At 47.7% G+C, this 57,671-nt stretch carries 48 protein-coding genes; 36 read left to right on the forward strand and 12 right to left on the reverse strand.

Features of this window, described 5'->3' with window-relative positions:
- Window positions 1-791: 791 nt before the first annotated feature.
- The 3 genes from EKM87_RS07855 to EKM87_RS07865 all read right to left on the reverse strand — a co-directional run bounded on the left by EKM87_RS07855 (window position 792) and on the right by EKM87_RS07865 (window position 4,365).
- On the reverse strand, window positions 792-1,538 hold the full coding sequence (locus tag EKM87_RS07855; protein WP_125683542.1) for a hypothetical protein: 747 nt from the start codon (window positions 1,536-1,538) through the stop codon (window positions 792-794).
- A 98-nt stretch (window positions 1,539-1,636) separates the two neighbouring features.
- A complete protein-coding gene (locus tag EKM87_RS07860) occupies window positions 1,637-2,983 on the reverse strand; it encodes a DUF5776 domain-containing protein (protein ID WP_125683544.1) in 1,347 nt (448 codons plus the stop codon).
- An 83-nt stretch (window positions 2,984-3,066) separates the two neighbouring features.
- Entirely contained in the window at window positions 3,067-4,365 is a 1,299-nt protein-coding gene (locus EKM87_RS07865) for a DUF5776 domain-containing protein (protein WP_125683546.1), read from the reverse strand.
- Window positions 4,366-5,278: 913 nt separating this feature from the next.
- On the opposite strand from EKM87_RS07865, the gene EKM87_RS07870 reads away from it, so the two are divergent.
- Complete coding sequence (locus tag EKM87_RS07870; RefSeq protein ID WP_225428417.1) at window positions 5,279-6,733, forward strand: hypothetical protein; 1,455 nt, start codon at window positions 5,279-5,281, stop codon at window positions 6,731-6,733.
- Between the two features lie 842 nt (window positions 6,734-7,575).
- A complete protein-coding gene (locus EKM87_RS07875) occupies window positions 7,576-9,024 on the forward strand; it encodes an S-layer protein (protein ID WP_125683548.1) in 1,449 nt (482 codons plus the stop codon).
- Window positions 9,025-9,126: 102 nt separating this feature from the next.
- On the opposite strand, the gene EKM87_RS07880 is transcribed toward EKM87_RS07875, so the two are convergent.
- On the reverse strand, window positions 9,127-10,911 hold the full coding sequence (locus EKM87_RS07880) for a DUF5776 domain-containing protein (protein ID WP_125683550.1): 1,785 nt from the start codon (window positions 10,909-10,911) through the stop codon (window positions 9,127-9,129).
- Window positions 10,912-11,299: 388 nt separating this feature from the next.
- A complete protein-coding gene (locus EKM87_RS07885; RefSeq protein WP_125683552.1) occupies window positions 11,300-12,631 on the reverse strand; it encodes a tyrosine-protein phosphatase in 1,332 nt (443 codons plus the stop codon).
- Between the two features lie 614 nt (window positions 12,632-13,245).
- Here EKM87_RS07885 and EKM87_RS07890 point away from each other — a divergent pair.
- Both EKM87_RS07890 and EKM87_RS07895 read left to right on the forward strand, forming a co-directional pair.
- Window positions 13,246-14,745 (forward strand): reverse transcriptase/maturase family protein, encoded by a 1,500-nt coding sequence (locus tag EKM87_RS07890; protein ID WP_164506457.1) that lies wholly within the window; start codon window positions 13,246-13,248, stop codon window positions 14,743-14,745.
- Window positions 14,746-14,903: 158 nt separating this feature from the next.
- Entirely contained in the window at window positions 14,904-16,274 is a 1,371-nt protein-coding gene (locus EKM87_RS07895; RefSeq protein ID WP_125683556.1) for a hypothetical protein, read from the forward strand.
- Between the two features lie 60 nt (window positions 16,275-16,334).
- Here the strand turns inward: EKM87_RS07895 and EKM87_RS07900 are convergent, their stop codons facing one another.
- Entirely contained in the window at window positions 16,335-17,009 is a 675-nt protein-coding gene (locus tag EKM87_RS07900; RefSeq protein WP_125683558.1) for a hypothetical protein, read from the reverse strand.
- Between the two features lie 308 nt (window positions 17,010-17,317).
- Here EKM87_RS07900 and EKM87_RS07905 point away from each other — a divergent pair, with 308 nt between their 5' ends.
- Both EKM87_RS07905 and EKM87_RS07910 read left to right on the forward strand, forming a co-directional pair.
- Window positions 17,318-18,094, forward strand: a complete 777-nt coding sequence (locus EKM87_RS07905) for a hypothetical protein (protein ID WP_125683560.1) — start codon at window positions 17,318-17,320, stop codon at window positions 18,092-18,094.
- A gap of 249 nt (window positions 18,095-18,343) precedes the next feature.
- Window positions 18,344-18,724 carry a MarR family winged helix-turn-helix transcriptional regulator gene (locus EKM87_RS07910; RefSeq protein WP_125683562.1) on the forward strand — a complete coding sequence of 127 codons (381 nt, stop codon included), beginning with the start codon at window positions 18,344-18,346 and terminating at the stop codon, window positions 18,722-18,724.
- A 54-nt stretch (window positions 18,725-18,778) separates the two neighbouring features.
- On the opposite strand, the gene EKM87_RS07915 is transcribed toward EKM87_RS07910, so the two are convergent.
- Together EKM87_RS07915 and EKM87_RS07920 are read right to left on the reverse strand one after the other, a co-directional pair.
- A complete protein-coding gene (locus EKM87_RS07915) occupies window positions 18,779-19,036 on the reverse strand; it encodes a hypothetical protein (protein WP_125683564.1) in 258 nt (85 codons plus the stop codon).
- Window positions 19,037-19,170: 134 nt separating this feature from the next.
- A complete protein-coding gene (locus tag EKM87_RS07920) occupies window positions 19,171-19,773 on the reverse strand; it encodes a hypothetical protein (protein WP_125683566.1) in 603 nt (200 codons plus the stop codon).
- 863 nt (window positions 19,774-20,636) lie between these two features.
- Here EKM87_RS07920 and EKM87_RS07925 point away from each other — a divergent pair.
- Entirely contained in the window at window positions 20,637-20,903 is a 267-nt protein-coding gene (locus EKM87_RS07925) for a hypothetical protein (RefSeq protein WP_125683567.1), read from the forward strand.
- 269 nt (window positions 20,904-21,172) lie between these two features.
- On the opposite strand, the gene EKM87_RS07930 is transcribed toward EKM87_RS07925, so the two are convergent.
- Both EKM87_RS07930 and EKM87_RS07935 read right to left on the reverse strand, forming a co-directional pair.
- The gene (locus tag EKM87_RS07930; protein WP_125683569.1) at window positions 21,173-21,475 is read right to left on the reverse strand and encodes a type II toxin-antitoxin system RelE/ParE family toxin; all 303 of its coding nucleotides are present in this window, start codon (window positions 21,473-21,475) and stop codon (window positions 21,173-21,175) included.
- Window positions 21,447-21,743 carry a type II toxin-antitoxin system RelB/DinJ family antitoxin gene (locus tag EKM87_RS07935; protein ID WP_225428419.1) on the reverse strand — a complete coding sequence of 99 codons (297 nt, stop codon included), beginning with the start codon at window positions 21,741-21,743 and terminating at the stop codon, window positions 21,447-21,449. Before EKM87_RS07935 ends, EKM87_RS07930 begins: the two co-directional genes overlap by 29 nt.
- 319 nt (window positions 21,744-22,062) lie before the next feature.
- On the opposite strand from EKM87_RS07935, the gene EKM87_RS07940 reads away from it, so the two are divergent.
- The gene (locus EKM87_RS07940) at window positions 22,063-22,446 is read left to right on the forward strand and encodes a hypothetical protein (protein ID WP_164506459.1); all 384 of its coding nucleotides are present in this window, start codon (window positions 22,063-22,065) and stop codon (window positions 22,444-22,446) included.
- A 117-nt stretch (window positions 22,447-22,563) separates the two neighbouring features.
- On the opposite strand, the gene EKM87_RS07945 is transcribed toward EKM87_RS07940, so the two are convergent.
- Window positions 22,564-23,217, reverse strand: a complete 654-nt coding sequence (locus tag EKM87_RS07945; RefSeq protein ID WP_125683572.1) for a Fic family protein — start codon at window positions 23,215-23,217, stop codon at window positions 22,564-22,566.
- Window positions 23,218-23,456: 239 nt separating this feature from the next.
- Here EKM87_RS07945 and EKM87_RS07950 point away from each other — a divergent pair, with 239 nt between their 5' ends.
- The 28 genes from EKM87_RS07950 to EKM87_RS08075 all read left to right on the forward strand — a co-directional run bounded on the left by EKM87_RS07950 (window position 23,457) and on the right by EKM87_RS08075 (window position 56,034).
- The gene (locus tag EKM87_RS07950) at window positions 23,457-24,098 is read left to right on the forward strand and encodes an SDR family oxidoreductase (protein WP_125683574.1); all 642 of its coding nucleotides are present in this window, start codon (window positions 23,457-23,459) and stop codon (window positions 24,096-24,098) included.
- A gap of 541 nt (window positions 24,099-24,639) precedes the next feature.
- The gene (locus EKM87_RS07955) at window positions 24,640-25,785 is read left to right on the forward strand and encodes an ImmA/IrrE family metallo-endopeptidase (protein ID WP_125683576.1); all 1,146 of its coding nucleotides are present in this window, start codon (window positions 24,640-24,642) and stop codon (window positions 25,783-25,785) included.
- Window positions 25,770-26,285 carry a DUF4411 family protein gene (locus tag EKM87_RS07960; RefSeq protein ID WP_125683578.1) on the forward strand — a complete coding sequence of 172 codons (516 nt, stop codon included), beginning with the start codon at window positions 25,770-25,772 and terminating at the stop codon, window positions 26,283-26,285. The genes EKM87_RS07955 and EKM87_RS07960 overlap by 16 nt, the downstream gene beginning before the upstream one ends.
- A gap of 1,354 nt (window positions 26,286-27,639) precedes the next feature.
- Window positions 27,640-28,464 carry an alkaline phosphatase family protein gene (locus EKM87_RS07965; RefSeq protein WP_125683580.1) on the forward strand — a complete coding sequence of 275 codons (825 nt, stop codon included), beginning with the start codon at window positions 27,640-27,642 and terminating at the stop codon, window positions 28,462-28,464.
- A 275-nt stretch (window positions 28,465-28,739) separates the two neighbouring features.
- Window positions 28,740-29,999 (forward strand): NupC/NupG family nucleoside CNT transporter, encoded by a 1,260-nt coding sequence (locus tag EKM87_RS07970; protein ID WP_125683582.1) that lies wholly within the window; start codon window positions 28,740-28,742, stop codon window positions 29,997-29,999.
- A gap of 873 nt (window positions 30,000-30,872) precedes the next feature.
- Window positions 30,873-32,186, forward strand: coding sequence for an NCS2 family permease (locus EKM87_RS07975; protein ID WP_125683584.1), 1,314 nt, complete (start codon window positions 30,873-30,875; stop codon window positions 32,184-32,186).
- A gap of 81 nt (window positions 32,187-32,267) precedes the next feature.
- A complete protein-coding gene (gene rihC, locus EKM87_RS07980) occupies window positions 32,268-33,182 on the forward strand; it encodes a ribonucleoside hydrolase RihC (protein WP_125683586.1) in 915 nt (304 codons plus the stop codon).
- A gap of 149 nt (window positions 33,183-33,331) precedes the next feature.
- Window positions 33,332-33,457, forward strand: a complete 126-nt coding sequence (locus tag EKM87_RS12620) for a hypothetical protein (RefSeq protein WP_263853770.1) — start codon at window positions 33,332-33,334, stop codon at window positions 33,455-33,457.
- A 276-nt stretch (window positions 33,458-33,733) separates the two neighbouring features.
- Complete coding sequence (locus tag EKM87_RS07985) at window positions 33,734-34,606, forward strand: metallophosphoesterase family protein (protein WP_125683588.1); 873 nt, start codon at window positions 33,734-33,736, stop codon at window positions 34,604-34,606.
- Between the two features lie 542 nt (window positions 34,607-35,148).
- A complete protein-coding gene (gene rsmG, locus EKM87_RS07990) occupies window positions 35,149-35,877 on the forward strand; it encodes a 16S rRNA (guanine(527)-N(7))-methyltransferase RsmG (RefSeq protein WP_125683590.1) in 729 nt (242 codons plus the stop codon).
- Between the two features lie 19 nt (window positions 35,878-35,896).
- Complete coding sequence (gene noc / locus EKM87_RS07995; RefSeq protein WP_125683592.1) at window positions 35,897-36,730, forward strand: nucleoid occlusion protein; 834 nt, start codon at window positions 35,897-35,899, stop codon at window positions 36,728-36,730.
- A gap of 14 nt (window positions 36,731-36,744) precedes the next feature.
- Entirely contained in the window at window positions 36,745-37,512 is a 768-nt protein-coding gene (locus tag EKM87_RS08000; RefSeq protein ID WP_125683594.1) for a ParA family protein, read from the forward strand.
- The gene (locus EKM87_RS08005) at window positions 37,502-38,386 is read left to right on the forward strand and encodes a ParB/RepB/Spo0J family partition protein (protein ID WP_125683595.1); all 885 of its coding nucleotides are present in this window, start codon (window positions 37,502-37,504) and stop codon (window positions 38,384-38,386) included. The genes EKM87_RS08000 and EKM87_RS08005 overlap by 11 nt, the downstream gene beginning before the upstream one ends.
- A gap of 20 nt (window positions 38,387-38,406) precedes the next feature.
- Window positions 38,407-38,613, forward strand: a complete 207-nt coding sequence (locus EKM87_RS08010; RefSeq protein ID WP_125683597.1) for a DUF951 domain-containing protein — start codon at window positions 38,407-38,409, stop codon at window positions 38,611-38,613.
- Between the two features lie 5 nt (window positions 38,614-38,618).
- Complete coding sequence (gene ychF, locus EKM87_RS08015; RefSeq protein ID WP_125683599.1) at window positions 38,619-39,719, forward strand: redox-regulated ATPase YchF; 1,101 nt, start codon at window positions 38,619-38,621, stop codon at window positions 39,717-39,719.
- 16 nt (window positions 39,720-39,735) lie between these two features.
- Window positions 39,736-40,464, forward strand: a complete 729-nt coding sequence (locus EKM87_RS08020) for a DUF1129 family protein (RefSeq protein WP_125683601.1) — start codon at window positions 39,736-39,738, stop codon at window positions 40,462-40,464.
- Window positions 40,465-41,604: 1,140 nt separating this feature from the next.
- Window positions 41,605-42,249, forward strand: coding sequence for a hypothetical protein (locus tag EKM87_RS08025; RefSeq protein WP_125683603.1), 645 nt, complete (start codon window positions 41,605-41,607; stop codon window positions 42,247-42,249).
- Window positions 42,250-42,340: 91 nt separating this feature from the next.
- A complete protein-coding gene (locus EKM87_RS08030; protein ID WP_225428420.1) occupies window positions 42,341-43,978 on the forward strand; it encodes a teichoic acid glycosyl transferase in 1,638 nt (545 codons plus the stop codon).
- A gap of 951 nt (window positions 43,979-44,929) precedes the next feature.
- Complete coding sequence (gene guaB / locus EKM87_RS08035; protein ID WP_125683608.1) at window positions 44,930-46,069, forward strand: IMP dehydrogenase; 1,140 nt, start codon at window positions 44,930-44,932, stop codon at window positions 46,067-46,069.
- A 665-nt stretch (window positions 46,070-46,734) separates the two neighbouring features.
- Window positions 46,735-47,424 (forward strand): response regulator transcription factor, encoded by a 690-nt coding sequence (locus EKM87_RS08040; RefSeq protein ID WP_125683610.1) that lies wholly within the window; start codon window positions 46,735-46,737, stop codon window positions 47,422-47,424.
- An 87-nt stretch (window positions 47,425-47,511) separates the two neighbouring features.
- Window positions 47,512-48,687, forward strand: a complete 1,176-nt coding sequence (locus EKM87_RS08045; protein ID WP_125683612.1) for a sensor histidine kinase — start codon at window positions 47,512-47,514, stop codon at window positions 48,685-48,687.
- Between the two features lie 50 nt (window positions 48,688-48,737).
- Window positions 48,738-50,066: a serine hydrolase gene (locus EKM87_RS08050; protein WP_125683614.1), complete on the forward strand. Its 1,329-nt coding sequence runs from the start codon at window positions 48,738-48,740 to the stop codon at window positions 50,064-50,066.
- Window positions 50,067-50,450: 384 nt separating this feature from the next.
- Entirely contained in the window at window positions 50,451-53,522 is a 3,072-nt protein-coding gene (locus EKM87_RS08055; protein ID WP_225428421.1) for a YhgE/Pip domain-containing protein, read from the forward strand.
- Between the two features lie 93 nt (window positions 53,523-53,615).
- Window positions 53,616-54,131 (forward strand): GNAT family N-acetyltransferase, encoded by a 516-nt coding sequence (locus EKM87_RS08060; RefSeq protein WP_125683618.1) that lies wholly within the window; start codon window positions 53,616-53,618, stop codon window positions 54,129-54,131.
- Between the two features lie 198 nt (window positions 54,132-54,329).
- Window positions 54,330-55,130 carry an AzlC family ABC transporter permease gene (locus EKM87_RS08065; protein ID WP_125683620.1) on the forward strand — a complete coding sequence of 267 codons (801 nt, stop codon included), beginning with the start codon at window positions 54,330-54,332 and terminating at the stop codon, window positions 55,128-55,130.
- A gap of 17 nt (window positions 55,131-55,147) precedes the next feature.
- Window positions 55,148-55,495, forward strand: a complete 348-nt coding sequence (locus EKM87_RS08070) for an AzlD domain-containing protein (protein WP_125683622.1) — start codon at window positions 55,148-55,150, stop codon at window positions 55,493-55,495.
- A complete protein-coding gene (locus EKM87_RS12625) occupies window positions 55,492-55,623 on the forward strand; it encodes a hypothetical protein (protein WP_263853772.1) in 132 nt (43 codons plus the stop codon). The genes EKM87_RS08070 and EKM87_RS12625 overlap by 4 nt, the downstream gene beginning before the upstream one ends.
- 177 nt (window positions 55,624-55,800) lie before the next feature.
- Entirely contained in the window at window positions 55,801-56,034 is a 234-nt protein-coding gene (locus tag EKM87_RS08075) for a hypothetical protein (RefSeq protein ID WP_125683624.1), read from the forward strand.
- Window positions 56,035-56,399: 365 nt separating this feature from the next.
- Here the strand turns inward: EKM87_RS08075 and EKM87_RS08080 are convergent, their stop codons facing one another.
- Window positions 56,400-57,596 (reverse strand): SAM-dependent methyltransferase, encoded by a 1,197-nt coding sequence (locus EKM87_RS08080; protein ID WP_125683626.1) that lies wholly within the window; start codon window positions 57,594-57,596, stop codon window positions 56,400-56,402.
- Between the last annotated feature and the right edge of the window lie 75 nt (window positions 57,597-57,671).

Genomic DNA, 57,671 nt, shown 5'->3' on the forward strand with positions numbered 1-57,671 from the left:
AGATACGTTAGAATCCATGTATTAGAAGCTAGCTAATGGGAGAGGACTTCCATTTACACAAAAAATTTGACACTCCCGTCATATCAGTAATCAAGTTTAAATTGGTGCACTATTCTTGATTCTTAGAAAAATTCACTTGATCAGGTCATAAATGCCACCAAGTTTGCAATAATCGCCGTTTTTTTAAATCTTCACCGCCAAAACGACCGGCAAATTCAAATTTTCGCTCGGATATCAATCTTCTTGGTAATTAAAGGTTGAAAGAACTGAGACACCCACTGTGTCTGATACAACCAGGATTGGGTATTGGGATTTAGTCAGACATAGTAGGGAGTTGCTGTCTTACCGTTCGTCAAATTTGGCTTATTCTCGGCTACCTAGGGAATACCAATATTATTGAGTAAGTGCTGTCATTCAGGTGTTTAAACTAGCTTAGTTTCAAGAACCCGTGTAACCGGAGGCGGTCAGAGGTGGAGCCAGCTGTGTCGACGGTGTTAGCCGGTTTCCGGCTTACAGCGTGGGACGTGTTTGGAGACTGGTGGTTTTTCCAGGCTTCAAACCGAGCCGAAGGACCGCTTTTCAGGCCGTAGGCGTTCCCCACAGTAGGCGGAATCTCTGACGGCCGCAGGTGGCTGGATGAGACTAAATTTAAGTCTGTAACACCTTATTATTCTTGGCTTGATAACTGTTTTCAAACTTTAGATAGTAATCAAAAAATCACCCACACGTTGGCAACAAGGTTCACTAACGTGTGGGTGATTCTATTTTTAAATCATATTAAGCCAAAGTTCCTACTTAGCTGGTTCCAAGAAGATGGCGACATCGCCAAGGCTAGAACCACCTTCGTAGTAATCAGGATCGGTTTGAACACTGATTCCAATATGCCAACCCTTGAACTGGGCCCGCGTAGCTACCGGGTACCCCTGTTTCTTCAACAGTTTGTTGTAGGTCTTCAGGTAGTTGCTTGGCGTCCCTGGACAGGAGAACTTGATTAGTTTCTGACCAGGGCCAGCGGTGACGTATTGGGCGTCGACACCGTCCGTTGGGTAGGTAATCTGATCGGCATCATTAGTTAACTGTTGATCCATAGTGGTTCCCGGGAAGAGACTATGTAAATCGTTGACCAAAACCTGTTCCTGTTTCTCCTGGGCTGCTTCAGCTGGACTGACCTTAGGTTCAACGCCACCCGGTGTCAAATAACCGCGCCAGATCCAGCCACCATGTGGGCTATAGAGCGTATGAACGTGGTAGTAAATGGCTGACGTATGCTTGCGCTTGTTGTACAGCTTTTCATGCGCATCGGTCACCCAGGTAATGTTATCCCGGTTGTACGCATAGCGCGTGCCCAGGTGCTTTGAGTAACGGGCCCCACGCATCGTGTGGAATTGGTGCGCCTTCATACTCCGCCGCCAAACGAGGCGAACGGAATTGGCCCGGGCCGCTGAATATTGAGAAGCGTGCGCGGTGGTTGGTTGGCTAACCAGTAGTGGGAAAGCTAAAGCCGCCGTCACGGTTCCTAAGACGATTAATGATTTCATGGTAATTCCCCCTCTACTAATTAGTTTAACGCTAAGACCGGTCAAGGGTGGTCAAAATGCACCACTTTAAAGAATTTGAAATATTAGTTAATGACTGACTACTTTTTAGCCACCAATACTTTATTGGCTGAAACGAAGTGACCGTTGGGCAAAACGAAGCGGTTCGTCAGGTGGTAGGCCTTGGAAGCCTTGACCTTCAGGACGGTGCCGCGGGTGTAGTGACGTTGCGACTTGCCAGTTAGGCTAGCGGTTTTGTAAGCGTTCAGTCCGTGGCGACTTAACACTTTGATGCGCTTGGGCGTTGATTGATAGTAGGTACTTTCGACGTAAGCGTTGTTGGCCGTGATGTAGCCGCGGAGTTTGTCGGTTGTCTTGGTGTGGTTGACGTCACGGACCTTATAACGCAGGGTACCGTTCTTACTCTGGGCGTAACCGGTGACGACAAATTGCGGCCGCTTTGTCCGACTTTCCTTGGCGTAGAAATGCTTGCGGGTGGCCTTAGTAAAGTTTGGCGTCTGATAGAGGCCAATGGCTTTGGTGGCGTAAACAGCTTCACCTTTGACGGCTACGGGCTTAGTGGCCGGTTTGTCTGCCGGGGATGATTCACTCGCACTGCTGGACGAACTACTGGTGTTGGTGTTACTACTGTTACTACTACTGTTACCGCCACCGCCGGGTTTCACCGGATCAGCGTTCTTAATGTAGTGAATGGTGGTCGTGAAGCCATCGGAAGTGACGGGGTCATTGTCGCGGAGCGTGTAACCAGGAATGTCATAGTGGGTCTGGGTGAGGTCGGTCTGCAGGGTGTGCACCATGTCGGTCATATCGCTACCCAGGACACTTGGCTGGTCACCAGGCTGAGGCGTACTGATTGGTAGAACCAGTGGTGCCTGAACGGCCTTATCATTCTCGTCGGTAAAGTTGATGACCAAGTTGGTGGGGTTGAGACCGCCATCGTTGTTGGTCAGGGTGCTGTTCCCAGCATCTAGGCCGATATCTGTGACACCAGGACCAGCAACTTTGACCCATTCAGAGGTGCTGGTACGAGCAAATAAGCCAGCAGTGTTGTAGTCTTTACTGTCATTCGGGTTGCGTGGCTGAAGGCTGAGTTGAAGTTGATCAACCGAGTACGAGGTTTGTCCGTTCAGGACTTCTTCTAGGCTAACTCCCTGAGGGTCAAAGATAGGGTAGGTCGTGTTTTCGTCAGCGGTAAGCGTTATGACGTTATTATAGCCTGCACGATCAGGCATTGTGGTCCACACAGCGTAAGTCGTACCAGACATGACCCCATGGGTTGCCGTGTCACTACTGTCGGCGGTGGTTTTAGTCGTGGGGGCAGTTGACTCCCCAGTAGCGGCGTGCGCCTGGACTTGCGTTGTGGCGCCGGCAGTTAGTAAGACTGCGGAGAAGAGTAAAGTTGAAAGTCCAATTTTCTTGATTGTCATAACACAGTTCATCTCCTAAGAGTCACGCCAGTCAGCAACTAAATTCAGTTACCAGCTGGCGTGAACAATTCTGATTAAAGCGATTATTTCTTAATGACCAACGTCTTATTAGCGGAAATGTAATGGCCGTTGGGTAAGACAAAGCGGTTCGTCAGGTGGTAAGACTTAACGGCCTTGATCTTCAGACTGGTGCCGCGGGCATAGTGTTTCAGAGCTTTACCCTTCAGGTTAACCTGACCGTAGGCGTTGATACCGTGACGGCTCAGAACCTTGATGGTCTTGGGGTTACTCTGGTAGTAAGTGTTCGTGACGTAGGCGCTGTTGGCCGTGATGTAGCCAGTCAGCTTAGCGTTGTGGACGTCGCGAACCCGGTAGCGCAGGATGCCATTCTTAGAGCGAGCGTACCCCGTGACGGTAAATTGGGGCCGGTTAGTCCGGGACTGCTTACTATAGAGGTGTTGGCGGTTAGCCTTGGTGAAGGTCGGCGTCTTGTAGAGTCCGATTGCCTTGGTAGCGTAGACGGCTGTCTTTTTGACCGGAGCGGGTTGATTGTTAGATTGGTCAGCGGATGAGGAGGCACTGCTGGAAGAGCTGGAATTACTGTCGGTGTTGTTGTCGGTATTGTTACTGGTGTTGCCACCAGGGGTACCAGGGTCGACCGGTGTTTCCTTTGAAACGTAGTGGAAGGTGGTCGTGTAGTCGCCGTCGGTGGTGACCGGATCAGTGGCGCGTGGTGTGTAGCCGTCGATGTTGTAGGTCATTTGTGGCAGATCGTCACGAATGCTGGTCATGGCAGTTTTGATGGAGTCGTTAACATGATTGGTGATATTGTTGTTGGCATCGGTCGCATATGAACTGATGGGGATAACTAATGGGTCTTGAACAGCTTTACCGTTCTGATCAACGAAGTTCACGGTAAAGTTGGTGGGTGTACCACTGCCAGTGGAGTCCAATGAATCGCCACTACTGTCACCAATTTCTAAAGAAATGACGAGCCAATCGAGCTTAATCCATTTGCTTGTGTCATTTTGGAGTTGCAAGAATAGATTGCGAGTGTTGCCAGGTTCAAGATTGATAGCAATACGCGTGACGATCTGTCCGGTATTACCAGGAATTGTGCCATTCTGCACACCGTGGTCGTCGTACGTGGGGATGCCATCTGCGGGAGAAGCTAGAAGGGCCACAGAGCCAGCAGGCAAATTAGCCCAAACGGTATGGGCACCGTCAACGATGCCATGAGTGGCATCGCTAGTGCTGGTATTAGCCGCAGTCGTTGGTGTGTCAGTAGATGAAGCGGTTGCATTTGTTTGAACGGCGACACCAGCGGTTAGTAACGTAGCTGAGAAGAGCAAAGCTGATAAACTCAATTTTTTGAATGTCATGAAATACTCAATTCCCTTCATATGTAGAATTATATGAAACCCTATAGCTTGAGTATAGTGTTAGACCGGGGGAAGGACAACGAGTTTTCTCGAAAAAATTTATGAATACGATAAGTGATTTATTCTGTAGACAAAACGGCTGGCTAGTGGAGAATAGTGTAATCAACGGACTTGTTCGTCTGATTATAAGCAAAGCGGCAACAAGGATGCAGGAGTGAGAGAATTAGAACGTTCTCATGTCAGCGGGGGGGGTTCTACATATAAGAACAGTAGCGCCTGATGAGTGATGGTGAGGACAGCGGTCCATTAATGGGAAGTAATTACATCACTGTCCATTAATAATGGAATCTAACTGCCTAGTCGTTCTCTATTGGGTCGCCCATCAGCAATCTAATCTAAGGCAAAACAAAAAGGGCCGACGAATATGACTTCGCCGACCCTTTACCTTAAAGAAGTTAATCGTTTCCGTTCTCCGCGGAAGCGATCACTTTAAGGTAACAATTTCCTGTTGCCAAAAAGCATCACCCCCTTTCTTTTGATAACAGCAGTATGGACCCAGCCGAAAAGAAATGCAAGTAAAGTGACCTTCCTTAAAGGTGCATTAAGCTTTAAACGGTTTTAAAGGTTTAAGTATCGCTTAAATAATAGGTTTCAGGAGGTTTTCATTAATTGATACCGCTTTTAAAAAGATGTCAATACTGTTACAGAAGCCAGCTTATTATTTCATTCCAACGACAAAAAGAGCATAATCCTTGTTTCCCCGCAACTATCAAGCTATAATCATAGTCGTAGTTAGGGGATAGCAAACGAGTTAGTACTTTTAAAGAATATAATTCTTAACAAAAGCGCTAATTTCGGTTATACTATTCTTGCTTGATAAATTACATATTTTATGTTTGGAGGAAGAAAGATTATGCAATCAAGTTTAAAGAAATCACTTTACTTGGGTCTCGCTGCATTAAGCTTTTCCGGCGTTGCTGCAGTTTCAACTACTGCTTCAGCTAAGTCATATGCTACTGCAGGTGCCTATACTAGTTTAGAAAAGACGGACGCTACTAAGCGTAACGTTGAATCAACTGGTACTAACGCTTTATACACTAAGCCAGGTACTGTTAAGGGTGCCAAGGTTGTTGCTTCTAAGGCTACCATGGCTAAGTTAGCTTCTTCAAAGAAGTCAGCTGACTACTTCCGTGTTTACGGTCAAAAGACCACTAACCGCGGTTCAGTTTACTACCGTGTAGTTACTATGAACGGTAAGTACCGTGGTTACATCTACGGCGGTAAGACTGCTGGTACTTTTGCTGGTGGTATCAAGTCAGCTGAAACTACTACTGACAAGACTGCTACTGATCCTACTGTTGGTAAGACTGTTACCTTTACTACTCCTGGTAAGACTAATGTTACGTGGACTGCACCTAAGTACACTCAATACAAGGCTTCCAAGAACGTTGTAAGCACTGAACCATTTGCTGGCGACACTTTGAAGGTTACTAAGGCTGCTACTAAGACTCGTGAAGGTTCATTATACTACTACGTTGAAGATGCACAGCATCCTTCAGTTAGTGGCTGGATCTACAGCAAGGCTGTTACTACTGACACATCAGTTGCTTTCAACCAAGCTAAAGATGTTAAGGTCAACTTTGTAGCTGCTGACGGTAGTGTTATCAAGTCAACCACTTTAAAGGGCTTAACTAAGAACAATGATGCTAACAACGCCATCTCAAATCCAGCTGTTTCAGCTGATTCTAAGGGACAATCTGTTGGTTACGATGTTCAAAAGCAAGCAACTGCAGCTTGGGGTAACCCACTCTTGACTGGTACTGGTTACACGTATGACCCAGCTGTCGCTGGTAATGCTGCTGCAATCGTTGCCGCTAAGACTGGTGACACTCTTAACTTAACTGTTACTAAGGGTGACCAAGTTGTTATGGGCTTACAGGCTTACGTTGACAATGGTGTTGCTGCTGGTACACAGTTGACGACAACTGCTGCTGATGACACTAAGCTGCCATTACAAATCTCAGCATTCCCTAAGGTTACTGCTGCATTTGCTGGTGCCACTGGTGCTGATTATGCTGCTTCAGATGTCTACAACTTCTTAAGCACGAATGGTGCAACTAAGATGGTATCTGTTGACTACGCTAAGGATGATAGTGGTACTGTAGTTGCTACTGATGCTGCTACTGCTGTTAAAGCAAATGGTAAGGTTGTTCTTTACCACACGGTCTACACTTTGGAACGTGGTGTGAAGGGTACTTACGCTAAGGATGGTAAGGCACAAGCATTCTACACTGCTAATGAAGTTAAAGGTACTGGTGTAACCACTGATACTGGTAGCAATGGTAACGGTTCTTCAGTTTTCGACTAATGTTTAATTAAGTTAAAAGGGTTGACCTTGTGGTCAACTCTTTTTTTGTGGAGTTTTAATTTCGGATTAAGAATAGTATCGTATGTTTTAGTAGACATGACCCGTGTCATCCGTGGTCGTACCGGTTGATTCTTAAAATATTGGTTCTATGATATTACGTGTTTTCAGGGAAACTACTACTGTTCAACTTAATAAATTAAGGAATGCTAAAGTATTGTTAACTTTCTACATGCTGAGCTGAAAGGCATCTAAGAAGATCCCATACCCGTACAAATAGATAAAAATTAGTTCTAGCGTTTTGGTGTTGTGAAGTGAACACCTAACGCTGGAACTAATTTTTTAGGGAGTTGCTAGTAATACTAAAATAGCAGGCGAGATGAGTAGTATCGTCTGCTATAAGCTGACCACCAGATACGCGTGATGAACGACGTACGAAATTGTTGGTGGCAATTGGTGGTCAATTTGTAGTGTAGTCTCTTTATGTGGTGAGAGCTGAGTAGGGGATTATCAGAGGTGGGTTGGGAAAGGACGTTGGCGCAACCTTTTTACTAGTTGTGTGAGGTAGAAGATGGTTTAAGTAGATCTGACTCAAAGGTTGACGAATCGTGTATTAAAAATATTGTATTATGAGTTTCGGTCTCATTATCTTGAATAATTTTTCTACCAGAAAAGAGTGTTTGAATGGCGATGAGGTCTGGTCTAGTTGCTCCAAATATAAAATTGTTAATCATTAGATATTAAGCCTTAATTGTCGAATTTTCTCAGAAGTCTGTTCTTTCAGACTAGCTAGTTGGTATACTGAACGCTGTTCAACTAATACATTTTCTAGGGGAGAAAATACAATGAGATCTCAATTAGCAAAGTCGCTTTACATCGGTTTAGCTGCCATGAGTTTGGGTGCCGTCGCAACGGTTTCCGTAACGTCCACGTCAGCTGATGCCGCTGCTAAGGCTAAAATCGTGTCTAAATCAGCATTGGGTAAGGACAGCAAGAACGTTGAAGTTACGGGGACTAACGCCATCTACTCCAAGCCAGGGACCGTTAGTGGTGCTCGCTTGGTTGCTTCCAAGAGCACGGTTAAGAAGTTAGCTAACTCTAACCATTCTTCAGATTACTTCCGTGCTTACCACATGGCGGTTACTAACCGGGGAACGGTCTACTACAAGATCGTGTCTATGAACGGTAAGTACCGTGGCTACATCTACGGTGGTAAGGTTAAAGGGACTTTAGCAGCTGGCCTGCGTGAAGTCGCTACTGTTAAGGAAGCTAAGTTGCCTACTAAGACGACTGGTTACCACATCAAGGATGTTAAGAAGAACACGTTGTGGACTGCACCTAAGGGCACGACTTACAAGGCCCACAAGGTTAGCATGTACGGTTCAAGCAAGTCAGACAGCTTTGTAGTTTCTAAGGCTGAAACGAAGACTAAGGAAGGCTCACTGTACTACTACGTAACTTCAACGGCTAACCCAGAAGTTGCCGGCTGGATCTTTGCTGGTAAGGGTTACGACGAAACGGCAACTACCCAAGACTTGGGTGGCCTTTCAATGACGACTTCAGCTGCGACTGCAACTGATAACAACAGTGTGACCGTTACCTACATTGGGACTAACGGAAATTCAGTTGGTAAGTCAACGTTCGTTACTGAAGCGCGCGACACGAAGCAAAACGCTAAAGTTCAAGACACTGAAAAGAACGTTAAGGGCCAAAACCTGAAGGACTTCATCGGCGACATGACGAACGCACCAGCCGGCTTTAAGTTGACTTCAACGGCAGACCAAATCGCAGCGGCAGCAGCTAGCGCCGTTTACGGTGGAACTGTTCGAGTTAACGTTGTGAAGGCCGCTACTTCTAAGATTAGCTTCTTCTTGGCATCAACTGACGGTGTTAGCGCCGGGGTTGAAGTTAAGGCGGATTCATTAGCTAACGGTAAGCCAGCCATTACGACTGACCAAGCTAAGAGCTTAACCGATGACGCAAGCAAGAGCATTATTCAGAGCGATGGCCATGCCATTACTGATAAGTTCTTTGCTAAGAGTATTAACTCTAAGTTACTGACTGCTTCTGCTAACTTATCTGGTTACAAGAACGAAACGGATACAACGGCAGTTACGATTGAAAAGGGTAAGAAATACTACGTATCATACACTTACAATCAAGCGGCAACCGACAAGGCTAACCAAAACGCTAAGTTCGGTGACACAATCAAGGTAGTTCTGGACCAAAAGAATATCTTGGCTGACAACTTACCATCAACTGGTAACACGAACAACTCAACGACTGACTACTAAGATTCATTAGAAGTCACATTAAGGCTCAGGTCGCTATGACCTGAGCCTTTTTATCGTTGACCAAAGAAAAAATCGCCAGTCGCCTGACGATTTTCAATGAAGCTATTTGACTACTTTAACGTACTTGCTGTTGGCAGTGATGAAGCCACCAGCTACCTTGTATCGTTTGACGCCGGAGCGGTGAGTCTTGTCGCCGTGGGAGTGGTCCCAACCGGAAACCTTGATAGTTGCGCCCTTCTTGTAGGTCTTGGCAACCTTCGTCAGGTTAACATCTTTGTAGACTCGGACCGTCGTCTTAGCCTTCACTTTTTGAACAGTCTTGGGCTTAGTAGGGGAGACGTACTTCTTACTACCAGTAATGTAGTTACCGTTAGGAAGTTGGTAACGAGTCGTCTGACCTACCTTAACCACCTTCGCCACCTTGATAGCCGTGCCCTGCTTCATGTGACGAACCTTGCTGGTTAAGCCAGTGTTACGGTGAACGTTGACGCCTTTAGGGTTAGTAACGTGGAGGGTCTTGTAGTTGTTACCCTTCCAGTAGAGGTTGGCCACGTACTTGGAGTTAGCCGTCACGTGAGAGCCATCACTCAGTTGGTAACGTGCCGCGCCGTTCTTAGAAGTGGTCTTCTTGACTACCGTGAAGACTGGGGCGTGGGCCCGGGTCTTCTTGGCGTGTCCTTGAACCCGTTGGTGATTCTGGAAGGTTGGGTTGGTGTACCGGTAGAGCTTTTGCTTACCATAGATTTTGAATGGCGTTACGGCTGTGCCGGAACCAGAGCCGGATCCTGAGCCATTACCGTTACCGTTGTTACCGGTATCGACATCGGTACCGCCACCATCTTCGTTTTCGTCACCACCGCCAGGGGTTTCACTACCACCGCCGTTGCCACCGCCGCCACCACCAGGCGTTTCACCTTGATCGGTTGACGTATAGATGACTTCGATTGGGGCGTTCTCATCTCCAGTATCATACTCGCCGAAATTAACAGTTACGGATTCATTTTCAGTTTTAAAGCCTTCGATAGTCGGGGACTTGATAGTTTGAGTTGAAGAACCATGGCCTTTTAACACTTTGGACTTGGCAAGCTCTTTTCCATCTTTGTCTACATACTTGATTGCGACTGTTTTAACGTCATCTTTTGGAATGACCGTGATGGTCTTTGTTGAGTCGGAATTTTCATCAAATGTGACTGAGTCCGAGCTCAAGACATATTTATCTTTGGTCACAAGATCTAATGAAGATTTGATGTTTGAGTCCTCTAAATCAAGTGTATCACCAGGCATACCGTACACAGTTATTGGATTAAGTGATAATGTGTGACCGGATGTATTGACCACTTTGATGGTCATACGTACTGTGCTTTTGGAAAAAGGAACATTGATTGTTGAAGTACTTTTCTTAAATGGTTCCTCTAAATTATTTTTGAACCCTTCGGAGTCAATCGTGTATCTTTGGGCATCTTCATCTTTGCCTTTACGCCAGTCAGCGTATAGGAGGTTAGAAATCCCAGATGTCACCCCTCCAAATTCGTCAGTGAAAGCCGTCTGATATTTAAGTCCCCAAAGTCTATTAGTTGCTGAGATTTGATCATTATTCAGCAGGGAGAAGGAATTTAATGCGGCGCGATAATCGATTGTCGTGAGAGCTTTGTATTTATCTAATATATCACCGTAAGTTGTGTTTTCATTGAAGCCTAAATCACTGAGCGAAATATCTAAATGCTTAGTGTCAACAATTTTTTCGTCGTTCTCCTTGTCAACTGGTTGTAAGTTGAAAGTATACATTGCTGCTTGTGCTGGTACTGTCTGTACTTCACTCCAAGTACTGCCTGCCAAACCGACACCCACCGTTGCTGCTAAAACTAGTAATCCATTATGCCACCGCATATTATCTCATCTCCTTGTTTTTTGTATTAGGTTTTTGTGTGTAATAACTATAACATCAAGATAATCATTATTTCTACCACACATTTGTAAAAGTGGACAATAATATTAATTTATTATACGGTTATGTATCGTTTCTTCCAATATATAAGCAAGTTTACTGTTTGAATGTATTTATTTTTAATTTGTTGTTGACGGCATTTGTTTGGTAAATCCGTTTTAAACGATGTTGGACTGAAATGCGGTAATACAGCGCTTTGACGGGTAACTCAGTGCTCCGTAAAATAATCCAGTTTGAGATTACATTGAGGATTTGAAGCGTAATTTGCATATAAACAAAAGAAGACTCAAGGTTGGTTAATACCAATCCCGAGTCCCCTTATAGAACATACTATTTAACTTTGGTAATGTAACTCTTGTCAATCCAAGCTTTATGACCAGCGTGATCCTTTACTTCGAAGTAGGTATGCTTCTTGCCATTGATCTTGATATGTTCTTCTTTGACTAGTTTCCACGTAGTTTTCTTGTGTTTTGGCGTGTGGCCAAATACTTTTTGCAGGTGGGAATCCTTAAACCATTTTTTGTTGCCCTTTAAACGATAAGTATATTTGGTGTGGAGGTTCTTAGTTGAGGTAATCTTGATTTTAGCTTTCTTCTTAGCCTTCGTTACCTTATGTTTTTTGACGGGTTTGTCCGCCGCGCCACTTTGATGAGTAACTACAGCGGGTTTAGTTGCTGGTGTTGCAGCTGGCTTAGCAGGCGCAGGTTGGGCTGGTGTTGCCGGGGTGACGACGGTCGGCTGCGTGACTTGGGCCGGTGCCTTAGGGGCGGAGTAGGCCGTTTTCTTGCCGTCGGTTGAGATTAAGTACATGGAACGTAGCTTTGCTTGTTGGGCAGGGGTGAAGTTGATCAGCGTCGTGATGTAGTTGGTCATACTCCCGTAGTTACTCTTGATTTCGCTGAAGTATTCCTTGATCCAAGCTGCTTCAACGTGGCCACCGACTTCGTTAGACTGCATGTAGTCGTCGGTAATGGTCTTCTCACTCATTCCCAGGATGGACATGACTAAGACGGTCGCAATTCCCGTCCGGTCCTTACCCGAGGAACAGTGATAGAGTGTGGCCTGCGGGTTAGTGAGGAGCTTGTTTAGAAATTCGCGGTAGCCATTTACGGCTGGGTAACCGAACTCCAACCGTTGAACGTAGAAGGAACCGTCACCGGAGAAATCACCACTCAGTGTGGGGTGCTTACTGCTGTCACCGAACGCATGGGGTCCTAAGATGGACAGCTCTGTCGAGGTAGCACCGGGAACGGGTTGGTCGGGTTCATAGTCAATTTGACCAGGCGTTCTGAAGTCTACGATCGACGTCACGTGGTAGTCGTGACTCAGCACCTTCTTGTCCCCGTTAGTTAAGCCGTTCAGGTTGCTTGAGCGAATTAACCGTTTGGGCCGAATCTGCCATTTGCCGTCAGCCGTTTGATAACCGCCTAAATCGCGGGCGTTGTAAGCACCGACCAAAGGAATGAGCGTCTTATTGATGTCACCGTATTGGTCAACTAAGGCCTTCAACGCGGCATCGTCGTCGGCATTCCTGGTGGAACGTGTGATGGCGGTAGGCGCCTGCTGTGTGGTAGCAGCGAGTGCACTGGGTCCACCAATTCCAGCCAACGAAAGTACTACGCCGGCGATACTCAATGATTTGACAATAGATGAACGTTGCATAAAATTCCTCCCAAAACAATTATATGTGTTACGATTCCTATTCTAGTGGCTAAATGTATAGGGGCTGTTGGAATCGTGTATTTGTTTTGTAAATGGGTTAAATGCGTTATGAGATTAGTTATTTTGATTCAGTAAAAATAATTAAAAAAGGCCTGTTCAAGTTCAATAACAGACTTTGAATACATAGTTTGTTATTGGACTTGAACAAGCTATGTTTAGAGAAATAGTAAGCTTATATGGTATAATTAACATACCGAATTTTATGGCGCTGTTTCACTAATTAGAAAATTCGACTGGTTTTTTATACCATGTATAACCGACTAACGCAAGTAATATAGTCACATTTGTGTAACCGATTCCTGGTACCAAACGTAAGACAACCGTTAGAAAGTTAGCTACTAGAGTAGCTTGCATTATTGTGAGTCTCCTCTCAGTACTATTATGATTAGACGGGAAGGTGTGAAGCGCCTCGCCGTTTAGACGTGTCGCTTTATAATCAAATAAGGGTATATGCTTTATGGCGCAAAGGTATACTCGAAATTCTTGCAGACTCATTGCTAAAGTTGGTTTCCCACCGATTAATGCATGGGTCTGCTGCATTTTGGAGGGGTTTTATGAATGGTAATGAAATGAAGCGTTTAGCTGTAAAGGAATGCTTGAAATCGACCTCCAAAGAGTATCGGCACTTCGATCATAAAATTAGTGAAAATGAAAAGAAAAAGCTTCTAGGAAACGGGAAAAAGTCTTTTTGTAATCCCAACTTTGTTAAGCGGTATCGGCAACTTCCGTTTATTAAGTTTGATATGGTGTTTAATAAATTTGGTCGCAATGATAAACACGAAGGTCAACTAACTCCGAAAGCGAGACATATTTCTCTAGCATCACATCATGAATCACTTTTACTAAAGTACTATTCTGTTATGTTGGGATATTGCTATGAAAGAAGTATAGAGGAAAACGGAATAGCTGAGGTTCCCTTAGCATACCGAAGGGGTTTTGATAATATACATGGAGCTAAATCGGTTTTTGATTTTTTATGGCAGACGGGGAATTCATGGATTATTAAGGGTGACTTTCATGCTTTCTTTGACTGTTTAGATCATCGGATCTTGATGAAACAAGTCAAGCGGGTTTTATATGGTGATGAACGGTGCAAAATGTCGGATGATTGGTATGCTGTTATTAAGTCAATTACAAAGTATCGAAGCGTTTCAAAAGGGCAACTAGTACAAACACCAGGTATAAATACGCATGGTACTTCATATGTCTCGAACTTAAAAGAATTTGGAAAACTTATAAAAAAGGGAAAGCTTAGATTGAGTTCTGTGAATGAGAAGGGGATACCCCAAGGAACTGCTATCAGCGCAATTCTAGCAAATGTGTATATGATTGGTTTTGATGAGTGGGTTAACAAGCTAGTGCAGCGATATGGTGGTATTTACAAACGATATTCCGATGATTTCGTTGTCGTTATTCCCCAAAAAACTTGTGACATTGCTAGAGTTAAGCAACTGAAAGATAGTATTATTCACCGGAGTAATGATCAATTAAAACTGACGATTAATCCTCGGAAAACAAAGTTATTGGAGTATTCAAAAGAGAATGGGCATGTTTATGATCTTGGAAGTCGCAAGGTTAAAAACTTTGATTATCTAGGATTTGAATTTACTGGGCGTGCAGTATATCTGAGAGCTAAAACAATCTATAAGTTTCATTACCGTGGAAAAAAGGCAGTTTATATGATTGCCAGGAATATTAAAGAACGTGATATTGTTAGACAAGGAAAAGAGAAGGCATATCTTAAAAAGCGTTCAGATCCTAGACAAATTAAATTAACGGCCGATCGTTTGAAAATTACCAAAGAAGATGAAAAATTAGGCCATGGTGTACGCTATAGAAAAAAAGGTACTCAGATGTATTTGATCTTTGAACCAATCAGTAAGAGAAACATGATGGCATATGCTATTCGTTCTCAATTAGTAATGAGTCAGCCCATTGAACAGGTCGTGGATATGTATGATGTTGATATTGAGAGTAAAGTTAAGAAAGAAATTTCACGGTTTCAAATAGAATTTGGAGAAATAAGAAGAAAACTCAAAAATAAAATTCCATAATTTGTTGTTGAGAAGGATTTAGAGTGGGTGTTTATATTTACAACAGTTGCAACTTTAAGGTACATTAAAATTGCGTAAATAAGCGTAATAGAAACGATTATTTGGTATACTAAGAAACGTTGACAAACAATTTTATATTTCAGAGGAGATCACTACACATGCAATCAAGTTTAAAGAAATCACTTTACCTTGGTTTAGCTGCTTTGAGTTTTGGTGCCGTTGCTACGGTATCCACGACTGCTAACGCTGCTAGCAAGGCAAAGGTTACTTCTAGCAAGACCTTAAAGACGGCTGCTGACTCACGGAACGTTCAAGCTACTGGTAAGAACGCACTGTACACGAAGCCAGGGACGGTTAAGGGCGCTAAGAAGGTTGCTTCAACTACAACGATGAAGAAATTAGCTACTTCCAAGAAGTCTGCTAACTACTTCCGTGCCTACTACCAACAAGTAACGAACAAGGGGACTGTTTACTACAAAGTCGTTTCCATGGACGGTAAGTACCGTGGTTACGTTTACGGTGGTAAGAAGCAAGGTACTTTTGCTGGCGGAATCAAGTCTGCTAAGACGATGAAGGATGCTTCATTACCTTCAAACACGACGGTTTACTTCACTAAGCCTGGCAAGTCCAACGTTACGTGGGATGCTCCTAAGAACACCCAATACAAGGCTTCTAAGCAAGTTAAGGACACCACGCCATTTGCTACGGACACTTTGACGGTTACCAAGGCAGCTACGAAGACCCGTGAAGGTTCTCTGTACTACTACGTTGAAGATGCTAAGAACCCAACTATCAATGGTTGGATCTACAGCGGCGCCGTTACTGCTACTAAGCCAGCAACTGACACTTACAACGAAAAGACTGACGTTAAGGTTAACTTTGTCTCAGCTACCGGTAAGACTGTTGCCTCAACCACTTTAAGCAACTTAAATGGTTCTGACAACAAGCTTGCAACTGCTAAGGGTACTGACGTTAGTGCTGATGTGAATACCAAGGCTACTGATGCTTGGGGTAACGCTTTGTTATCCGGCACTGGCTACACTTACACTAAGGGCGATTCTGTAAACAAATCAGCTATCGCTTCAGCTAAGACTGGTGACACGCTTTCATTGATCGTTAACCAAAACGCCAATGCTGACACGAAGATCCAATTCTACGGCTTGAACAGCGACCAAACTAAGGGTGCTGATCAATTGAAGGCGTACACTTCTGGTGATGCAACTGCTACGACGGTTGTTTTCCCTAAGGTTAGTGCTGCCTTCACTGGTGCCGCTGACTCTGCCTTCACTGGCAGTGACTTACAAACTTACTTGACCACTAACGGTCTGACGACGTTAAACACGCCTTCATACAAGGACGCTAATGGCAAGCAAGTATACACCAAGTACACATTCAACAATGCCGTAGCTGGTACTTACAGCACGACTAAGAACGCCCAAGCCTTCTACAAGGCTACTGTCGTTGATGGTGCTTCACCAGTTGACACGCCAACGACTACGACTACTAATAGCGCAAGTTACTTTGCCTAAGTCGCACAATTAGATCATACACGAAAGGCATCGCCCACCAGCGATGCCTTTTTTGCGTACTTAGCGATTTGCCAGCAGTTTCCGGGAATTCGGCAACTGCAGGGGTAATTCGCTGCGACTAACGCCCACAGCGTCACAAATAGCCGCCACTAAATCCTCAGCGTACAGCAAGCTGGCAATGTCGTGGGTGCCCAGTCGAAATTCCAACATGTACAGATCATACATGGTAAAGGGCCGTTCGCCACTTTCAACGGCTAAGTAGTCGCCATCGGCGTAGACCTTGGTCGCCACTTTCGCCGCCAATTCGGGTTCCACCTGGGTGCGCAGGCACCGCAGGATGGTGGGGTAATCGTTACAGACAGCCGGGTCGGTTAAGACTGGCGCCGGTGATTTTAAGAAGGCACAACGAGTCATCGCCGCGCGGGGGTCCGTGCTTGGGTTGGTTAAGTCAGCGAACACTGCTTCTAACCGCTGATAGAAGAGTTGAGCAGTCGCTTCGTGCAGGTCGGTCACCCGTCGTAGTCGTGCCACGTCAGCGTGTGTCAGTTGGTAATTTATGAGAATTAATTCCAGGTCGTCGGGGTTGGGGACCAAGATGCGGTCACGTTCCAGCTCACGTAAGTACCAGCCGGGAACGTCCACGTCCGCCAGCACCTCGTCCGGCGACACGTTGGCGCCCATGATTGCCCGGGCTACCGTCAGAATCTTTCCCAAGGAATGTCGGTCGTTTGCCATCGTCATGGCCTCCTTTAGGTTTTGGCCCAGTATAACAAACCAACCTGTGGCCAACATGATAGAAGAGTGAGAAAACGAATTAATTCTATATAATTTTAATTATAGTTCGCTGGAAATATACATAATAATTTTGGGGCAACACCGTTAAAACGGCTAAATGGTGCGGATAGTAAGAAATGTATATTTTAAAAAATAAGTGTATTTTTCTTGCTATTATTCGGTTTTTGTGCGATTGTATAGCTGAGCCACAAGACAGCCATGGTAAGCTTTTAGCTGCCTTAATGTCTTTGAGAAAATGAGGAACATTAATGAATAATGCTCTGCTTCATGGGTTAACTGAAGACTATCGGGCAACTGTGGCGAAAATTGGAGAGGTCGATCTGACTAAGCTCCAGCTGATCAACGTGGAACGATTTATTCCGGGTACGAACCTTGAGATGGACTGGGAATCACTGATTTTCATCAAAAACTTTCGGCGGACTAATGAACGACACAATACGGTTGTCTGGACTGAGAAGGATGGCTTCTTCCGCACGGAGATGACATCTGACGGTTTGGTCAATCAACGAATGAATGCAGGAACGCAGAATTGGCATGAAATCCAAACAATCGCTGAGGTTATTGGGATTCAGATGCCGTTACCACTTGTGCTTGGCAAGACGATGGCAATTAAAACTAGTGAGAATAAGTCGGGGAATCATTTTAGCTGGTTAGGAGTTCATGCAGTGAGTAACTTAAACAAGATGTCTGAAGACAATCGGGTGAGAATCTTACTACACTGTGGAATGAAAGCTGTCATTGAAGACCGAGTTAGCCGGTTGACTAAAAAGATGTTCGAAGCTCATGAAGTTCTTCGGTTTCAGCAGGAGCGCCACGCTTTTGCCATTCAGCAGAACACACCGGATCACAGTGGCTATTATCCGCCACAGGCCCGGATCATGGAGTTTGAGGTCAGACTATATATCAGTTTTGCACTTAAACTGATTCGTAAAACGGGGTTTGATATTCGAACGAATGAAGCTGAAAAGTTGACCGTGGATATTTTGCAGAACAAGAATCAGAGATTAGAGCATCTCGACGACTGATTGGCCATCAACGTGCGGAAAGATGGGGAGTGACGTACTCTCAGTGAGTCCAAATACAATGATTATTATAAAAAGTTTGGCTAAGATGTGATTTGTTTATAATATAGTCGGTTATCTATGGTAGGATATTTAAGAGAGGCAGCTTGGGGGTCAACCTTTTTGGCCTCTAACTAATTTTCACGCGATGACTATGTTTAGACAAACCGGTGGGGGTGGCAGCCTGCCGGTGGTCACGAGGAGGAGAGAGTCATGATGGAAGCGAACAAACTAGCCGTAGATGTCGAGCGGATTCACCAACTGAATTCACTTCTACGGCCCTTCATCAAACGGCCAAGCACCGGGGATGCGATTACCTTTGAGCAATACCGGATCTTACACGAACTGGCGGGAGAAAAGATCAGTACTAGCGAACTGTCCCGTCGGTTGAATGTCGGTCAATCAATGGTCTCCATTCAGATTAGCCGACTGTTGAACGGTGGCTTTATCCAGGATGAAACGTTACCGACCGATCGGCGGTACCACGTTTTCCAGATCACCCCGCGGGGACGCCGGGTCGAGGAGCACGTCAGTGAAGTTTTATCCGGTGCGCTGCCAGACTTGATGTCCCAACTTGGGGAGATTCTAAAATAGTTTGGCATAACAAAAACGGGTCCGAGACAATCACGTCTCAGGCCCGTTTCGTTATTATTCGGCTGCTTCTAATTCTTCAGCGGGTTCTTCCATTGGTTTGCCAGCGGCGTCGACCAATTGAAGTTCACTGTAGCGAATCACGACCAAGTCACCGAAGGAATCAATCTTATCGGTTTCCTTCTTGGATAATTGATCTGGTTCGACTTTCACCAGCGCAGAATGTTCGTAAGTCTTAGTAATGGTTCCGTAGAAAGCATCTGAGAATAATTCAGTCTTTTCGCAGAACACACGATTATCTTCATGTAATGCCATGGCAATCGTCCCCCATAAAAGTAATTTATAACAGAGTAATGGTCTCATGGAAAAATGTCAAGGACTTTTTGGCCAAAACATAAATATAGCGAAAATATTCAGGGGATTTCCTAGTAAGTGATTAGTTCAACAAACTAACCGCGCCGTAACGCCTCAATACGTGACTGGGTAGCGAACGTTTGAAGTAACTCACTTTGTTGGGTAACCTGGGCGGCGAAATCAGACAGGAACTTCAGATCAATATCGCTTAATCCTCGTTGACGTTGCGCAGCCGTGAGCAGGTCATCGACCTGTTGGCGGAGCTGTTGGTTGGTGGCCAACACCTCACTAAATGCCGTTGTAGCGGGAAGGCCACTGGCAGCCGTTGTGTGAACGACTGGTGCTGAAGCTGCCTTGGCGGATACTTGAGACGTTGACGCTGCCACAGCGGCTGAGGTGGCCGCCTGAACGCGTTTAGGTGCTGGGGTGCTGGCGTCAAAGTAATAATAGACCTCACGTGGCTTGAGTGCCGCCTTTTTAATCCGTTGGTCGATCGAAGGGGCCGCTGAGACTGCGCCCATCACGACGGAGGAGACGTAGCCCTGTTCGCCTAACATCTGACGCAGGGTGACGGCTCGGATGCCCCGGATACCCGGGAACTTTTCCTCGGACACCACTTCCGTTTGGGTGTCGTCTTGAAGCCATGCGATAATTTGCTGCCGAATCTTGGCAGCCTGACTGTTCTTCGTATTTGCCATTCTTTTTTTGCCTCCGTGTGGGTTGATGGATACTGGTTGATTTGGTTAGTACTGTGCTTTTTTGCCGCGATTGGCTGGGTAGGGCGCCGCCCCGTGGGGCAGACCTGGGAGCCTGAGAAGCGGTCTCCCAGGCGCCTTGGAACCTCGCTCAAACCCGCGAGTTTCCAAGGTCGGCCCGTGCTCTAAGACCGGGGAAACCGCCCGCCCTAAGACCACCTTCACTGGCCTCTGCCCTGCCCAGCCAATCGCTACCGTAGATGTATGATGCAATTAGGTACGTGTCGTCACAGTGGCAGTTTACTCGGGTTGGACTGTTGGTGATCGGGGTGGTATGGATTCACCCGTTTAATTCTTAGTATCGATAACGGTGTTAGTTTTCCTAATGATGCGGGTGATTATTCTCTGCTAACTGTGCGTGGCGCTCGTTGCTCCTTTGGTGTTATGACCTGGATAGATGGATTTACCACGCTTGCGTCTTCGCTAATTAATAATTAAATGACGTTGTTATTAATATTGAAGCATTATTTATGGGGTGCTGACAAGCGTTTGATGTCAAAAAGCGTGAAATACTTGGGAGTTTTTGCGGTTACTAATCATTTTACAGTAAGTATGGTACAATCAGAGTACATAGAGAACTTTCTGGTGAAACCAAACTGGACGTGGTTTGGCAGGCTGACATCACTGTGCGCGGGTAGGTCGATCGAGACAATGCTGGCCATGATGGTCACCTTCATGGTGTGTTTCCATGAATCTTTGATTGAGCGAACGCCGATATCAAGGAGGGGGCGCCTAGCGACTCTTCCTTTTTGTTACTCACGCCGTGCACCACCGAAATGTCGAATGAATATAGGAGTGAACAAATTTTGCATATCTTTAGAGATGAAAACGGGATTCGTCTGGTCGTTTCCCACCAGCTCGGACATTACGCCGTCCATTTCGCGAACTACGCCCCAGAACAAGAATTCGTGAACTACGAGTTAAGTCGCGATAAGCATGGCCGTTATCATCTGACCATTGAGAAATCGAACTTACGTGAATTAGCCCAACCAGTTTTCCAAAAGGAACTGGTCTTCGGTGACTTAGGCGATAGCCTGAACCCCGTTGAAGGCGTAACCTTAATGTTGATTTAGGGTGAGGCACTGTGATCTGAGATCACGGTGCTTTTTAATTTGGCTTTGCGCGGTGAGTCGGCCGAGGTGGGGAAGGCGGTCTTGTACCTCCACTAGGAATACCTCAACAAACCTGGACTTGATATCATGGGAATGTGATTGACACGTTAAAAAGGATTCAGACGAATTCAATTCGTTTGAATCCCTTTACTGATTAGTTGACTGTGATAGCCATCTAATTAAAGTTTTAAACCAATTTAGTGTTAACTCAAAATGGTTTATTTTCGTGTTCAGAGCATATCGTGCGAGCCGGTATTTAAAATCAGTAATGTAATCTCATCTTCACTGGTGACTTCGTATAGTAATAGCCAATTGGCGTCTAGGTGGATCTCGTTGATGCCTGTTTTATCGCCTTTGAGCATGTGCCACTTGAATTGTCGAACCAGAGCATCGTGGTCTTCAGCCGCAATCAGAGCGATTGCTTGTTTCATTCTCGAAGAGTCGTAATGCTTCTTTTTGAGCCGCTTCCAATTTCGCAAGAATATCTTAGTATATTCGATGCGCTTAATCATTAGTATAGCCGTCGGGGTCATCGAGAATCTTCATGAATTCATCGACTGAGACCGTGGTGGTTTCGCCGTTTTTGACTTCCTTTAAGGCTTGCTTGAGATCTGAAGCTAGCGTGTCATTGGTTGGTTTGAAAGGCAGTCCGTTTTCTTTGATCATTTGTGAAATGAACAGGTTAACAGCTCCTGTGAGGTCGATACCTAAGCTGCTAGCTACTTGTTCGGCCTTCTGCTTACGGTCGAGGTCCATGCGGATCGTTAGACGCGTCTTTTCTGATTTACTGGTATTGATCATGATTTTTAGCCTCCTGCTGGTGCTATTTGGTGAATATTTTATCACCAAATGACACAAAGCCATAGTGAATCGACTTTTTTTCGCCAAATTCACGCCTAAGTTAATAATTTGTAATGGTGTTGGCAGCCGTGCTTCTAGTGACTGAGTTTTAAGGAGTGTTGATCGTTGTTGGTGGTGGGCTTAGTTCAAGTACGCAGTGGTTTCTTGAAGTAACTGTTAGTGGCAAATTCAATTGTGGCTAATCAGCCACTACATTGTGGTTAACAGTTTAATAGTTTATTCTTAAAGTGAATAAGTGTGATTATTGGAGGAGATTGCGATGCGGCGCTATCTACGAGGGCTCATGCCTTTAGTAATTAGTCTGATAGTGATTAATTTTAAACTCGACGCTTCGGGAGTTGTGCCAGTTTGGACCTGGTGGAGTCTTTATTTATTGCTGAATTATGGCCTATTTTTCCCAACGGTGGACGGTTGGTTACGGACCGGGAGTGTGAAACAGATCAAGCAGATTCACCCTAAGTCAGATCAAGAAGCCATGCGGTTGGGAGCCAATTACGCCAATACTGGACACACGGGTGTCGGGCGGATTGGCGATGCCGGCGGTGATAGTTGGTTAAGTAACTGGGGGACTGATTTTATTCTGCGCCTGTTGATTATCTGGCTTGGTGTGTTCTGGTATCTGTGGCTGAAGTTGAAGAAATAATGGTGACATTATCTGATAATGATTAGGAAGTTAGCTTAAAAAGGTGGTACTAGAGATCAAACAGATTTCTAATACCACCTTTTTAACGACTGTGTATGATAATCTCAATTGAACTTTTTAATCAAAGACACAGTTTTCATATAGCCATTGTAAGAGTGATTCTGTTTTACCGGAACGGTAATATTTTTGAAGTTGTGAACGATACCCATGCATTTTATTTTCTGGAATGGCGAAAAGTCCTGCTCCAGCCGCAATTAAGATTGCATTAGCGGCAACGAGGGCTGTTCGCATATTACCGTCAATAAACAACTGGCAACGTGATAAGTAGAGATTCAGCTGCAAAGCGTATTCGGTTGCCGTTTGGTCTGGTGTTAAGAGGTATTTTAATTGTTTTTCAACGTCAGCTTTGACTGGTAGCGGCGGTAGCCAAACGTCGTTAGTCAGTGCGACTTTAACGTCAGTCGTTCGCAATTTTCCAGCTGCTGGGTCACCGCCTTTAATAATTTGATTAATGGTCAATAGGTCAGTGAGTTGCGGGTAGGCGTTTAGGTCTAACACGTATTTAAATGCACGCTGTAAGTTGATGATGGTGACGACATCTTCGGGCTTAGCGTCAGGGACCGGCTCATTGTTGATAATACTCTGCGTATCGAGTAGTGAGGTTTGAAGATTTTCGAACTTACCAGCTGTGTAGATCAGCTGGTCCAGGTTGCCGGTAATCAAGTTACGTTCGGCTGCTTGGTCTAAGTGAGCTTTATTGGCCAGCGTCATCAAAATCATCTCTTTCCTTGTTTAGTCTGATTTTAGCATAGGGTTGGGAAGCGTGCGGTTGGAGATTACTATTTTCTTTACCGTTGACGGGATGAATTTTTGAGAAGTTACACTTTTCTTATCAATGCAAAATATTAAAACTGCCTTATGCGTTTAATTGTTAAGACACTTGGCTTGCTAAATGTAACTGTGAGTATTACAGTATAACTGTAAACAAAAACGAAAAGGGGTTCTTCAATATGACAAACGTATTAGTTCTCGGTGCCAATGGTAAGATTGCCAAGCTGGCTACGGCTCAGTTGTTGGCAGAATCCGACGCTCATTTAACGTTATTTCTTCGAAACGCCAAGCGCTTAGCAAGTGCGGCCAGCGACCGTGTCAAGGTGGTTGACGGTGACGCCAGCAAGCCAACTGATCTGCAGGCAGCCATGGCCGGTATTGACGTGGTATACGCCAACTTGGCTGGCCACAACATTGAGGCCGAAGCCCAGGCGGTGGTAAGTGCTATGGACGCTGCTGGTGTGAAGCGCTTAGTTTGGATTTCAACGTTGGGCATTTACGATGAAGTTCCTGGCGCTTATGGCAAATGGAACCATCAGATGTTGGACGGTGGCTACCTGGAGACTTACAGTGCCGCAGCTAAGGTCATTGAGGGCTCCGACCTGGATTACACGTTGATTCGGCCAGCCTGGTTGTCTAACAAGGACGAAGTCGATTACGAGACGACCCAAAAGGGTGAAGCTTTCAAGGGAACTGAAGTTTCTCGGAAGAGTATCGCCGACTTGGTCAACAAGCTAGTGGCTGATCCTAGCCAAGCAATTCGTGCTTCACTAGGGGTCAACAAGCCTAATACGGATGGGGATAAGCCTTCCTGGTACTAATCGAAAACTTATTTTTATCTGTAAACGCCCACCGGTGGGCATTGTCCAAGGGTGGGGGTAAATCAGGCGATTCAAAAAGAGTGCAATGGTTCCGTTTTCGCGGTATAACTATGGTGTGCGTTGAGAAAGACTCCGTACATAGCCAGAGGATCGGAATCACCTAATTTGGAATCAATTTACTAAAGCTATTCTGTGAAACTTTTCCTCCAAACAAGAACCCATGGATTTGCCGGAAATTGATTCATACGTTGCGGAAATACCGTTGGTGGCACTGCCACTAGCGGTATTTTTTGTTTGGGCCTGGCGCCGCCGGAAGTTGCGTTACTGGTTAAACGAAGTGGGCTTTACGTGCTTGTTTTACGGTTGTTCTAATAATTAAATTGTCGGTAACTGACGTGTTCACAGATAAATTGGGAGTTAAAGAAAAATTGAGTGCTGGTCTGCGTAGTTAAAGAGTGTACCGTCTGCTTGCTTAACCAGAAGGGATGTTGGGAAAGTGTGCTAGACTTAGTGAAAAGTTTGAGAAGGGGTGAGATAAGCAATGACAGTTTTGAGAGTGCCAGTAGCAAAAGCGGTTATTAGTTGGGCAGTGACTCATGGCGAGAAGTCTCAGGAAGAATTACGGCAGAAGTATCAGCTACAATCGTGGATTAACCCAGAAACTGATCGTGATTATCCCACGTTTAAGCAATTGCAAAGCTTTAGCCGCGATACGCGAATTCCATTTAATTATTTTTTTCAGACAGAAATTCCGCACGAAAAGTATGAGTTTGTAAACTTTAGAACGGTTAATAATACGACTAGCCATCCTAGCCGGCGGTTGATTGAGACAATCCAGACAATGGCGGCTCGGCAGGAGTGGATGAAGGACTATCTGATTGCGCAAGATGAGGGTCACAAATTTAAGCTGATTGGCAGCCTTTCACGACAGTTAAGTCCAGAGGTAGCTGCTACAAAAGTCCATAAGCTATTGGAATTAGAGGATAAATTTTCTCAGCCTTCAACCGATGAGGCGTTCTTTAATCAATTACGGAAAAAAATTAGTTCACTAGGAATTATGGTCATGCAAAATGGGGTGGTTGGCACGAATACGCACCGACCACTAGACGTTGCTGAATTCCAGGCATTTATTTTAGCTGATGAGGTAGTTCCATTAATATTTTTGAATAACACTGACAGTAGGAAGGCGAAGATATTCTCTCTAGTACACGAATTTATTCATGCGCTACTCGGTGATGATGAGATTCTTAACGTTTCCCCCGACATGGATATTAGCCATGAACGTTGGATCAATCAGGTGACGAGTAATGTGCTGTTACCCGCCAAACGCGTTACTGCGACGTTATCCAACGATTTGTCGATTGCGGGCAATCTTAAGCAGTTGAGCCGTATTTTTCATACGAGTCTAGTGACCACGGCAATTCGGTTGAATACATTAGGATTGACAGATAGTCGTGAAATAAATTGGGCTAAGACTATCCAAGGGCAAAGTGTCGAGTCACGAACGAAAGAATCTGGTGGTGATTTTTATAATACGGCGGTATCACGGGTTGATTGCCAGTTTGCAGATGCGGTTATTAGTGATGAAGCCTGCGGGCGTTTACCTGTGAACCAAGCAGCTGAAATGCTAGGCGTGACCTTAAAAACTTACGCTGCCACAGTTGATAAATTATGCCAGCACGCATAGTGGATTATTTGTTGGATACGAATTCGCTGATTGACGCTCATACAAAGTGGTATCGGCCACATGTTTTTCCATCAATCTGGCAGAGACTGACTACTGATGAAACGGTGGGGATGACGTCGCTAGTTTGCGCGGAGCTACGGTATCCAGATACACTGGTAAACTGGGCAGGAACGGCATTTAGCGGAGACTTGCTTGAACCAACCTCAGAAATTATTTTGGCTTATAGCCAAGTAATGAGTTGGGTGACGACGGCGACACGCTGGAATACCGCTGGCATTGCACAATGGCAGAGTCCGGATAAGGCCGATCCGTGGCTGATTGCGACAGCGATGGTGAATCACCAAGCTATTGTAACGTTAGACGGCAATGGTCATGCGTTCATGCCAGATAAGCAGGCTTTTTCAAAGCAAGAACCTAAAATCTCCGCGGTGGCAGAGCAATTTGGGGTGCCAACCCTAACACTCTATGAGTTACTTGATAAATTGCATCTTTCGCTATGACTAATCAAAGCGGCACCTCCAAGCTGTAGGTGTCGTTTTGATTAGTTATGGCATGAATCCCATTGAAAATGGTCCATCACCGACGATTTATCTATGCGGCCAGTGATTGGAATTTTCAATCGTCCATGAATTTGAAAAATATAACGAATTCAACATGAAAATATTTAAGTCATAATTGTGGTGGTACAACCGGGCGAGGTACAACCGTTTCAGTCAAAGCTGCAACCGAGAATCGCCATCAGCCGGGGTTACCAGCGTCTCACTAACCCTGACCTATCAAGGATTACCAGCCATCTAAACGAGCAGTGAAGTAGTGGTTAAAATTCTATTTGTGCGTTTTTGAGCAAAAGTTAACGCTTTTCTATTGCAAACGCTTCCAGCACGTGATACTATATGTTTGTGGAAAGGAACAAAGAGTTGTGATAGCAACACCAGTTAATCTAAAGAGTCATTGTTTTCAATAGAAACTGATTTCCGTTATTTGCGCAAATCAGGTTTTACAGAAACTCCGAGATACTGAATGATATTTAACAACTCCGATAAACCTTCTAACGAACTCTAGCGGTTCCAAACAAAAGGATTTGGGTCATGTATCATGGTTCACGAATATGGTTCACGAAAAACTGAATAAAGGTTTAACTTAGTGCTTGTTGTAAGCGTAAGTGTTTAAAGACTTGTAAACAGTTCCAGATTCAAGCTAGAGCTCGGATGTCACTGCGGCGAGGTTCACAAGGATTTCAAGAAGAATCGTTAATAGCGAGTCTTGGTAAAGTGATGAAGGAATTAAGTTCCAAGTAAAACTGAAAACGGCAGCCAGAAGATAAATAGTGAAAGAGTTAAAAGGGCTGTGTCTGCTCAGTGGAAACGACAGTTATGAGGCGATTAAGAATTAAAAAGTTTACGCAACGGAAATTTAGTAACAATCACAACCTCCTTTCCATGAGTTAGCGGACTTCAAGTTATTCTCTAAATAAACTTGAAGCCCGTTTTTGATTTCTAAGGGACTTGTCGTTCGGGTCAACCAGAGATTTACAGTTTTAGACGATGGTCTCGGTATAAATAGTTTAATGGGAAATCCCGTAGACTAGCCGGGCTATCAGCTCCTTTTTGATCTTTGAAAACTAGGGTAATTGTTAAAGGTAAATCCTTTTAGCAAATTAAGGACGTCGTTCGGAATGCTCCTGAATAGACGGCTTCCCGTAACTGATTCATCGCCTAAATGTTCGGAAATAGCTAATAAATAGTTTTCCGCAATCGACCATTTACAGGCCGGTTCGGAAAAGGTATATTATTACTAGACCGAAAAAATTTGTTAAAGAATTTTATGGAACGTTGACCTAAGGAGTGAGAAGTAGTGGCCTTTCATCGCATTTTTGTGATTGATTTTGCTGGATTGGGTCTGGGCGAAGCACCGGATGCTAACCGCTTTCAATCTGTGGGCGCCGATACGTTGGGTCACGTGGCGGTTAGTTGGCCCGATAAACTAAATCTTCCAACATTACAGCAGTTGGGGCTTGGTAATATTCGTGTTGACCATCCCGTCCCCGGAGTTCCTCCGGTAGATCAGCCCGCCGGTTTCTTTGGCCGCTTGCACGTGCAGGCGGAAGGTAACCGGCGCGCCACGGGATTACGTGAGATGTGGGATTTCACTGGGCGCGAGCGCACGGAAAGTGTGTTTGACACGTTACCCACGGCTGGTTATGACGTCAGTCTCGCCGGACCGTTTCTCAGTTATCTCCAGACCCAGGACCTGGCACAACGGTATCAACTTGGCAGTAATCAGGATGCCTTCCGCATTCTCTACGACCGGTTGTATCAGCCGGCTTCAGGATTGACCTACGTAGTCCTACCAGATTTCCGGTTCGCCGGTTCCCAGCAAGATCCCCATGCGTTTGGGGAATCCCTGGAAAGCGCCGACCGGTATCTCACTCAGGTCAAGCATGACATGGGGGCCAACGATTTATTGATCGTCACCGCCACCCATGCTGACGATCCGACCATGGCAGTCACGCCGACTCGTGAGTATTTACCACTACTGGCGTACTCACCGTCCCGACCAAGCGCACACGCGTTGGGCATTCGCCGGACGTTAGCCGACGTGGGGGCCACGGTCCTCGAGAACTTCGGTTTAGCAGCCTACGCTGCCGGACATAGCTTTTTAAATGAAATTACGCAATAAATAAGTGCAGAACGAACCTTGAAAGGGGGTGAGGGAGCGTCATACCGGATAAGTTCGATTGGGTTGCAAAGGTCAGCTGATCACTAAGCTGTAATTTATCAATTATTCACCAATTTTTTCCTTGGTGGTCGCTGAGACTCAACCGTTACGAACCGGCGTCGTTCGTTCGTAACAGAAGTTATGCGTTACATAATTTCTGCAGCAACATCGTGTCAACTTTTGTGCGGGAACGCTCGTGCATCAAACAATAATATCGGAAAGAGGTATTTTGACCAATGCTAGTCGCAGTCAATATTTTAGGGGTAATCGTTTACCTCGCTATCGCTTTCTTATTCTCTAAGAATAAGAAGAAAATTAATTGGAAATCAACTGCCATTGTTTTAGTACTTAACTTGATCTTAGCCTGGTTCTTCACCAGTTTCTCAATCGGGCAAGACATTGTTAAGGGTGCCGCAGATGGTTTCAACTGGTTAGTGCAAGTTGCCTACCAAGGGATTGTCTTCGCCTTACCTAACTGGGTAACGCCACAATTCGGTGGGACTGCTAAGTCCATGAACTTCATTACCAGTTCATTGCTGCCAATCTTATTGGTTGTTCCAATGTTTGATATCCTGACTTACATCGGGATCTTACCTTGGATCATCAAGTGGGTTGGTCGTGGCCTTTCCTTCATTACTGGTCAACCTAAGTTCGAATCATTCTTCTCTGTTGAAATGATGTTCTTAGGTAACACTGAAGCCTTAGCCGTTTCTCAATTACAATTGAAGAGCATGCGTAAAGAACGTAACTTGACGCTTGCTATGATGTCCATGTCATGTATCACTGCCTCCATTCTGGGTGCATATACCCAAATGGTTCCTGGGCAATTCGTTTTGACGGCCGTTCCAATTAACATCTTGAATGCCATCATCGTGACGAACATGTTAAACCCTGTTGAAGTGGCCCCAGAAGAAGACACCATCGCCAAAATTGGTGGGTCTAACTCCGCTGCTGCTGAAGAAGGCGCCGTTGAAGATGACGGGAAGCGCGAACCATTCTTCTCATTCTTGGGTGACTCCATCTTGGGTGCTGGTCGTCTGATCTTGATCATCGCCGCCAACGTTATCGCCTTCGTTGCTTTAGCTGCTTTGATCGACAAGTTGCTTGGCTTGGTATACCCATGGTTATCCCTGGAACACATCTTAGGGATCATCATGTTCCCATTTGCATGGTTAATGGGTCTGAACGTACACGATGCGTTCGGCTTCGCACAGTACATGGGTACTAAGTTGGTTACGAACGAATTCGTTGTCATGGGTAAGATTTCTTCAACCATCAACACGAATGCTTTCTCACCTCACTACCGGGCAATCCTGACTGTCTTCTTGACTTCATTCGCTAACTTCTCAACTACTGGGATGATTATCGGTTGTTTCAAGGGGATCGTTGACCGTGAAAACAACGAACTTATTTCTAAGAACGTTGGTTACATGCTCCTTTCCGGGATTCTGGTTTCCTTGCTATCAGCCGGAATTGTAGGACTGTTTGTTTGGTAAAATTAAACGCTCACTCATGCGAGTAGGCTAAAAATTGGATGGCCCAGGGGCACTAGCTTCCTGGGCCATCTGTGTCACTAGGACCTTGGTTTTAGTGGCAAAATGGCGCGAGGGGTGCCGCTCACTGCGGGCCTTGCGGGGCTGGAACGGTGTGCGCGCGTTTGGGAGCCAAAGTGCGGTCTCCCAAGCCGGCGCTGTCTAACCGACGAAAAGCTCGTCGCTAAGACAGTTCCACGCCTGAGCCCCCGGCCCTCCGTTCGCTGGATAGTGGTTGTTAAAACCATGGTTCTGGTGAATGGAGGGTAGGGACAATAAGCAATTTGTCCTGGTTTTCAGCGACAACGTTGTGAACTCGCTAGCTCACAACAAATAGTGGCCAACTAACATTCAGGCTGAGTTACTGCCGGTTCATGGGCTTAGTTGTGGGTCGCTCACGTGGTTGTGGTGACGCACCAATCGTGAGCCGGAGGATGGCAGGGACCGCGCAGTGTCGATGTTCTTAGCGGTTTACCGCTTAGAACATGGGCCGACCTTGGAAACTCGCGAACTGGGCGAGGTTTCAAGGCGCCTGGGAGACCGCCCTTGGGCTCCCAGGTTTGCCCCACAGCGCGGTCCCTGCCAGCCGCAGGCGGGCATCGCAGTTTCAGCCCCACCCCAACCAACAAGTGACCACCCAACAACTAAGCCCATAACCTTTTGGCAGTAACGAAGGACCATGTTAAAATATAAGGCGGTTGGCAATTGCCAGCCGTACGGGTGTCCGACCTTTCCTCAGCGGGAAAGTGAAACCCAGCCGGAAGTTTGAGACCCTCCGGTTGCAATGCCCGTGAAGTTTGTGCGTCACAGCTGGCGCACCGAAAGATAGGGATTTTTATGGATAAGCAACAGACGCAGGTGGAACGCGCCAACAACATGACGCTACGCGAAGCACTGCGACATAAGGATGTCGTTCGAAACGAGATAATCGCCGGGGTGACGGGGTTCTTCGCCATCTCCTACATTATTATCGTGAACCCGTTGATCCTAAAGGACGCGGGGATTCCCACGGACTTGAGCGTCTTCGCCACCATTTTCTCGTCAGTCATTGGGTGTTTGATGATGGCCTTTTGGGCCAACGCACCGGTGATCTTGACGCCAGGGATGGGGGTCAACGCCTTCTTTACCTACACCATCGTGGTGAACATGGGCCTGAGTTGGCAAGAAGCACTGGGTATCGCGGCGGTCGCCAGTTTTATTTACATGTTGATTGCCTTCACCAAAGTTTCGACCATTCTCTCGGAGGCGATTCCAGAATCGCTGAAGAGTGGGATTACCGCGGGGATCGGGCTCTTCCTGGTTGAAATCGGCCTGGAAAAAGCGGGCCTGATTGTCGCCGGTAAAACCTCACTGGTCGTGCTGGGTGATTTGACCAAACCAACGCCGTTATTGGCACTGTTTGGCCTGGTACTCAGCTTGATTCTCTACATCCGCAAGATTAAAGGCAACTTCTTCATCGGCATTATTGCCACGAGTTTGCTGGCGTTCTTCCTGGGTGTGAAGGATAGTGACACCCCCACCGTTGATTTAGCACGGTTGGGTCAATACCACGAAATCGTCTTCAAGAATGACTTCTCTCACTGGTTGAGCACGCCGTTCATCTTAGCGGCCTTCTCAATGACCATGATTTTGGTCTTCGAGTCGATGGGCCTGTTACAAGGCCTGTTGCCAAACCACAAGAAGTTCAAGAAGACCTTCGAGGGGAGTGCGGTCACCACGTTCCTGTCTGGATTCTTAGGAACCAGCCCGACCGTTGCCGCTGCCGAAAGTGCCTCCGGAATTGAGAGTGGGGGTCGGACCGGGATCATGGCCTTAGTGGCCGCAGTCCTGTTTGCCCTCTCCCTGATTTTCGTGCCGCTGTTGGCCTACGTGCCTTCAGCTGCCATTGCACCGGTGATCATCATCACTGGGGCCATTATGATGGCGGCCATCGGCAACATTGACATGAAGGACTTCTCCGAGTGGTTCCCAGCCTTTCTGATCATCGTGTTAATTTCGTTCACCAATAGTATTGCCACCGGGTTGGCTTTCGGTTTCGTTTGCTACCCCATCATGAAAGTGGCGTTGGGCAAGGCCAAAGAATTGACCTGGCCAGTTTATCTGCTTGGTGTGTTATTCCTGTGTGACTTGGTCTTCAGTGCCATGTTATAGCGGGAATTAACCGCCAGCCTAAAACGTAAGCGTTTCCGCTTTATAAAATTACAACTAATTTCATTGGGAGGATATTTTATTATGACTATCAAAATTATTATGGATACAGACCCAGGTATTGACGATGCAGCTGCTTTGACCATGGCTATCAACGACCCTAAGATTGACTTAAATTTGATCACCACGGTTGCTGGTAACGTTACGGTCGACAAGACCACCATCAACGCCTTGAAGATCGTTCGGTTCTTCAACCAAGACATCCCAGTTGCCGGTGGTGCTGAACAACCATTGTTCAAGGACTTTGAAGACGCTGCTCGGATTCACGGTGCTTCCGGGATGCCTGGCTACGAATTCCCAACTGATTTGCCAACACCATTACACAAGACGGCCGTTGAAGCTTTGCATGACGAAATCATGGCTAGCCCAGATCCAATCACGTTGGTTCCAACCGGTTCATACACCAACATCGCCTTGCTCTTCTCCGAATACCCAGAAGTTAAGAGCCACATCGAACGGATCGTTGCCATGGGTGGTTCATTAGGCATGGGGAACATGACGAGTGCTGCTGAATTCAACGTCTTCACCGACCCAGATGCTGCCGCTATCGTTTACAAGTCTGGTGTGCCAATCGTGATGGTTGGTTTGGACATCACCATGAAGGCTTTGCTGACCCACGAAAGCATCGAAGAATTGCCTAAGATCAGTGAGACTGGGAAGATGTTGCACGACATCATCGTTAACGATGGTGACAACAGTGATGCTGGGATCGCCATGCATGACGTGAACACCATCTTCTACCTGTTGCACCCAGAAGCCATCACGACCAAAGATATGTGGATCGATATTGTGACCGATGGCCCATCTATTGGTGAAACGGTCGGCGATATTCGTGGGGCTTACCACGATGGCAAGACCAACGCGAAGGTTTCTGTCGACATCGACGACGCAGCCTTCAACAAGTGGTTCCTTGAAGAAGTTCGGGCCATTAAGAACTAGCTTCGTAAAGTGAATAAGCTAAACGTCGTTTGAAATAACGACGATAAAGGTAGTGTCAGACTGCGGTCTGGCACTGCCTTTTTTGATGAAAAAAACTTTACAGAAACGGGTGGTCTTTCCATACAGAATCGTTACATGAGCTTGGTATGATGGGGTCAAAATTAGGGGAAGAGGATGATCCCATGTCAGCCACGAATACGGATACGTTGGTCTTGTTGATTTTAACCTGGCTCCCCATGCTATGGTTCGTGCGGAAGCCGAAGAACCGCTACTAATTGAAAATAAAGCTGGGCCCTCAGAGTTGTTTCTGGGGGCCTTGATTAGTTATGTGATGAAAAGAAATTGAATCGCTAATTTTGGCCGAGTAGAATCGGGTGGCTCGGTAAGTTTGCTCAGTTTTTGCGGAAAATTTACAAGATGTTGACAGAGACCACATCAATTATTTACAAGAATCCGCTATGCTAGGGAGTAACTTAGTGATAGTCGGGGTTCTGCTGTCGCCGGGTGCTGTCCCGGTGGCCGCAAGTTTATTTGATGGGGGCAACGGGGGCATGAATAAATTCACAATCGTTCACATATCTGATCCACAGTTAACCACGGCGGAACCGCAGTACCACCAGCAGCTCCCGCCAACGGCCAAACTACAACGCATCTTTGACGATGTTTTAGCGCACGACCTCCGACCAGACTTAGTGGTGGTGGGGGGCGACCTGCTTCAGGAGGGGACTTCACAGGATTATGCGTGGCTCCGGCAGTACCTGGCCCAACAGGCGAAGCGTCTAGGAGCGCCGGTCAACGTTATCTTAGGGGATGGCGACGACCGGGAAGCCTTCAACACCGGCTACTTAGAACAAGCACACCAACCGTATTACGCGTATAAGCAGATGTATCAGAACATGGATTTTTACTTTCTGGATTCCAAATGGGAACCGAACAAGGAGGCCGGCTGGTTGGATCGCCAGCAACTAGACTGGTTGAATAAGAATCTCCACCTAGCACCTCGGCGGCGGGCCTTTATTTTTCTCCACCACCCGTTGGACGCCCCGGCCTTGCACAGTATGCGCTACGCCTTACTGCAAAATAACCGCGAACTGCTGGCCATTCTGCACGGTCACAACATTGGGGGTATTTTTGCCGGGCACTTGCACTTCGATGCCAGTTACCTGGTCGATCTGAATATCCCAGTAACGGCGGTGGGATCGGCGTCCACGTACATTGACTGTCAGGACCCGAACCGCCACGAGGTCCACGACGGCTGTAGCTACAACGTCATTACGATTCAACGGGGAATGGCGAGTGTGACCCACCAACCACTATATTTGGGTCAGACCATCATCGACACCATCGACGTCAACAGCACGGGCTTCGTCAAGCACCGCCCCAGGCTAACCCTCTCAAAGAGAGCAGCTGGACCATCGATGTAGCGTGAATAACCCCACGATTCTTGTAGATCAGCGAGCAGGCTAACAGCAAGCAATCTCAATTCTCGAAGAATAACCAACCAAAATTGATGCTAATTTATCTGAATGAATAGATTGCAATCAACGGCTAATCTTAGCCGAGAGGGCGCCAAATATGGGCTCAGGCGCCTCGTTGTTCTTAGCCGTTTACGGCTTAGAACAAGGCCAAGCTTGAAGACTCGGGTTTTTCGAGGCTTCAAGTTGTGCCGGCACCGTTCCAGCCCATATTTGGCGCCCGGTAAGGCGGAACATTAGCCACGAGAAAAGTAAATTGAAAAGAGTTCATGAGGGGTGATTCCCAGTAGGTCAACGGGAATCACCCCTCATCTTATTTTCCCTGGGCAATTGCCGTTTCATGTGACGCCGCTTTTCGGTATAATAGGAAACGACGTGAAGACGAGCCCCAATTGAACCGTCAGTTCGGTTGCGTTTCGCCTGTAAGTAAGGTAAAGTATAAATAAGCGTGAAACAATTGTGTTTCACAGAAGTGAACTGGGAGATATTGCATGAATCCTGAAGAATTTCGTGCCGCGCTCGCTGCGCAGGGCATTGCGTTAAACGACACACAGCAACAACAATTCGCTGACTACTACCAATTCTTGGTGGCGACCAACGAACACGTTAATTTAACCACGATTACCGCGGAGCCCGACGTCTACTTGAAACATTTTTATGACTCGGTGACCCCCGCTTTTTACGTGCCCGCAATGCGGACGGAACCGTTGACGCTCTGTGACGTGGGAGCCGGAGCTGGCTTTCCTTCGTTACCGTTGAAGATCCTGTTCCCGCAACTGCAGATCACGATCGTAGATTCGTTGAACAAGCGGATCACTTTCCTAAACGACCTGGCAGCCAAGTTGAACCTGACCGGCGTTGCGTTTCATCACGCGCGGGCCGAAGAGTTCGGTGGCAAACGGGCCGATTCCCGGGAAGCGTTTGACCTCGTGACGGCCCGCGCCGTTGCCCGGATGTCCGTGCTGAGTGAACTGTGCCTGCCACTGGTTAAGGTCGGTGGCCAGTTTGTTGCGTTAAAAGCGGCTCAGACGGAGAATGAATTGGCTGTCAGCCAGACGGCTATCACCACGTTGGGCGGTAAGCTGAACGCGGACCATGCTTTTAATTTGCCTGAATCCAACGACCCACGTCACATCGTGGTCATTGACAAGGTCAAGCACACACCTAAGCGGTACCCACGTAAGGCGGGAACACCGAACCGGGAGCCGTTAGAAGATTAATGGGATGGGGGTAAGATAATTGCCATTTTCATTATTTGGAAATAATCGGGAAAAAGCCACGCATCCGGCACATCCTGTGAAACAAAACGTGGTGATGATTCCGGTTGCGCAGATCATTCCCAACCGGTTTCAACCGCGGCGTCGCTTCGATGCCACGGGCATTACGGAGCTGGCCCAAACCATTCAAGAGCACGGGCTCTTACAGCCCATCGTGCTCCGGGAATACGAGACCGACCATTACGAATTGATTGCCGGTGAACGGCGTTTTCGGGCCGTCTCGTATTTGAAATGGGAGACAGTGCCAGCTATTATCGAATCCATGAACGACGACGAAACGGCCTCCATGGCGCTGATTGAAAACCTTCAGCGTGAAGAGTTGACCGCCGTTGAAGAGGCCCACGCCTATCAACAGTTGATGGAACTCAACCACATGACGCAGGCGCAACTGGCAGAAGGCATTGGGAAGTCCCAAGGCTTTGTGGCCAACAAATTGCGATTGCTCAAACTGAGTGCACCCGTGACCGACGCCATTTTGGATCCTAAGATTACGGAACGTCATGGCCGTGCGCTATTGGCCGTTCCCACTGCGGATCAAGGTACCGTGTTGAAGACGGTGATCGACGAGGGCCTCACGGTCAAGGAGACCGAGGCGCTAATCGCCAAAGGAAAGCAACCCAAGAAGAAACGACGCCGGGTGACGAAACGTAGCGTAACGGGGGATACCCGCATCGCCGTGAACACCATTCGTAAGTCAGTCAAGATGGTTACCGACGCCGGAATGACGTTGACGACCAAGGAAGAGGAGACGGCTGACGGTTACCGCATCACAATAGATATTCCCAAAGAAAGCTAGAGGTGGAACGACATATGGGCTACATCATTGCATTAGCCAATCAAAAGGGCGGTGTGGGTAAGACCACGACCGGGGTCAACTTAGGAGCCGCTTTGGCTTCAGCTGGCCAAAAAGTCCTGCTGGTGGATACCGATGCACAGGGTAACGCTACCAGTGGGGTCGGCATTCAAAAGGCCACCATTGAGCGTGAAATTTACGACGTCTTGGTCAACGAAACACCCATCCAGGAGGCCATTTTACACACGGAGCACCCTGGGTTGGACGTCGTGCCAGCAACCATCCAGCTTTCTGGGGCCGAAATTGAACTGACCCCCATGATGGCGCGGGAGACACGGTTGAAGGCTGCTCTTGACGACGTGCAGGACAGCTACGATTACATCTTGATCGATTGCCCACCATCGCTGGGACTGTTGACCATCAACGCGTTTACGGCCGCTAACTCGATCCTGATTCCCGTGCAGAGTGAATACTACGCGCTGGAAGGATTGACGCAGCTGTTGAACACGGTCAAGCTGGTCCAAAAGCACTTTAACCGCGACCTGAAGATCGAAGGCGTGCTGTTGACGCTGTACGATGCCCGGACGAACCTGGGTAAGCAGGTCAACGAAGAAGTTAAAAAGTATTTCCAAAACAAGGTCTACGCCACGATTATTCCGCGGAACGTTCAGTTAGCGGAAGCACCTAGTCACGGCATGCCAATTATTGATTACGCACCGAAATCTAAAGGCGCGGAAGTTTACTCTGAACTCGCAAAGGAAGTGCTAGCTGCCCATGGCAAGTAAGAAAGAGAAAAGTTTAGGACGGGGAATCGACGCGCTGTTTGCGGAAAACGGCGTGGACACCGGCGAAGAGACCGTTGCTGACCTGACGTTAGCCGATATCCGGCCCAACCCGTATCAGCCACGGCAGAAGTTTGATAAGAAGGGGTTAGACGACCTGGCAGCCTCCATTCAAAAGGCCGGCGTCTTTCAACCGATCATCGTGCGTCAACCGGACAAGCAGGTCCAACGTTACGAGATCCTAGCTGGCGAACGGCGTTTCAGAGCGTCCAAGCTGGCTGGTAAGGACACAATCCCTGGCATCGTCAGAGACGTGACCGAGGAACAGATGATGGAGATCGCCGTGTTGGAAAACCTCCAGCGCGAAGATTTGACGCCACTGGAAGAGGCCGAAGCCTACGATACGTTGATGACTAAATTAACGTTGACGCAGGCGCAAGTCTCCGAACGGTTGGGGAAGAGTCGGCCATACATCGCCAACTACCTGCGTTTGCTCGGCTTGCCTAAGGCTGTGAAGGATATGCTCCAACACAACGAGCTGTCAATGGGGCAGGCCCGGACGCTGTTGTCCTTGAAGGACAAGAGTAAATTGGTCGCCTTGGCTAAGAAGGCAGTCGCAGATGGTATGACCGTGCGGACGCTGGAGGCCGAAGTTGGTAAGCTGAATGGTGCAGCGAAGAAGCTCGCCAAGAAGCCGGCCAAGAAGAAGTCACCCTTCCTCCGGTCAACTGAGAATCAATTACAAGAACGGTTCGGCACGCAGGTCTCCATCAACGAGGCCACGAACAAGGATCATCAGGGACACATTGAGATTGAATACATGTCTAACGATGATTTGAACCGAATCTTGGACCTACTGGATATCCACTTGGATTAGCGAACATTGGAGGGAAAGCCATGTACGATTTAGGTGATTTGGTAGAAATGAAGAAGCCCCATCCTTGCGGAACTAACCGTTGGGAAATTACCCGGATGGGTGCGGATATCAAAATCAAGTGTACCAACTGCGGGCACGTGGTAATGCTCTCGCGGCGTGATTTCGAAAAAAAACTTAAAAAGGTGCTGGTCCGTAAGGCCGACGCTGACAATGGAAAGAGTGAATAATTTTTATGTCATTAACTGCAGGGATTGTCGGACTGCCCAACGTCGGTAAGTCCACTTTATTTAACGCGATTACAAAGGCCGGGGCCGAAATGGCGAACTACCCATTTGCAACCATTGACCCTAACGTGGGGATGGTAGAAGTTCCAGATAGCCGGCTCGACCGGATTCAAGAACTGATTCCAGCTAAAAAAGTTGTCCCAACCACGTTTGAATTTACGGATATTGCCGGAATCGTTAAGGGTGCCAGCAAGGGTGAAGGTCTAGGAAACCAATTCCTGGAAAACATTCGCCAAGTGGACGCTATCGTCCACGTTGTGCGGGCATTTGACGACGACAACATCACCCACGTTTCTGGGAAGATCGATCCAATCGATGATATCGAAACCATTAACTTGGAACTCGGTCTCTCCGACTTGGAAGCCGTTAACAAGCGGTTGGCTAAGGTTGAACGGGCGGCTAAGGGGAGTGACAAGGAAGCTAAGGCTGAATTGTCCGTTCTCGAAAAAATCAAGCCAGTTCTCGAAGCCGGCGGTGCCGTTCGGACCATTGACTTTGATGAAGAAGAAATGAAGATCGTTAAGGGCCTCTTCTTATTGACGTCTAAGCCAGTCTTATACGTGGCCAACATTGCCGAAGACGACATGGCTGATCCTGAGGATTCCAAGTACTTTGGTCTCATCAAGGATTACGCTGCTAAGGAAGGCGCCGAAGCCATTGCCGTAGCCGCTGAAGCCGAAGAAGAAATCGCCCAATTGGACGATGACGAGAAGCAAGACTTCTTGGAAGCTGAAGGCGTCGAGGAACCTGGGTTGAACCGTTTGATTCGGGCTTCATACACGCTCTTAGGCCTGCAAACGTTCTTTACGGCTGGTGGTAAGGAAACTCGTGCCTGGACGTTTAAGAAGGGGACTAAGGCCCCTCAAGCAGCCGGGATTATTCACTCCGACTTTGAACGTGGGTTTATCCGTGCTGAAGTGATGGCCTTTGATTCTTTGGATGAATTTGAATCCGAAAGTGCCGTTAAGGAAGCCGGTAAGCTCCGGGTCGAAGGGAAAGACTACGTGATGGAAGACGGCGACATCGTCGAATTCCGTTTCAACGTTTAGAAGGGAAACTGTATAGATGAGTGATAACAAAGAAACGCCACGGAACGCGGGCGTGCACCAAAACCGCAATACCGTTGCGTCTAACGAACGGGCAGCCTTTGACAACGTCGGGCTGACCAAGCGGAACGCCGACTACATGTTCCGGTTCAACAAGGCCTTGGAAAAGACCAAGCTGACGCCGGAAAAGAAGGCGGCCGCTGTTCAAAAGATGGTCGCAGAATTAGTCGATGGCCAAAAGAGTGGGGCAACCGCTAAGAACCTGTACGGGGATGTCGATGCGCGGGTCAAGGAAGTCGTTGAAGGGCCTGAACGTGAGGTTCAAGTCTTCGGCGGTCCTGATTACTGGCCAAACATGATTTACAACGCGCTGTCATTCTTCATGATCTTTAACTTGATGTTCGGGGTACTCTACCTGTTTAGCCCGAACCTGGTCAAGGAAAGTAATAGCCCAATTGGGATTTCAGCCATCATTATCAGTGCGATTGGTGCCGGGTTCATTATGCCGATCATGCCTAAGCTGTTCGATCCAAAGATCAAACATAAGTACAACGGGTGGATTCGCCTGTTGATCGTCTTAGGTGGGTTCTTGATCTGGATGGTGCTGTTCTTCTTCGCACAACTGATGCCACGGACGATCAACCCTGTTCTGGGGGGTTGGCCTAGCTTGATGCTGGCTGTGTTCTCTGGTATCGGTATGTACTGGATTCGCCGGAATTACAAGATTACTGGTGGGTTCTTCGGTTAATTAACCGTGGCTGTGATTGTGGAGGTGTGTGGCCGCCTGCGGCTGCCAGGGACTGCGCTGTGGGGCGAACCTGGGAGCCAAAAAGCGGTCTCCCAGGCGCCTTGAAACCTCGCTCAGTTCGCGAGTTTCCAAGGTCGGCCCATGTTCTAAGCGGTAAACCGCTAAGAACATCGACACAGCGCAGTCCCTGGCTTCCTCCGGCTCACGTCGGTGGTTAGCTAGTCCGCTTTATTGCCGAGCACCAGTCATATTTTAATCTGTAGTGGGGTCGGGACATTTTGTTCCGACCTTTTTTGTTACAGTGAATTGCATGCCGCCTGCGGCTGACTGGGGCCACGCTGTGGGACGAACCTGGGAGCCAAAGGGCGGTCTCTCAGGCGCCTTGAAACCTCACCAAGTTCGTGAGTTTCCCAGGTCGGCCCATGTTCTAAGCGAAGACCGCTAAGAACATCGACACAGCGTGGCCCCAGTCAGCCTCCGGCTTTAGATTGTGGTGACCTGTTCTGTTGGTAGCCAGGCTGATGATTGACCAGTATGGGTAGAATGAATGATTCGAGTTATCTGGGATATTACTCTAATGTCCGTGATATAGGGGAGTGTTGCGGCATGCTTTCACCAGACTAATGGGTGTCAGCAATGTTAGCCGAGAGGTCGTCAAATATAGGCTCAGCCGTGGAACTGTCTTAGCGGAGTGGTCTGCTCCGGTTAGACAGCGCCGGCTTGGGAGACCGTTCTTTGGCTCCCAAACGCGCGCACAGCGTTCCAGCCTATATTTGACGGCCGGCAGGCGGCACACAACCGACAATCCCATCAGACTGGTAAATGCAAGCCCGGACACTCGCTTAGTTTTGATTGGAATGATTGTAAAAAATTTTTCAGCTGGTATTTTTCAATAAATGGGCATAGTGGTACAGGGGCACAGCTGCTTGTGAAAAGATGGCTGGTATTGGTAGACCTACAGTTCAGAATTTCAACGCTAAATGTTGACCCGTAGCGGTTAATGGGCACACTCACGAACCGGGTGGAACCTGTGAAAAGTTGGCGCTTGACCCGGCAAGCGGATGGCCCTATTATGCAACCAAGTAGTTGAGCTGCTTTCGGGCTCGACGAAAAAATCCATATTCTCGGGGAGGATTTTTTATGAAAAAAGTCTTTGGATATGTTTTAGGGTTGGTTGCTGCGCTGACGCTTGCCGGGGGGATTGCCACGACCGCTAACGCTGATGGAAGTAGTGCTGACGCTGCGAGTGGTAGCGGTAGTGGGAGTGCCCCAGCTAGTGCCGTTGTGCCTTCGGGAGCTTCTGATATGAGTATCCCAATTACTGGGGGCCGAGCTGTTAGTGATTCTAGCAGTAGTTCTAGCAGTGTTGCCGGTAGCAGTTCCAGCAGTGCTGCCAACAGTAGTAGCGCCGTTGATAGCTCCAGTACTGCCAGCTCATCATCCAGTTCCGCAACGCAAAAACCACAGAAACCAGAAAAGCCTGCGAAGAAGCCTGCTAAGGAAAAGGAAATGAGCGCTGCCAAGAAGATGCGTGGGCGTTTACACTACAAGAAGGATTCTCGCGTCATTCTCTTCCAGAAGGGCCGCAAGGGTGCTGAAGTAACGTTACGCAACCGCGAGGGCAAGTTCGTTAAGAAGTTCCGAGTTAAGAAGAACGGTAAGTTTGAAGTTCGCTTGACTGCCAAGGAAGCTAAGGAATTGAACAAGGGCGGCAAGTACTTCAAGTTCACTGTTGTGGAAAAGGGCTACAAAGCCTACACCATCCACTACTTGATCAAGAAGTAGCCAATCAGTTTTAAAGAGACGTGGGGAACCACGCCTTTTCTTATGCAGAGAGATTGATTGTTCACCGAATTAATGGGGAGGGGCAATTATTATGAAGCGAATAGGGACACACCTGCATAGTAAAAATAGTCAGGTTCTGGGGTTGTTGACGATTGTGGGCGTGTTTATCATGACCTTTTGCTCCTACACCTCCCCGGCGTTTTATTTTGATACGTCACCGGATAACAACGCGTTCTTCACGGTTGGCAAGGCCATGATGCACGGCATCGTTCCCTACAAAGATATTTTTGAACAGAAGGGACCGTACGTCTACTTCCTTCACGGCTTGGCCTACCTCGTCAGCAATCGTAGTTTCTTGTTGATATTTGTCTATGAAATTGCGACGCTGGTGGCGGCCATGTTTCTGGTCTATAAGTTGGGGCAGCTGCTCAGGGTCAGCCAGCTGGGCGCGTTATTGATTGCGTTATTATCGCCATTACTATTTCTGTATCACCCGTACTACGATTACGGCGATACGGTGGAATTCTTCACGTTGCCACTGTTGATCTCCCTGATTTACCTGCTGGTCTTATTGGACCAACGGGGGTTAACGGTCAGTCACTGGTGGTTCTTCGCGCAGGGCGCCATCGTGGGGGTCGTGTTCCTGTCGAAGTATACGTTGTTAGGCGCCTGGATCGTCTTTTATTTGGGACTAGTGGGCGTCTTGCTGGTGAAGCGTCAGTGGCGGCAACTGGGGCGCGTGGTGGGCTGGAGTGCCGGCGGGTTCCTGTTGACGACCGTCCCGTGGCTGATTTACTTCCTGGTCACGGGCGGATTGAGCGCGTTCATCAACGTGTATATTCTGTTCAACACCAAGGTTTACCTGACCTCGTCAGTCGCCGCGTTCTCCAACCTGGTGCAGTCAATGACGGTCGTTTCCCAATTTTTCCAGAACAACGTCCTGTTCTTCTTGCTGGGCGTGGTGGGAACGCTGCTGGTGACGTTCCAGCGCGATGTGTTCCAGCACAACTTCACGCGCGGCCTGTACTTGTTGACGATACTGGGTTGTGACCTCTTTGCGCTGTACGGGTATCAGGCGGGGGCGGTGTACCAGTATTATGAGCTGATTTATTTCGCGGGCTTTGTTCTACCTTTCGTGTACCTGGGCAAGCTGTTCTTTGCGCGGGTCCAGTTGCCAAATGAAAATGAAGACACGTTTGTGATTTTGGCGACGCTGCTCATCAGTCTGTTTCTGGTGCTGGGCGTGAACAATAACGTGACGAATTCCAAGATATTTCCGAACAATGCGTCCATCACGGAGAAGGCAACGGCCAAGCCGCAACAGCCCGCGCAACTTGTCTTTGGGCACATGATGCGTGCGGCCCACGCCCCGCTGACGATGTTGAATTACGGCTCGATCGATATGGGGTTTTATACCGCATCGGGGGCCGTACCGTCGACGTATTTCTTTCAGAATTACAACATTCCCCAGGCCTCAGCGCCGCAAATTCTGCAGTCGCAGGTTAACCTGATCAAGCAGGGCCAGGTGGAATGGGTCGTGCTGAACACGCCGGCTGGCAAGATGGTCAAGCAGTGGCAGGGCGGGGGTGGCCGTATTAGTAGCGGTAATCTGAACCCCGGGACAGCGAAATTGGCGAAACCACTCAATGAGAATTACCGGGAAGTGGCGCAGCACACCCAAGTCTTTGAGGGGGTCAGTGTGACTTACTGGTTGTATCGGCTTCGGTAGTGGTTTGGTTTGTCGTTTTGGTTGCCGCCTCCGGCGCCCAGAAATTTGGCCCGCTGTGGGGACCGGGGCAAGCCTGAGAAGCGGTCTTGCCCCTCGACTTGAAGCCTCGGTAACCCGCCGAGGCTCCAAGCTCGTCCCACGGACTAGGTCGGCCAAGAACGCCAACCAATTCCGTCGACACCGCGGGCCAAATTTCTGGTCACCTGCGGCTACGGTGGCGGGTGACCACTACCTGGTTGATGCAGTCTGTGGCGTCACTGGGCTTGGCATGTGGTGTGCTGACCAGTTGACCTTTGGATTGGATTAGCTGGTTTGTGGAGTAAGTTGGCGGTGTACGACGCTTACGGCAATTGATTTGTCGATTGCTGACAGATTAATTGAAGGGTCAAAATAGCTAGCTCACTCAGTATCTAAGTTATGGTTAACAACGGAAGTTTTAGTGGTTAAGACTATGATTGAAATTTCGAACTAAACTGATGGTGATTAGAAGACGATGTAGCCGGAGAAAGTCAGGAGTGGTGCTGGCCGTGTCGGTGGTCTTAGCTCGGCGGAACTTGCCGAGGTTAGAGCACGGGACGAGCTTGGAGACTCAGGGTTCTGCTGAGGCTTCAAGTCGAGCTGAAGGACCGTTTCTCAGGCCGGAAGCGGTCCCCACGGCAGGCACCGCTCCTGACTTTTGTAGGCGGCAATCTTCTTGAATCCAGATATTTTTTAACCAATTAATGATATGACAACTCTAATATAAGGGGCGTTGGAGACTACTCTGACGCCCTTTATGTTGGGCTGGGTACACAGCGGGAAATGACGTGGTTGCTTTGACATTTGGCCAAAACGATGATAGTTCAATGAGAGTCCTTGACCTGACTGGCCTAGACTGGTAAATTAAGAAACAATATCTCCCAGGATTCCTAACCGAGCCTGAGACTGAAAAAAAGAGGAGCGATATCAACCATGTCTAATTGGGACACGAAGTTTGCTAAAGAAGGAATCACTTTTGATGATGTTTTGTTAATACCCGCTGAAAGTCACGTTTTACCGAATGAAGTCGACTTAAGTACCCAATTAGCGCCTAACCTGAAGTTGAACGTTCCATTTCTGAGTGCCTCAATGGATACTGTCACTGAGACCAAGATGGCGACAACCATGGCCCGTAACGGGGGCCTTGGGGTCATCCACAAGAATATGAGCGCCCAGGAACAGGCCAAGATGGTGGCCAGCGTCAAGGCTATCGAAAATGATGCCAGTGAATTCCCTCAAGCTGCAGTGGATGACAACAACCACCTGTTGGTTGCCGCTGCCGTTGGGGTGACCTCCGACACCTTTGACCGGGCCGACGCCTTGCTCAAGGCTGGCGCGGACGCTATCATCATTGATACGGCGCACGGTCACTCCGCTGGGGTGATCCGCAAGATTACTGAAATTCGTCAACAATTCCCAGACGCAACGTTGATTGCCGGAAACGTGGCCACGGGTGAAGGTACCCGGGCACTGTTTGAAGCCGGGGTTGATGTGGTCAAAGTTGGTATCGGCCCTGGTTCTATCTGCACGACGCGGATTGTTGCCGGTGTTGGGGTGCCTCAACTGACGGCGATTTACGATGCCGCAGCCGTTGCCCGGGACTTTGGTAAGCCAATCATCGCTGATGGTGGCATCAAGTATTCCGGTGACATCGTCAAGGCCATTGCGGCCGGCGGTAACGCTGTGATGTTTGGGTCCATGTTCTCCGGGACTGACGAAGCACCTGGCGACATCATTGAAGATGGCGGTAAGAAATACAAGACGTACCGTGGAATGGGGAGCTTAGCGTCCATGTCTCATGGGTCAGCCGACCGGTACTTCCAAGGTGGCGTCAACGAAGCCAACAAGTTAGTGCCAGAAGGAATTGAAGCCCGCGTGGAATACAAGGGCAGTGTCAACGACATCATCTTCCAAATGGTTGGTGGGTTACGTTCAGGGATGGGCTACACGGGTAGTGCCACGATTCAAGACCTGATCAACGACGCCCAATTCGTCCGGATTTCTAACGCCGGTCTGATCGAATCACATCCACACGATGTGCAGATCACGAAGGCAGCACCTAACTACAAATAAGCAGACATCTTAAATGCAGAGACTGACCGTTCTTAACGGTTGGTCTCTTTTTGATTGGGCGTTGGTTGGCGCCTTACCGGGCGGGCCTGTAGGTGCTGGAACGCCATGGGTACGGCTTTGAGCCGAAGAGCGGTCTCAAAGTCCGACCTTTCTCTAACCTGAGAAGTCCGCTCAGCTAAGAGAAATTTCATGGCTGAGCACCTACAGGCCCGCCCTCACGGCTGACATTGTACAGCCACTGAATAAGTCGACCAGTTGTTTGGGGGCTGCCGACTACTGACTAGTTGTTGGCGGTGCCTCAATGTTAGCCGAGAGGGCGAGAAAAATAGGCTCAGCCGTGGCACTGCCTTAGCACGGTGTTCTTCCGTGGTTAGGCAGAACCGAGTTTCGAGACCGCTCTTTGGCTCGAAATCGTGTTCACAGCGTTCCAGCCTATTTTTCTCGCCCGGTAAGGCGCCAACAAAGCACCAACTCCAGCACAAACCCTAAGTTGGTCAGGAGCGGGCAAATAGTGTAAGATTAAGGAATGGTAAAGTGCCTTACGCCCGACTAAAGGTTCGGGTTTTCCGGCCGCACTCCGGCGTTTATTTGCTAAAATAGACAGTAAACCTACGGGGAAAGACCGCTAGTGAAGTTGCCTAGCTGTTAAAGGAGATTAGCACACGATGAAAATTTTAGTTGTCGATGACGATAAAGAAATTGCTCAGTTACTTGAAATCTACATTAAAAATGAAGGTTACGAACCCTTGACCGCTTATGACGGTAAGGAAGCACTGACCAAATTACACACCACGCCTGACATTTCACTGATGATTTTGGACATTATGATGCCCGAAATGAGTGGGATTGAAGTCATGAAGGAAGTTCGGAAAGACTCACAGATTCCCATCTTGATTCTGTCCGCCAAGACCGGTGACATGGACAAGATTCAGGGGCTGATTTCTGGTGCCGATGATTATGTCACCAAGCCATTTAACCCCTTAGAAGTTATGGCCCGGGTCAAGTCACTGTTACGGCGGAGCCAAGACCAAGTGACCGACGATGCGCCAGACGTTTTGGACATCGGGACGTTGACTATCAACAAGGATTCCCACGAAGTGAAGACGATTGCTGGCAAGACCATTTCACTAACGGCGCTGGAATTCGGGATTCTCTACCTGCTGGCCAGTCACCCCAACCGGGTCTTCTCAGCTGATGAGATTTTTGAACGCGTTTGGCGTCAGGAAAGCATCGTTTCGGCCAAGACCGTCATGGTTCACGTGAGCCACTTGCGGGATAAGATTGAAGAAGCCACGAACGGCGAAAAAGTTATTCAGACCGTTTGGGGCGTCGGTTACAAGATTGAATCACACTAAGCCAACAAGTTTCGGCTATTGGAGAGGGAAGTTACCATTGGAAAATTTACACACATCCCAATTAAATAGCGGACTGGGGGCCGCCGCATGAAGTTAACGACACGAGAAAAAAGCGCGCTCTTCATGGAAGGTGTCGTGACGGTCATCCTCCTGTTGATGCTGAACCTGGCATTGCTGGTGCTGATCAGTCAGGCAATCGAAAGCAACCCCGGCCTGCGTGATGGGATCTTTATCATCAAACGGTCCGTGGTATTCGGCCCCAACCACTTTCAACTATGGAGTTGGGAAAACGTCTTCGTGACCTTCATGGTCTTGGCCGACGGGGTCGTCGTTTGGTGGCGTCTGATTCGGCGGTATCACCAGATGCAGCTGCATCACATCATTGACGAATTACATTACATTGCCAACGGTCACTTTGACCATCGGATTCCGTTCCGGGTCAGTGGGGACGTGCAACGGGTGGTGGATTCCGTCAACGCCCTGGTGGATTCCGTCATCAACTCGATGGATGAAGAACGGGCCATTGAGAAGTCGAAAGATGAGCTGATCACGAACGTTAGTCATGATATCCGGACGCCATTGACCTCGATCATTGGCTACTTGGGTTTGATTGAAGACCAGCAGTATCACTCCGAGGACGACCTGTTAAAATACACGCATACAGCCTTTTTGAAATCGAAACAGATGAAGTCCCTGGTGGACGATTTGTTTGAGTACACCAAAGTACGGCAGACCGATACACCGTTGAGCCTGAACAACATTGACTTAGCGGCCATGTTGGAACAGCTCGGTGCTAGCTTTGAGCTGGAGACCCAGAAGAAGGGTATGACGATTGGCTCAACCAGTGAGCCAGCGACCCTCATGATGGAGGCCGACCCGGAGAAACTAGTCCGGGTATTTAACAACTTGGTCTCTAATGCGTTGAAGTACGGCGATGGTGGTAAGGAAATCAATCTGAACGCCAAGCGCCTGAGCGACAACGAACTGGAGGTTCGGGTCACCAACGATGGGCCCAAGATTCCTAAGGAGTCCTTGGCACTGATCTTCGAACGGTTTTACCGGGTCGAAGAATCGCGTTCCAAGGAAACTGGTGGGACCGGGTTGGGTCTCGCCATTGCGCAGAGCATCGTGGCCCTGCACGGCGGCTACATTTTCGTGGAGTCGGACGACGAGCTCACCAGTTTTGTGATTCATTTGCCAGTTAAACACGACCACCCGTTGGAGATCCCGCAACGGTTGAAGGGTCCAGCTACGCGCAAGTAAGTCAGCGTCGGTTCGCGCCGACACTACATAGATAGAGGAGTTTTAATTAAATGAAACGATTAAAGCAAGTTGTCATGGGCCTGGTAACGGCGGTTACGCTGTTTGCCGGGGGCATGAGCACGGCCGTGACGGCGCCGGTAACGGCCCAGGCGGCAACGACCAGCAAGACGAGCACGACCGTTAATCTGAAGGCGAAGGCGGGGATTGCCGTTGACGCCAAGACCGGCCAGATTTTGTACGAAAAGAACGGCGATCAAGCGTTACCCGTCGCGTCCATGACGAAGCTGTTGTCCATCTACCTGGTTCTCCAGGCGATTCACAATGGTAAGTTGAAGTGGGACCAAAAAATCACCGTCAACAAGGACATTGCGAAGATTGCCCAGAACACCAAGTTGTCCAATGTTCCACTGCGGGCGGGTCACAGCTACACGGTCAAGTCCCTGTACCAGGCGTCATTGATCTACTCCGCTAACGGCGCGATTGAGGCGTTAGGCGGGGCCGTTGCTGGGTCACCGCACACGTTCGTTGACCAGATGAAGGCGCAAGCCAAGAAGCTGGGGATGACCGACGTGGCCATTTACAACGCCTGTGGGCTGACCAACAAACAAGTTGGTAACCTGGGGTACGACAACGTGAGTGGTTCCACGGAAAACAAGTGGTCAGCCGCTGACCAAGCTAAGTTGACGGTGGCCTTGTTGAATAAATATCCAGAAGTCTTACAGACGACGAAGATTTCTAAGCAGTGGTTTGAAAAGGGCACCGCTGATGCCACGAAGATGGAAAACTGGAACTGGATGTTGAAGGGCCTATCCGCTGCCTATTCTAAGCTCCACGTTGACGGGTTGAAGACGGGGACGTCCGACGCTGCCGGGGCCAACTTTACCGGGACTGCCAACAACAATGGAAATCGGATCGTGACGGTGGTCTTACACGCCGCTCATAAGTCTGAGACCGACCCATCTCGTTTCAAGCAAACGCAAAAGATGATGTCGTACGTTTACAACAATTTCAAGACGGTCGACGTTAAAGCAGACAGCCAAGTGGCTGGGGCCAAGTCCGTGAAGACAAATGATGCGAAACAACCAACCGCTAAGACGGCGGTGGCCAGTGGCGTCAAGCTCTGGATTCGTAACGACCAAGTGGCCAGCAACGTGCAGGCCAAGGCCCAGTTGAAGGGGAAGCTGACCAAGAACAACGCCTTGGAAGCCCCCGTTTCAAAGAATACAACTATTGGGACGGCCAACATTTCCTTGAAGGGTGACCAGTTAGGTTTCTTGGGGAATACCAAGACGACGAAGGTACCGTTGAAGGTGACGCAAACCGTTGAGAAAGCCAACATCTTTGTTCGGCTGTGGCGGTCCATCGTCGCGTTATTCTAATTTAGATGGTAGAATCGCTCACTGATGGTGGGCGATTTTTTAATGGGGCAATTGATATGGATCAAGTTGCTTGAAGAACTTTTCTGATAAAGTATTAGGTAATGAGGACTTTGCGCAAAATGCAGTGAATCTGTGAGTTAACTGGGGCTGTTTATTCGGTTAGTCCCCTTAACTGCTAGTTTCCTAATGTAAATTTTATTTTAGGCGAAAAATTAGTGATTAAGACCGGCCGCTAGCGGTTGACGGCGATTTCATTGATTAATGAAGGTCGTGTTGTGTTTTTGACAAGTCAAGTAATAGTGTGCGAAGATACTTTTATTATTAGCTGAGAACGCGCAATTTTAAGGATATTTTGAGGATAAAAGGGAGTTGGAATTCGTGAACATGATTAAAGGCGAGTGGAATTACATTCGGCACAACCGGTTGATTTTGATCTCCGTGTTGGCCATTATGTTTATTCCATTCCTCTACTGTATCTTCTTTCTGAAGTCTGTCTGGGATCCATATGGACAGACCGGTTCGTTACCCGTTGCGGTCGTCAACCAAGACCAACCAGTGACGTATCAGGGACAGAAGCTAAACGTTGGTGACCAAACGGTGACTAACTTGAAGAAGAACCATCAATTAGGATGGAAGTTTGTCTCCGCGAAGACCGCGGCAGATGGGTTAAAGCATCACAAGTACTACACGGTGATCACTTTCCCTAAGAACTTCTCGGCCAACGCCGCTACGGCGCTGAACGAACATCCCAAGAAGATGACGTTTAGCTACAAGACGAACGGGTCAGCCAACTACATCGCGCAAGTCATGAGTGAAGTGGGTTCATCGCAACTCGACAGTCAGATTCGCTCTAAGGTAACGAAGGCTTACGCCCAAGCGACCTTCAAGCAGATCTACTCTGTTGGTAAGGGGATGGAAAAGGCTGCCACCGGTTCCGCTAAGTTAAAGGACGGAACGGTCACCTTAACTGATGGACTGAACACCTACACGACTGGGGTTCACACGTTGAACAATGGTCTGCAACAAATGAAGACCTCCGTGGGACCACTGGCTACTGGGATTCAGAAGCTGACGACTGGTTCACAGACGTTGAAGTCTGGGCTGGGCCAATACACGAGTGGGGTTAATGCGTACACTGGTGGTGTCAGTCAGTTAAGTGCTGGGATGCCTAAGCTGTTGAATGGGACTTCACAACTGAGTGCCGGTGCCAAGAAACTGAATACCGGTGTCTACACTTATGTGGATGGCGTTTACCAGTTAAATTCAGGTATTGGGACGCTTAGCAGCAAGGTTGGACCACTGGCTAGTGGTGTGACGAAGCTGTCTAAGGGTGGTAAGGACCTGACCTCTGGACTGTCTAAGTTGGACAAGAATTCCAGTGCTCTAAAGTCTGGTGCGACGCAAGTTAACGATGGCGTTGTGCAATTACAAACGATGATGACGCAATTGGCACCTAGCTTGAGTTCACTGACGAAATTGACGTCGAACCCGGCTCAGTTGGCAGCTTTGCAGGGAATGTTGCAAAAGTTACAGGCGAGTGGTCTGATGAGTAGTGACAAGTTAAGCGAACTTAGTACGCAATTAAATTCATTGTCAGGGTTTAATGCGACGACCATGAGTACGGAGTTATCTGGTGTGCAACAACTCTTGGGTAGTGATATTGCAGCTATCAAAGCCGCAAAATCCCAACCTACAGGTTCAAATCAACCATCCGACACTAGCGGCTCTGGAACTAGTAATGAATCAGAAATTAGTAGTGCCCAAACTGCTGCTAATGACGCTGCTACCAAGGCTGATGCATTAGACAAAGCCGTCAGTGGTGGTAATGCGGATGACATTAAGAATGCAGCACAGGCTGCTGTAGCTGCTACCAAAGCAGCAGCTGCTAAAACCAATGCCATTAAGTCCACGCAGTCAACATCAACAACTAAGGCGGATACTACGGATAATACCGCTTATGACGCTGCAGTTAATACATTAATCACAGATGTTGCAGGTGTTAGTGCAAAAATTGATGAATATAAGACTAGTCTAAGCGCACTTGCAGGGCTCCAAGATGAGTTACCTCAATTGCAAGGACTTTTGTCAGAAGTAGCGGGTGCTAAGCTAACTTCTGATGATCTTAAGAATATGAATGACGCCTTAGTCAACCTCCAAGCCAACAGTGCCATGATTAACAAGTTAGGTAGCTCATCTACTGACTTAGCTAAATTAGTCAAGGGTACCGGTGATTTGAGTACTGGATTAGACACTTACACGGCCGGCGTTTCTCAGGCTTTGAAGGGATCAAACCAACTCTCCGATGGGTTGACCACGATGAACAAGCAGATTCCAACGTTGACCGCTGGCGTTACCCAATTGGCTAACGGTTCCAAGAAGTTAGCTAAGAATGGTCCTGCGTTGAAGTCAGGTTCCGAGCAACTTTCTAGCAACATGTCTGTCCTTTACAGTGGGTTACAAACCGCTGCTGCAGGGGTCAACAAGCTTAACGCCAACACGCCTAAGCTGACGGCTGCTGGAAACCAACTGAACCAAGGGGCTACTCAGATTAATTCTGGTTTGACCCAACTGAACAGCAAGGTACCAGCATTGACCAGTGGGGTTACCCAACTAGCCGATGGCTCACAAAAGCTGGACGACAACAGTGGCCAGTTGATGAGCGGTGCCAAGAAGCTTTCTGATGGGAATGGCACGTTAGCTAAGTCCTTGAAGTCAGGTGCTGATCAGATTCAAGCACAACCATTGACGAGCAAGACGGCTGACATGTTTGCCGCACCAACTAAGCTGAAGCATGAAAGCTACAGTTACGTGCCTAACTATGGTCACGCACTGGCACCTTACGTGCTGTCCGTTGCCCTCTACGTTGGGGCCTTGGTCTTCAACTTTGCCTTCCCAATTCGGAAGGTCTCTCGTAAAGACGGGACCGCTACCGGTTGGTTCTTTAGTAAGGTTTCCATTGGTGCCGTTGAAGCATTGGCAATGGGGCTGATTGAACCAGCCTTAATGATGTTAGGTGGCTTGAGTGTTGATCACCCAGGACAAATGATGCTGGTTTCAGTACTCTTTGCCGAGGCGTCGATGTTCATTGTGATGTTCCTGTCGATGTTACTGGATAACCCTGGTCGTTTCATTGCCATGGTGCTCTTGATGCTACAACTTGGTGGTTCCGGTGGGACGTTCCCTATGGAAGTTACCAACCACTTCTACAACGTTGTGCACCCATTCCTGCCAATGACTTACTCAATCCTCGGATTCCGTCAAGCCATTACGTCAGGGATGTCGGGCATGGTTGGACAAGCGGTTTGGGTCTTGATTCTGTTTACGATTTTGGCACTGGCACTTCTCTGGCCAACCATGATCTGGTTACAGAAGAAACACCTGATGGGCATCTCTCAATTGGATAACAACCAAGAGTTACAGGCGGTTGAAGATCCTAACGCTAATAACCATTCATAAAAATAAGTTCTAAATGAAGCGTCGCGAAGCTACTGGTTTCGTGACGCTTTTTGCGTATAATTGATTTCATAATGAGAAAAGAGGGAATTACTAATGTCCGTAACCTTTCGTTTAGCCACGCCGGCTGACCAACCACGAATCGTGGCCATTTACAACGAGGCCATTGCCACTAAGCAGAGTACGGCAGATCTCACGCCCATGACGGTGGCGGAGCGCCAACCGTGGTTTCAGGAGTTTGATTCTCACCATTTTTCACTCTGGGTCATCGTCCATGAAAATCAGGTCGTTGGTTACGTTGGTCTGGAACCCTACAGCGACCGTGCAGCGTACAGCCAAACGGCCGAAATTGCCCTCTATTTGGCCGCAGAAGCGCAGGGAATGCACGTGGGCAGTCAGACACTCGACTGGGTGGCTAAAGTCGCTCCTAACCGCCAAATTACGACAATTATTTCTCGCATCTTTGGACATAACCAGGCGAGCCGTCGGTTATTTGAGAAGAAGGGCTATGAACGGTGGGGCCACTTGCCAGCCATCGCTGATATGGCGGGATTTTCAGCGGACTTGGAAGTCTACGGTCGGCATTTCGTGAAACCGAGCGGGGATGAATAGACATGAAAACTGCCTTTGGATTTTCACAAACATTTAATCAAAGCAGACCCAATGCAGGATTACCTTTGCTAAATATCACATCTGTTATATGAAAATAGCCTGAAACATGTTAAAATATCCTCGTGTGGTTTTATGGATGACGGGTCTCACCCGTTAACTCGCTTCATATCTCAGAGTATTCGACGGAGGCAAACATTTTTGAATAAACGACGGCCAAACCCCAAGCAGGTGCCTGACCCCAACGAACCCTTATGGCGGTCGACACTGCGGGTAGCCATGCCCCTTAACTTAAGTTACATCCCAATCGGGCTGGCTTGTGGGATTTTGCTTCATGCGGCAGGGTTCAATACCTTACTGACTGGATTAGTTTCGTTATTGATCTTTTCCGGTGGGGCACAATTTTTAATTGCCACGATGTTGACTATTAATTCCCCTCTACTTTCAATTGTCTTGATGCTATTCTTCTTGGAATTACGGTATGCGTTATTAAGTTCGAGTCTATCCCCTTACTTAAAAGGTCAATCCAACCGCTTTCTATTTATCTTCGCGGTCTCTCTTAACGATGAAAATTACGCCATCAATTACTTGAAATTTGCCACTGATAAAAAGTGGACGGGTAAGGAAGCTCTGATGGTGGAGCACTATTCCTTACTGTTCTGGGCAGTCAGCAACGTTATCGGGAGTTTGATCGGTAGCGCCTTGAAGATTGACCTAGGAATCGTCAACTTTGCGTTAACGGCTTTGTTCATCTACATGATTGTGATGCAGATCAAGAACCGACTGACCATTGTGATTTGTTTGATTTCCGGTGTGCTCGCCGCACTATGCATGATGTTGACCAAGAGTACGTTAGGGTTAGTTATTTCGACCCTGATTGCCTCTCTGATCGGGTTCTTACTCGAGTCAACGTTGCGCAAGCGTTTGCCGGACAGCCATTGGTTGTGGCGTTTGCACAGTCCCGGATCAAAGAAATCGGCAGTCGAGAATACGGATAATTAGGACACAGGAGACGCTATATGAGTACAGTTAATACGTGGACCAGTACGCAACACTTTTGGCTAATCATTCTAGGCTTTTTCGTTGCCTTCGTACCGCGCTTTCTTCCCCTGATGTTGTTCACCAAGCGGGCAATTCCCGAATGGTTCAACGAATGGATGAAGTATGTGCCGGTATCGTTATTTACGGCACTGGTGGTCAAGGATATCTTTATCAATAGCGAAAGCTATCAATTCATGTTCACCAAGTTCTCCGAAATGCTTGCAGCCATTATTGTGGTGTTCATTGCGTACAGGACGCGGTCAATGGCACTTTCCGTAGTTGTCGGACTAATTGCTGTTTTCCTGTTGTCGATGGTTATTGCGTGACTAAATTTAACGAATATGACGAAGGCGGAGCTGCTGGCTCCGTCTTTTTTGATGCTTTTTTTAGTGATGCGCTTATTTTTAAAATTAAGTTAATGATGTTCACCATCTCTGGTGGAGACCAAGCATAGCACGTTTTCCATGCGAGAAACAGGAGAGATGAAAATCACGTGAATCGGTTTAGGGGCGATGCTACATGCGTAGAATTTTTGGCGGGATTTTGCGTAGTTCTTTAAAATGGGAAGACCTTTGGCTGGTTTAAAGGATGATGTTGCAGGTCATTTGTCGATAGATTGGGGGGTGTCTCTGTGGGACAGGTTATTTCGATTCAGTTTGATGCAGAACTTGATGCGTTACTGACTACGTATACAGAAAATCACGGAATGAATAAAGCGGAATACATTCAACAAGTTGTGGGTAAAAGACTTGTGGAATGGAAGAGCGAACAGGATTTGAAGCAAGCACTGAAAGATTGGCAGGCTGACGGGTTTAAAACGAAGTCGTGGCGAGAGACACTAAGAGAGTTACATTTAGAGGATTAATTAAAACGAGACAATTTGAAGGTAAACATGTAGGTGATGATAAGGTTTGTAACAGTACATTGCGATGTAGTTGTCGGTCGGCCGGTACAGAGTCCGGTGGCGGTAGTCTTAGGCGGGTGGGCTTTCCGGCCTTAGAGTACGGGTCAATCTTTGAAACTCGTACTTTGAGGTTCAAAGTTGCCCTGAAGACCGGGCCACAGGCTTCAGGTCTACCCCACGGGACGGCGTACCGGCCGACCGACAACGGAATTGAACACAATCACAATTCAAAACAAAAAGCACCGCCTCAACCAGTGATCAATCCGGTTGAAACGGTGCTTTTAACATTCATATCGAGTGATCCGCGGTCACCCGATCTATTTGGCTTAGTCCGCTACCTTGGCGTGGGTTTCATCGTACATGTAATCACGCGTCATAGGTAACATCCGGGCTGAAGGGCCCTTAGAAATCAAATACTGAATCACGTCAATATTACCAGATTTGAAGGACGCAGCGCAAGCCTGTAGGTAAAGATCCCACATGCGGACGAAACGTTCGTCAAACATCTTGGTAACTTCGTCGCGGTGTTCGTTGAAGTTCTTGTCCCAAATTTCAACCGTCTTTTGGTAGTGACGGCGAAGGGGTTCCATATCATCGATCTGTAAACCGCTCTCGATGATGTGGGTGGTGTTTTCAATCAAGCCAGGAACGTAGCCACCTGGGAAGATCCATTTGTTCAACCAACCGTTGTTAGCGCCACCTTGTTGACGGGTGATTCCGTGAATCAAGGCAACCCCATCGTTCATCAGGTACTTTTGAACACAGTCGAAGTATTGGCCCAGGTTTTCTTGACCCACGTGTTCAAACATCCCAACGGAGGTGATGTAGTCCCACTTTTCGTTGCCTAATTCGCGGTAGTCTTCCAACCGGACTTCAGCAACGTCTTCGAGGCCTTCATCAGCGATGCGTTGGTTCACGTAGTCGAATTGTTCCTGACTCAACGTGATCCCAGTAACGTGCAGACCATATTCCTTGGCAGCCGTCAACATCAGGGTTCCCCAGCCACATCCAATATCAAGCAACGTCTTGCCCGGTTGGGGGTTCAACTTCTTGATGATGTGGTGGACCTTGTTGACTTGGGCCGTGTAGAGGTCGTCGTCTGGCGTTTCAAAGTAGGCACAGGAATAAGTCATGGTGTCGTCCAACCAGAGATTGTAGAAGTTATTCCCAATATCGTAATGGTTTTGAACGTCAGCTTTGCTTTCCTTTTCGGTGTGCTTTTGCTTAGGCAGGAAGTGGATAAACTTCTTGTTATGGAAGAAACTGTCGGTGTTTTCGTAAGCCGCCGTCAGTAAGTCTTCCATACTGCCGTCAATCTCGATCTTACCGTCCATGATGGCTTCCCCCAGCGCAATGGATGCGTTGCGAGAAATTTCCTTAATTGGAATGGCCTCATGAATTGTGATGGTGACTTCGGGAGTGCCAGTCCCATATACATCAGATGATCCGTCCCAATAGTTAACGCGAACGGGGATGTTAAAGGTGTGACTCAGAAACGTTTTGTAAAAAGTTTTTTCAAGCATGTCTGGGGTCCTTTCCGGTTTCGGTGTCAATGACAGGAAACAAAATTACCTAGCCATTATACGCCAATTACCCCC

This window comes from Levilactobacillus yonginensis (genome assembly GCF_003946265.1).
GTDB classification, from domain to species: Bacteria; Bacillota; Bacilli; order Lactobacillales; family Lactobacillaceae; genus Levilactobacillus; species Levilactobacillus yonginensis.

Coding starts and splice junctions, on each gene's coding strand:
- EKM87_RS07855 (WP_125683542.1), bottom strand. CDS start 1,538: ATGAAATCATTAATCGTCTTAGGAACCGTGACGGCGGCTTTAGCTTTC.
- EKM87_RS07860 (WP_125683544.1), bottom strand. CDS start 2,983: ATGACAATCAAGAAAATTGGACTTTCAACTTTACTCTTCTCCGCAGTC.
- EKM87_RS07865 (WP_125683546.1), bottom strand. CDS start 4,365: ATGACATTCAAAAAATTGAGTTTATCAGCTTTGCTCTTCTCAGCTACG.
- EKM87_RS07870 (WP_225428417.1), top strand. CDS start 5,279: ATGCAATCAAGTTTAAAGAAATCACTTTACTTGGGTCTCGCTGCATTA.
- EKM87_RS07875 (WP_125683548.1), top strand. CDS start 7,576: ATGAGATCTCAATTAGCAAAGTCGCTTTACATCGGTTTAGCTGCCATG.
- EKM87_RS07880 (WP_125683550.1), bottom strand. CDS start 10,911: ATGCGGTGGCATAATGGATTACTAGTTTTAGCAGCAACGGTGGGTGTC.
- EKM87_RS07885 (WP_125683552.1), bottom strand. CDS start 12,631: ATGCAACGTTCATCTATTGTCAAATCATTGAGTATCGCCGGCGTAGTA.
- EKM87_RS07890 (WP_164506457.1), top strand. CDS start 13,246: ATGAATGGTAATGAAATGAAGCGTTTAGCTGTAAAGGAATGCTTGAAA.
- EKM87_RS07895 (WP_125683556.1), top strand. CDS start 14,904: ATGCAATCAAGTTTAAAGAAATCACTTTACCTTGGTTTAGCTGCTTTG.
- EKM87_RS07900 (WP_125683558.1), bottom strand. CDS start 17,009: ATGGCAAACGACCGACATTCCTTGGGAAAGATTCTGACGGTAGCCCGG.
- EKM87_RS07905 (WP_125683560.1), top strand. CDS start 17,318: ATGAATAATGCTCTGCTTCATGGGTTAACTGAAGACTATCGGGCAACT.
- EKM87_RS07910 (WP_125683562.1), top strand. CDS start 18,344: ATGATGGAAGCGAACAAACTAGCCGTAGATGTCGAGCGGATTCACCAA.
- EKM87_RS07915 (WP_125683564.1), bottom strand. CDS start 19,036: ATGGCATTACATGAAGATAATCGTGTGTTCTGCGAAAAGACTGAATTA.
- EKM87_RS07920 (WP_125683566.1), bottom strand. CDS start 19,773: ATGGCAAATACGAAGAACAGTCAGGCTGCCAAGATTCGGCAGCAAATT.
- EKM87_RS07930 (WP_125683569.1), bottom strand. CDS start 21,475: ATGACCCCGACGGCTATACTAATGATTAAGCGCATCGAATATACTAAG.
- EKM87_RS07935 (WP_225428419.1), bottom strand. CDS start 21,743: ATGATCAATACCAGTAAATCAGAAAAGACGCGTCTAACGATCCGCATG.
- EKM87_RS07940 (WP_164506459.1), top strand. CDS start 22,063: ATGCGGCGCTATCTACGAGGGCTCATGCCTTTAGTAATTAGTCTGATA.
- EKM87_RS07945 (WP_125683572.1), bottom strand. CDS start 23,217: ATGACGCTGGCCAATAAAGCTCACTTAGACCAAGCAGCCGAACGTAAC.
- EKM87_RS07950 (WP_125683574.1), top strand. CDS start 23,457: ATGACAAACGTATTAGTTCTCGGTGCCAATGGTAAGATTGCCAAGCTG.
- EKM87_RS07955 (WP_125683576.1), top strand. CDS start 24,640: ATGACAGTTTTGAGAGTGCCAGTAGCAAAAGCGGTTATTAGTTGGGCA.
- EKM87_RS07960 (WP_125683578.1), top strand. CDS start 25,770: ATGCCAGCACGCATAGTGGATTATTTGTTGGATACGAATTCGCTGATT.
- EKM87_RS07970 (WP_125683582.1), top strand. CDS start 28,740: ATGCTAGTCGCAGTCAATATTTTAGGGGTAATCGTTTACCTCGCTATC.
- EKM87_RS07975 (WP_125683584.1), top strand. CDS start 30,873: ATGGATAAGCAACAGACGCAGGTGGAACGCGCCAACAACATGACGCTA.
- rihC (WP_125683586.1), top strand. CDS start 32,268: ATGACTATCAAAATTATTATGGATACAGACCCAGGTATTGACGATGCA.
- EKM87_RS12620 (WP_263853770.1), top strand. CDS start 33,332: ATGGGGTCAAAATTAGGGGAAGAGGATGATCCCATGTCAGCCACGAAT.
- EKM87_RS07985 (WP_125683588.1), top strand. CDS start 33,734: ATGAATAAATTCACAATCGTTCACATATCTGATCCACAGTTAACCACG.
- rsmG (WP_125683590.1), top strand. CDS start 35,149: ATGAATCCTGAAGAATTTCGTGCCGCGCTCGCTGCGCAGGGCATTGCG.
- EKM87_RS08000 (WP_125683594.1), top strand. CDS start 36,745: ATGGGCTACATCATTGCATTAGCCAATCAAAAGGGCGGTGTGGGTAAG.
- EKM87_RS08005 (WP_125683595.1), top strand. CDS start 37,502: ATGGCAAGTAAGAAAGAGAAAAGTTTAGGACGGGGAATCGACGCGCTG.
- EKM87_RS08010 (WP_125683597.1), top strand. CDS start 38,407: ATGTACGATTTAGGTGATTTGGTAGAAATGAAGAAGCCCCATCCTTGC.
- ychF (WP_125683599.1), top strand. CDS start 38,619: ATGTCATTAACTGCAGGGATTGTCGGACTGCCCAACGTCGGTAAGTCC.
- EKM87_RS08020 (WP_125683601.1), top strand. CDS start 39,736: ATGAGTGATAACAAAGAAACGCCACGGAACGCGGGCGTGCACCAAAAC.
- EKM87_RS08025 (WP_125683603.1), top strand. CDS start 41,605: ATGAAAAAAGTCTTTGGATATGTTTTAGGGTTGGTTGCTGCGCTGACG.
- EKM87_RS08030 (WP_225428420.1), top strand. CDS start 42,341: ATGAAGCGAATAGGGACACACCTGCATAGTAAAAATAGTCAGGTTCTG.
- guaB (WP_125683608.1), top strand. CDS start 44,930: ATGTCTAATTGGGACACGAAGTTTGCTAAAGAAGGAATCACTTTTGAT.
- EKM87_RS08040 (WP_125683610.1), top strand. CDS start 46,735: ATGAAAATTTTAGTTGTCGATGACGATAAAGAAATTGCTCAGTTACTT.
- EKM87_RS08045 (WP_125683612.1), top strand. CDS start 47,512: ATGAAGTTAACGACACGAGAAAAAAGCGCGCTCTTCATGGAAGGTGTC.
- EKM87_RS08050 (WP_125683614.1), top strand. CDS start 48,738: ATGAAACGATTAAAGCAAGTTGTCATGGGCCTGGTAACGGCGGTTACG.
- EKM87_RS08055 (WP_225428421.1), top strand. CDS start 50,451: ATGATTAAAGGCGAGTGGAATTACATTCGGCACAACCGGTTGATTTTG.
- EKM87_RS08060 (WP_125683618.1), top strand. CDS start 53,616: ATGTCCGTAACCTTTCGTTTAGCCACGCCGGCTGACCAACCACGAATC.
- EKM87_RS08070 (WP_125683622.1), top strand. CDS start 55,148: ATGAGTACAGTTAATACGTGGACCAGTACGCAACACTTTTGGCTAATC.
- EKM87_RS08080 (WP_125683626.1), bottom strand. CDS start 57,596: ATGCTTGAAAAAACTTTTTACAAAACGTTTCTGAGTCACACCTTTAAC.